The organism is Streptomyces sp. NPDC005551 (assembly GCF_042871785.1).
Classification (GTDB): domain Bacteria; phylum Actinomycetota; class Actinomycetes; order Streptomycetales; family Streptomycetaceae; genus Streptomyces.
Window position 1 is genome coordinate 688,520 of the sequence record NZ_JBIAJE010000002.1, and the last position, 53,197, is coordinate 741,716.

A 53,197-nucleotide genomic window follows, 5' to 3' on the forward strand; every position below is an offset into this window, starting at 1 on the left:
GGACCTGCCCGGTTCCGACACACAACGGACACAGCTCGTTCACCCCATGAAGCGCATGTCCATGTCACGCTCCCGATTGCCCGCTCAATCAACCCGCGTAGATCGGACGTCCCCACATGCCCGCCACGCACATTCGCCGCTGGAAGACGCTGGCGCTGTCCACCTCCGCCGTGCTCGTGGCGCTCACCGTGCCGACGGTGACCGCCTCCCCCGCGAGCGCCACGACGACGGCGTACGACACCACGTACTACAAGAACGCGGTCGGCAAGACCGGTTCGAGCCTCAAGTCCTCGCTGCACACCATCATCAGCAGCCAGAGCAAGATCTCGTACTCCGCGGTCTGGAACGCGCTCAAGGTCACCGACCAGGACCCGGGCAACAGCAACAACGTGATCCTGCTGTACAGCGGAGTCTCGCGCGCCAAGTCCCTCAACGGCGGCGACCTCGGTGACTGGAACCGCGAGCACACATGGGCCAAGTCCCACGGCGACTTCGGCGAGGTGACCGGTCCCGGCACGGACCTGCACCACCTGCGCCCCGCGGACGTCCAGGTCAACAGCATCCGCGGCAACAAGGACTTCGACAACGGCGGCAGCACGGTCAGCGGCGGGGGCGGCAGCCTCACCGACTCCGACTCCTTCGAGCCGCGCGACGCGGACAAGGGCGACGTGGCCCGCATGATCCTCTACATGGCCGTGCGCTACGACGGCGGCGACGGCTTCGCCGACCTCGAACCCAACGAGAGCGTCAGCAACGGCAGCAGCCCCTACATCGGCAGGCTCGCCGTGCTCAAGCAGTGGAACGACGAGGACCCGCCGAGCGCCTTCGAGGAGAAGCGCAACCAGGTCATCTACGACACCTACCAGCACAACCGCAACCCGTTCATCGACCACCCGGAATGGGTCGAGGCGATCTGGTAGCCGACGTAGCCGCCTGAACTCCCTCAGTGACAAGGGGAGTTCAGGCGGCTCAGGTGTCCCCCGGCCACCGGCAGGTGACGGAGGAATGGCCTCAGGGCGTACAACCAGTGACGCCCCGCCCGAGTCGCACTCCCTGGACGCGTCGGACCACCGCGTCCCAGGAACGACGAAAGGCACCCGATGTCACGAGCACGACGCAGGACCCGCTCCGCACGCCTGACCGCGCCCCTGGCCGCCGTCACGCTGCTGGCCGGCGGGATCGGCACCTGGGCCCTGACCGGTGCCTCCGCCCAGGCCGCCACCGGATCGGCGGGCGCCCGGAACGACTTCAACGGGGACGGCTACGCCGACCTCGTCGTCGGTGCCCCGGCCGCGACGGTGTCGAGCCAGGCCAGGGCGGGCTACGTGGCCGTCATGTACGGCTCCGCCGACGGCGCGTCCGCCGCGCACAAGAAGATCGTCAGCCGCTCCACCAGCGGGGTCCCCGGCGCCGCCACCGCCAACCAGCGGTTCGGTGCGGCCTTCACCAAGGGCGACCTGGACAAGGACGGCTTCGGCGACCTCGTGATATCCGGCGGCACGGCGGGCTCGGTCGTCCTGTGGGGCTCCGCCGCCGGCCTCACCGGCGGCACCGCCCTCGCCGGGTACGGAGCCGCGCCCCAGGCCGGTGACTTCGACGGCGACGGCACCACCGACCTCGCCCTGTTCGCCGCGCAGTCCGTCGGGGGCGACGACCCCCAGGGCGCGCCCGCCGCCCTGTGGAAGGGGCCGCTCTCCCGTGCCGGGAAGCCCGCCGCCGTGGTGAACATCCTGGACAAGGCCGGATGGTGGGGCTACGAGGAGGACGACGCCGCGTGCGCCACCGGCGCCGGCTGCGAGGACGGCCCCTCGTCGATCACCGGCCCCGTGTCCTCCGGCCAGGTGGGCGACATCAACGGCGACGGCAGGGACGACCTCGTGCAGTGGCGCTACGAGGGTGACGGCGTGTGGGGCAACCGCCTGCTGTACGGCGGCACTTCGGGCTTCGTCAAGGGCCGGTCCCCCGGGGAGGACACCAGCCGCGAAGGCGTGGGCACCGGCGTCGGGGACATCGACCACGACGGCTACGACGACGTCGTGGTCGGCGTCGGCGGCTGGAACCACAAGGTGCAGGTCGCGTTCGGCTCGGCCTCCGGCCTGTCCGAGACGCGGGTGCAGACCTTCGACCAGGACCTGCCCGGCTTTCCCGGCGCCGAGGAGGAGGAAGACGGACTCGGCACCTCCGTCTCCGTCGCCGACGTCACGGGTGACGGTTACGCGGACATCGCGCTCGGCATCGCGGGCGAGGACGTGGCCGGTGTCGTCGACGCCGGCTCGGTCGCGCTGGTCCACGGCGGCCCGACCGGCGTCACGGGCGCCGGCACGCAGGTCTTCCACCAGGACACCGCAGGTGTGCCCGGAGTCGCCGAGACGGACGACCGGTTCGGCGTGAGCACCGCGCTGCTGGACGTCGACGGCAACGGCCGTGCCGACCTCGCCGCGTCCTCCACGGCCGAGAACGCCTCCGCCGGCGCCGTCTGGATCCTGCGCGGCACCACGACCGGCCTGACCACCACGTCCGCCCTCGCGTTCGGCCCGAGGACGATCTCGGCCCCGTACACGAAGGCCCTGTTCGGCTCGTCCCTGCGCTGACCGGCCCCGCCGGACAGGGAAGCGCCGGGGAGTGCGGACGCCACGCTCCCCGGCGCTTCCCCGTTCCCGCCCCGCCGGCCCGGGTCAGCCCAGATGCGTCGGCGCGAACATCCGCAGCACCGCCGGGAGCACCACCACCGAGGGACCGGGTGCCGCGAGCGCCGTCGCGAGGTCCGCCTCCAGCGTCGCGGGGCTCGTCCGCACGCCCGGGACGCCGAAGGACTCGGCGAGCGCGACGAAGTCGGGGCGGGCCAGCTCCGTGGCCCCGGCCGTGGGCTCTCCGAACGCGTCCGTCATGTAAGCGCGCAGGATGCCGTAGCCGCCGTCGTCGACGATCAGCCAGGTGACGTCCAGGCCGTACTGTTTCGCCGTGGCCAGCTCGGCGATCGAGTACAGGGCGCCGCCGTCACCGGAGACCGCGAGGACCGGCCGGGTCGGGTCGGCCGCCGCCGCACCCAGCGCCGCCGGGAATCCGTAGCCGAGGCCGCCCGAACCCTGCGCCGAGTGCATGGTGTTGGGCCGGCGGGCGTCGAAGGCCGACCAGGCCCAGTAGGCCAGGATCGTCATGTCCCAGAAGGACGGGGAGTCGTCCGGCAGGGCCCGGCGCACGGACGCCAGCACGTCCTGCTCCAGGGTGAGTTTTTGGGCGGCGATGCGCTCGCCGACCTTCTCCAGCACGCCGCGCACCCGGTCGGGGGCCGTCGGGTCGGTGCGCGCGTCCACCGTCTCCAGCAGCGCCGACAGCGCCAGGCGGGCGTCGGCGTGGATGCCCAGGGCGGGGTGGTTGGCCTCCAGCTTGCCGAGGTCCGCCTCGATCTGGACGACCCGGCCGCGGGGCTTGAACGTGTGGTAGTTCGAGGACAGTTCACCGAGGCCCGAGCCGACGACCAGCAGGACGTCCGCGTCCTCCAGGAAGTCGGTGGTGTGCCGGTCCTCCAGCCAGGACCGGAGCGAGAGGGGGTGCGTCCAGGGGAAGGCGCCCTTGCCGCCGAAGGTGGTGACGACCGGCGCGTTCAGCCTCTCCGCCAGCGCTCTCAGCTTCCCGGACGCGTCCGCCCGTACGACGCCGCCGCCCGCGATGATCGCCGGGCGCTTCGCACGGGACAGCAGGTCGGCGGCCAGCGCCGTCAGCTCGGGGCGCGGGACGACGTCCTCGGGCGTCGCGTCCATCGCGGTCACCACGGGCAGGCGGGCCTCGGCCAGCAGCACGTCCTGCGGGATCTCCACCCACACCGGGCCGTGCGGTGCCGTCAGCGCCGACTCCCATGCCGCGGCGATCGCCGACGGGATCTGCGACTGCGTACGGACCGTGTGCACGGACTTCACCACGCCCCGGAACGAGGCCTGCTGGTCGGTGAGTTCGTGCAGATAGCCGCGGCGGCCGCCGCCCAGTCCCGCGGCCGGGACCTGGCTGCCGATCGCGAGGACGGGGGCGGAGGCGGCGGCCGCCTCCTGGAGCGCGGCCAGCGAGGTCAGCGCGCCGGGGCCCGTCGACAGCAGCAGCGGTGCCGCCTCGCCCGTGATCCGGCCGTACGCGTCCGCCGCGAATGCCGCGTTGTTCTCGACGCGCAGCCCCACGTAGCGCAGGGACGAGCGGCGCAGGGCGTCGAAGATGCCCAGCGCGTGCTGGCCGGGCAGTCCGAAGACGGTCGTCGCGCCGAGGCCGGCGAGGGTCTCCACGACCAGGTCCCCGCCGATGCGGCCCGGCGGAGGGTTCAGCGCCGCCTCGGTCTGCGCCGCGGTCGGCCGCAGGTCCTGGTCGTGGTCGTGGGTCACTTCGCCGCCTTCTCCTGGGCGATCTGGCGGGCCATGGTCGTCGTCAGCTCGTACGCCGTGTGGGACGCGGCGACCGCCGTGATCTCGGCGTGGTCGTAGGCGGGTGCGACCTCGACGACGTCCGCGGAGACCAGGTGGCAGGACGACAGGCCGCGCAGGATCTCCAGCAGCTCGCGCGAGGTCATGCCGCCGGCCTCGGGGGTGCCGGTGCCGGGGGCGTGCGCCGGGTCGAGGCAGTCGATGTCGATGGAGATGTACAGCGGGCGGTCCCCGATGCGCTGGCGCAACTGGTCGGCGACCTCGTCGGCACCGCGGCGGTAGATGTCCGCCGAGGTGACGATGCCGAAGCCCATCTTCTCGTCGTCGGTCAGGTCCTGCTTGCCGTACAGCGGGCCGCGGGTGCCGACGTGGGAGAGCGCCTCGGTGTCGAGGATGCCCTCCTCGACGGCCCGGCGGAACGGGGTGCCGTGCGTGTACTCGGCGCCGAAGTAGGTGTCCCAGGTGTCCAGGTGGGCGTCGAAGTGGAGCAGGGCGACCGGGCCGTGCTTCTTGGCGACCGAGCGCAGCAGCGGCAGCGCGATGGTGTGGTCGCCGCCGAGGGTCATCAGGCGGGCGCCGGTGCCGAGCAGCTCGTCCGCCGCCGCCTCGACGCTCTCCACGGCCTCGTTGATGTTGAACGGGTTCGCGGCGATGTCGCCGGCGTCGGCGACCTGCGCGAGGGCGAAGGGCGAGGCGTCCTGCGCCGGGTTGTAGGGGCGCAGGAGCCGCGACGCCTCGCGGATCGCGTTGCCGCCGAAGCGGGCGCCCGGCCGGTAGGAGACACCCGAGTCGAACGGGACGCCGACCACGGCGACGTCGGCCGAGCCGACCTCGTCGAGGCGCGGCAGCCGGGCGAAGGTCGCGGGTCCGGCGTACCGCGGGATGCGGGAGGAGTCGACGGGCCCGCGGGGCGTCTCGGTGCTGCTCATGGTGAGGTGCTCTCTTTCCTACGCTTCGTCGCGTATGTACAACGGATACGACTCTACTGGGGATCCCGCCCCGGTTCGGACAAGGGTTCGGAGCCACGCGCACCCGCCGGCGGCGTGCCGTACGGCGGGGACGCGGCCGGTGGTGCGGCGCCCGCTCGCGGTGACGTCCCGCCCGCGCCCGCGGCTGCCGACGGCTGCCCGACGGCTCCGACCCTAGGTGGCCCGAGAGCGACTGCGAAGTGTACTTTTCATCCACCGAACCCGCTCCGGATGGAGGAAACGTCCACCATGCCGGACCCGTCCGCCCCGCCCGTCCCGCCGACCCCGCCGGTGCCGCTCGGCGCGCTCCTCGCCCGGGACGACCTGGGACTGCGCCAGATCGCGGGCCCGGCCGCCCCCGGCACCGCGATCCACTGGGCCCACACCTCGGAGATGGCCGACCCGTACCCGTATCTGCTGGGCGGTGAGCTGCTGCTGACCGCGGGGGTGCACGTCCCGGACGATGCGGAGCCCGGTGCCTACTTCGACGGCTACGTGTCGCGGATCGTCGCCGCGGGCGGGGCGGCGCTCGGCTTCGGTCTCGCGCCGGTGCACGACAGGGTCCCGCGGGCGCTCGTCGCCGCCTGCGACACGTACGCCCTGCCGCTGCTGGAGGTCCCGCCGCAGACCACGTTCTCGGGCGTGGCCCGCGCGGTGTGGCAGCTGATGGCCCGGGCCCGCCTCGCGGAACTGCGCCGCGTCACGGAGGCCCAGCAGAGCCTCGCCGCGGCCGCCGCCCGGCCCGACCCGGTCCCGGCGGTGCTGCGCCGGCTGGCCCGGTGGGTGGGCGGCCTGGCCACCCTGTACGGCCCCGACGGCCGCCTGCTCACGTCGGCGGGCCGCCTCCCGGAACCCGGGCCCGGGCACCCGGACCCGCCCCGGACCCCCGCGCCGGACGGACCCCGCACGGCACCCGGCTCCGGCCGGACCCCACCGACGGCCGCGACGTCCGCGACGGCCCGGACGCCCGCCGGGACACCGCGGACGCCCGCCGGCCCGGAAGCGCTCCCCTCGCCGGACCGCGGAGCCGTGCGGGCGCTCGGGGAGCTGGTGCGGGTGGTCGGGGGCGGCGGGGGCGGGAGTTCGCCCGGGCCCGCGTCCGCCACCGACACCGTCAAAGGTGTCCATCTCGCCGCCTACGCGCTCGGCGCGGGCCGGGGCTTCGTCCTCGGGGTCGCCGGCCCCCGGCGTGCCCCGGGCGACCACACCATCGCCTCCGTGGCCGCGGTCCTGCTGTCCCTGCTCACCGGGGAGCACCTCAGCGGGACCGGGGCGGCCCGCTCGGCGGCGCTGGTGCGGCTGCTGCTGGGGGCGTCCCCCGAGGACGTGGCGCCGCTGCTGGGCGGCGGGCGCCGGCTCGTCGTGCACGCCGTCCCCGCCGGGGACACCCCGGCACCGGACGCCGTCGCGGCGTCCGCGCTCGGCGCCGCGCTCGGTTCCGCGCTCGTCGACGTGCGCGACGGCGTCGTCCGCGTCCTCGTCCCCGCCGACCGCGAACCGGCCGTCCAGGCGGGCTGGATCTGCGGGGTGAGCGCCCCCGCGGACCCGCCCGCCTGGACGGCGGCCGACGCCCAGGCCGCCCGCGCCCTGGCCCGCGCCAGGGCCACCCGCACGGCCCTGGTGCGCCACGGGGAGCGCCCCGCGCTCGCGGACCTGATCCCCGCGGCCGACGCCCGGGCGCACGCACAGGCCCTGCTCGCCCCCATCGCCGCGACCCCCGCCCTCACCGAGACCCTGCGCACCTGGCTCTCCCTGCACGGGAGCTGGGACCGCACGGCGGTCGCGCTGTCCGTGCACCGCAACACCGTGCGCCAGCGCGTCACGCGGTGCGCGGCCCTGCTGGCGGCGGACCTCGACGACCCCGACGTACGGATGGAGCTGTGGTTCGCGCTGCGGGAGGGGTGACGGAGGAGGTCACCGGGTCGCGCGGCGAGTGACGCACGTCCCAGGGTCCGGGACACCGGCGCCCCGGACGGGACCCCCCGGCACAATGGGAGGCATGCCGATACCCGGGACCCCCAGCCGCGCCGAGCTCGTCGACCACCTCGTACGGACCCGTATCGCGGGCGATGTCGCCACGCCCCGCGAGAACAACCTCTCCCACTACCGCAAGCTCGCGAACGGCGACCGCAACTACTGGCTCGGCCTCGAACTCGGCGACCGCTGGAAGGACGAGCAGGACGTGCTCGCGGTGATGGCGGAACGGTGCGGTGTGAACGACGACCCGGAGTACCGCTACGGCCAGGACACCATCGACCCCGAGCTGACCGTCGACGCGCTGGACCGGATGGCGGCCCGGCTGCGCAAGGCCGCCGCGGGCAGGCAGCGGGTCCTCTTCGCCACCGGCCATCCCGGCGGACTGCTCGACGTGCACCGCGCGACCGCCGACGCCCTGCGCACCGCGGGCTGCGAGATCGTCGTCATCCCGGCGGGACTCCAGACGGACGAGGGGTACGTCTTCCAGTTCGCGGACGTGGCGGTCCTGGAGCACGGGGCCACGCTCTGGCACACCCACTCGGGTGAGCCCATGCGCGCCATCCTGAACGGTCTCGAGCGCGACGGCCGCCCGCTGCCCGACCTGGTCGTCGCCGACCACGGCTGGGCGGGCTGCGCGGGCCAGTCCGGCATCGACTCCATGGGCTACGCCGACTGCAACGACCCCGCCCTCTTCCTCGCCGAGGCCGAGGGCACGCTCCAGGTGACGATCCCCCTCGACGACCACGTGACCAGCCCGCGCCACTACGACCCGATGACGGCGTACCTGCTGGACGCGGCGGGCCTGGCGTAGCACCCGGCCGGGGCCGCGGCCACGGGCGGCGCCCCGGGGCCCGGTCTCACCGGGGAACGCGGACCACGCCCTCCTGGATCACCGAGATGGCCAGCCGGCCGTCCTGGGTGTAGATCCTGGCCTGCCCGAGCCCGCGGCCGCCGGACGCCGACGGGGACTCCTGGTCGTACAGGAGCCATTCGTCGGCGCGGAACGGCCGGTGGAACCACATCGCGTGGTCCAGGGACGCCCCGACGACGTCCCCGATCGCCCAGCCGCCGCGCCCGTGCGGGAGCAGCACCGAGTCCAGGAGCGTCATGTCGGAGACGTACGTGGCGAGGCAGACGTGCAGGAGGGGTTCGTCGATGGCGCCGCCGAGCTTGCCGTTGGTGCGGAACCACACCTGGGAGCGGGGCTCGCGGGCCTCGCCGACGCTGCCGAAGGGCGGCGCGTCGACGTAGCGCAGGTCGACGGCCTCACGTGCCTCGGCGAGACGCCGCGCCACATCGGGATCGGTGAAGACTTCGGCGTAGCGCGGCAGCATCTCGGCCGTGGTCAAGAGCGTCTCGGGGTCCGGGGCCGGCGGCATGGCGGCCTGGTGCTCCAGGCCCTCTTCGTACGTCTGGAAGGACGCGGAGAGATGGAAGATCGGCTGCCCGTGCTGGACGGCGACCACGCGGCGGGTGGTGAAGGAGCGCCCGTCGCGGATGCGGTCCACGGTGTAGACGATGGGCGCGCCCGGGTCCCCGGCGCGCAGGAAGTACGCGTGCAGGGAGTGGGCGGGCCGGTCCGCGGGGACGGTGCGGCCGGCGGCGACCAGGGCCTGCGCCGCCACCTGTCCGCCGAAGACGCGCGGGACGACGGCGGACCGTGACTGGCCGCGGAAGATGTCCCGCTCGATCCGCTCGAGGTCGAGCAGATCGAGCAGGGAATCAAGTGCCTGACTCATGAGGTCAGTTGTACCGTGAATGTTTTTCGCGTGCCTTACAGACCCATGTCCTTGGCGATGATCGTCTTCATGATCTCGCTGGTGCCGCCGTAGATGCGGTTGACGCGGTTGTCGGCGTACAGGCGGGCGATCGGGTACTCGTTCATGAAGCCGTAGCCGCCGTGCAGCTGGAGGCAGCGGTCGATGACGCGGTGCGCGACCTCGGTGCAGAACAGCTTCGCGGACGCGGCCTCGGCCGGGGTCAGCTCGCCCGCGTCGAGGGCCTCCAGGGCACGGTCGGCGACGGCCTGCGCGGCGTCCACCTCGGCCTGGCAGGCGGCCAGCTCGAACTTGGTGTTCTGGAAGGAGGCGACGGGCTTGCCGAAGACCGTGCGCTCCTGGACGTACTGCTTGGCGAACCGGACGGCCGCGGCGGCCTGCGCGTAGGCGCCGAAGGCGATGCCCCAGCGCTCGGACGCGAGGTTGTGGCCGAGGTAGGAGAAGCCCTTGTTCTCCTCGCCGAGGAGGTCCTCGACGGGGACCTTCACGTCGACGAAGGCCAGTTCGGCGGTGTCGGAGGTCTTCAGGCCCAGCTTGTCGAGCTTGCGGCCGATGGAGTAGCCCTCGGACTTGGTGTCCACGGCGAAGAGGGAGATGCCGTGGCGGCGGTCCTCGGCGCTCGGCGCGTCGGTGCGGGCGCAGACGATCACCCGGTCGGCGTGCACGCCGCCGGTGATGAACGTCTTGGAGCCGTTGAGGACGTAGTGCGTGCCGTCCTCGGAGAGCTTGGCGGTGGTCTTCATGCCCGCGAGGTCGGAGCCGGTGCCCGGCTCGGTCATCGCGAGCGCCCACATCTCCTCGCCGGAGACGAACTTCGGCAGGAAGCGCTTCTTCTGCTCGTCGGTGGCGAGCGTCTTGATGTAGGGCAGGCCGAGCAGCACGTGCACGCCGGAACCGCCGAACTGCACACCGGCGCGGGAGGTCTCCTCGTACATGACGGCTTCGAACTTGTACGAGTCGATGCCGGCGCCGCCGTACTCCTCGTCGACGCGGATGCCGAAGATGCCCAGCTCGGCGAGCTTGTAATAGAAGTCGCGCGGTGCCTGGCCCGCGGCGAACCACTCGTCGTACACGGGTACGACCTCGGCCTCGATGAAGGCCCGGAGGGTCTCCCGGAACGCCTCGTGATCCTCGTTGAACACCGTACGGCGCACCGCCGCCACCTCCGTCTGGGATATCTAAGCGCTTGCTCAGATATCACGTTACCCGGCGGTCACGACGGTCGTCCAGACCGGCCGCCCCATGACGCTCGTCACGCCCCGGAGGCCGCTCCGGCCGCGCCGAAGGCGCCCCGCGCCATCCGGTGCAGCAGCTCGGCGGTGACCCCGCGGCCCGGCAGGGCGCCGGGGCGGCCCAGGTGGGGCGTGGAGTTCAGCAGCCCGAAGACCGAGTGCACGGCCGAGCGCGCCGCGGGCTCGGCCAGGTCCGGGTAGACCTCGCGGACGACCTCCACCCACAGCTCGACGTACTGCCGCTGGAGCTGGCGCACGAGCTTGCGGTCGCTGTCCCGGAGGCGGTCCAGCTCACGGTCGTGCAGGGTGATCAATGGGCGGTCGTCGAGCGCGAAGTCGATGTGCCCCTCGATCAGCGAGTCGAGGACCGCCTCCGGGCCGCCCCGGGCCTCGGCGACCCGGCGCCGGCCGCCGGTGAGCAGCTGGCCGCTGATCCCCACCAGCAGCTCGGCGAGCATCGCGTCCTTGCCCGCGAAGTGCCGGTACAGACCGGGGCCGCTGATGCCGACCGCGGCCCCTATCTCGTCCACTCCGACGCCGTGGAAGCCGCGCTCGGCGAACAGCCGGGCGGCCTCCCTGAGGATCTGCTCGCGACGGGTGGGGGCGTCGGTTCTGGTGGCCATGAGAACGATTCTAGACAGGGAGGTTAGCGCTCGTTAACCTGGAGGAAATGCGTTAACGCTCATTAACAAGGTGAGGGGACCGCAGGATGCACGAGGCACCGGAGCTGACGAGCGCGGCCGATCCCGCGTCGGAGGCCTGGCGGGCCAACGAGGCGGCGCACCACGCGCTGGGCGAGGAGCTGCGGCGAAGGCTCGCCGCGGCCCGGCTCGGCGGTGGTGAGCGGGCCAGGGACCGGCACACCGCGCGCGGCAAGCTGCTGCCCCGCGACCGGGTGGACGCCCTCCTGGACCCGGGCTCGCCCTTCCTGGAGCTGGCGCCGCTCGCGGCCGAGGGGATGTACGGCGGCGCGGCACCGGCCGCGGGGGTGATCGCCGGGATCGGCCGGGTGAGCGGCCGCGAGTGCGTGGTCGTCGCCAACGACGCCACGGTCAAGGGCGGCACGTACTACCCGATGACGGTGAAGAAGCACCTGCGCGCCCAGGAGGTGGCCCTGGAGAACCGCCTCCCGTGCATCTACCTGGTCGACTCGGGCGGCGCGTTCCTGCCCATGCAGGACGAGGTCTTCCCCGACCGCGAGCACTTCGGGCGGATCTTCTACAACCAGGCGCGGATGTCGGGTGCCGGCATCCCGCAGATCGCCGCGGTCCTCGGCTCCTGCACGGCGGGCGGCGCGTACGTCCCCGCGATGAGCGACGAGGCCGTGATCGTGCGCGGTCAGGGCACGATCTTCCTCGGCGGTCCGCCGCTGGTGAAGGCGGCCACCGGCGAGGTGGTCACCGCGGAGGAGCTGGGCGGCGGCGAGGTCCACTCCCGCGTCTCCGGTGTGACCGACCACCTCGCGGAGGACGACGCGCACGCGCTGCGGATCGTCAGGACCATCGCCGCGACGCTCCCCGCGCGCGGGGCCCTGCCCTGGACGGTCGAGCCGGCCGTGGAGCCCAAGGTGGACCCCGCCGGGCTGTACGGCGCGGTGCCGGTGGACTCCCGCACTCCGTACGACGTGCGCGAGGTCATCGCGCGCGTGGTCGACGGCTCGCGCTTCGCCGAGTTCAAGGCGGAGTTCGGGCAGACCCTGGTGACCGGCTTCGCCCGGATCCACGGGCACCCGGTCGGCATCGTCGCCAACAACGGCATCCTCTTCTCCGAGTCCGCGCAGAAGGGCGCCCACTTCATCGAGCTGTGCGACCAGCGCGGCATCACGCTGCTGTTCCTGCAGAACATCTCCGGGTTCATGGTCGGCCGCCAGTACGAGGCGGGGGGCATCGCCAAGCACGGCGCCAAGATGGTCACGGCGGTCGCCTGCACGCGCGTGCCGAAGCTGACCGTGGTCATCGGCGGCTCGTACGGCGCGGGCAACTACTCGATGTGCGGCCGGGCGTACTCCCCGCGCTTCCTGTGGATGTGGCCGAACGCCAAGATCTCCGTGATGGGCGGTGAGCAGGCCGCCTCCGTCCTCGCCACCGTCAAGCGCGACCAGGCGGAGGCCCGCGGCGAGTCCTGGCCCGCGGAGGAGGAAGAGGCCTTCAAGGACCCGATCCGCGCCCAGTACGAGCAGCAGGGGAACGCCTACTACGCGACGGCCAGGCTCTGGGACGACGGCGTGATCGACCCGCTGGAGACCCGCCAGGTACTGGGCCTCGCCCTGACCGCGTGTGCCAACGCCCCGCTGGGTGATCCCGGCTTCGGCGTCTTCCGGATGTGAGGGGACCCCTGACGATGTTCGACACGGTACTTGTGGCCAACCGCGGCGAGATCGCCGTCCGGGTCATCCGTACGCTGCGGGCCCTGGGCGTGCGCTCGGTGGCCGTCTTCTCCGACGCCGACGCGGACGCCCGGCACGTCCGGGAGGCCGACACGGCGGTCCGGATCGGTCCGGCACCGGCCGCCGAGAGCTATCTGTCCGCCGCCCGGCTGCTGGCGGCGGCCGCGCGGACGGGGGCGCAGGCCGTCCACCCCGGCTACGGCTTCCTCGCCGAGAACGCCGCCTTCGCCCAGGCCTGCGCGGACGCCGGGCTGGTCTTCATCGGCCCGCCCGCCTCCGCGATCGACCTCATGGGCGACAAGATCCGCGCCAAGGAGACCGTGCGGGCGGCGGGGGTCCCGGTCGTCCCCGGTTCCTCGGGCAGCGGCCTCACCGACGCCCAACTCGCCGACTCCGCACGTGAGATCGGCATGCCCGTCCTGCTGAAGCCGTCCGCGGGCGGCGGCGGCAAGGGCATGCGGCTGGTGCGCGAGGAGGCCCTGCTCGCCGACGAGATCGCCGCCGCCCGCCGCGAGGCCCGCGCCTCCTTCGGCGACGACACCCTCCTCGTCGAGCGCTGGATCGACCGCCCCCGGCACATCGAGATCCAGGTCCTCGCGGACGGCCACGGCAACGTCGTGCACCTCGGCGAGCGCGAGTGCTCCCTCCAGCGCCGCCACCAGAAGATCATCGAGGAGGCGCCGAGCGTCCTCCTGGACGAGGACACCCGCGCCTCGATGGGCGAGGCTGCCGTCCAGGCGGCCCGGTCCTGCGGCTACCGCGGCGCCGGCACGGTCGAGTTCATCGTCCCCGGCGGCGACCCGTCCTCGTACTACTTCATGGAGATGAACACCCGCCTCCAAGTGGAGCACCCGGTGACCGAGCTGGTCACCGGCCTCGACCTGGTCGAGTGGCAGCTGCGCGTCGCGGCGGGCGAGCCGCTGCCGTACGGGCAGCAGGACATCTCCCTCACCGGGCACGCGGTCGAGGCACGGATCTGCGCCGAGGACCCGGCCCGCGGCTTCCTGCCCTCGGGCGGCACGGTGCTGTCCCTGCGCGAACCCCGGGGCGACGGCGTGCGCACCGACTCGGGCCTCTCCGAGGGCACGGAGGTCGGCAGCCTGTACGACCCGATGCTGTCCAAGGTCATCGCGTACGGCCCCGACCGGGCCACGGCGCTGCGCAGGCTGCGGGCCGCCCTCGCCGGGACGGTCACGCTCGGCGTGCAGACCAACGCCGGGTTCCTGCGGCGGCTGCTGGCCCACCCGGCCGTCGTGTCGGGCGAACTGGACACGGGCCTGGTCGAGCGGGAGGCCGAGTCCCTGATCCCGGACGGCGTGCCGGAGGAGGTGTACGAGGCCGCGGCGGCGATCCGTCTCGACGCCCTCGCGCCCGAGCGCACCGGCTGGACCGACCCGTTCTCGGTGCCCACCGGATGGCGGCTGGGCGGCGAGCCCGCCCCGCTCGCCTTCCCCCTGCGGGTGCCGGGCCTCGAACCCGTCACCCACCGCCCGCGCGGCAGCCGTTCGGTCACCGCCGACCGGGTCTGCGTGACCCTGGACGGCGTCCGCCACACCTTCCACCGCGCCGGCGACTGGATCGGCCGCGACGGCGACGCCTGGCAGGTGCGCGACCACGACCCCGTGGCCGCTTCCCTCACCGGTGCCGGCCACGCGGGCGCCGACTCGCTCACCGCCCCCATGCCGGGCACGGTGACGGTCGTGAAGGTCGCCGTCGGAGACGAGGTGAGCGCCGGACAGGCCCTGCTGGTGGTCGAGGCGATGAAGATGGAGCACGTCGTCTCCGCACCGCACGCGGGCACCGTCAGCGAACTGGACGTCACGCCGGGTTCGACCGTCGCCATGGACCAGGTCCTGGCGGTCGTCACCCCGGCGGCCACGGCCCCGGCGCAGGCCTCCCCGGCGGGCGCCGCCGCCCCGGCACCGGAGGAGACGTCATGACCACGCCCCCACCCGGCCTGCCCATGGCCGTACCGGCGCGGGGTCTGCCCGCGCGGGTGCGGATCCACGAGGTCGGCGCGCGCGACGGACTGCAGAACGAGAAGGCGACCGTCCCCACCGAGGTCAAGGCGGAGTTCGTCCGGCGGCTCGCGGACGCGGGCCTCGGCACCATCGAGGCGACCAGCTTCGTGCACCCGAAGTGGGTACCCCAGCTCGCGGACGCCGAGCAGCTGTTCCCGCTCGTCCGCGACCTGCCCGTCGCCCTGCCCGTGCTGGTGCCGAACGCGCGGGGACTCGACCGCGCCCTGGCCCTCGGCGCCCGTCACGTCGCCGTCTTCGCCAGTGCCACCGAGTCCTTCGCCCGCGCCAACCTCAACCGCACGGTCGACGAGGCGCTCGCCATGTTCGCCCCGGTGGTCGAGCGGGCGCGCGCCGAGCGGCTCCACGTGCGCGGCTATCTGTCCATGTGCTTCGGCGACCCCTGGGAGGGGCCCGTGCCCGTCCCGCAGGTCGTGCGCGTCTGCCGTGCCCTGCTCGACCTCGGCTGCGACGAGCTGAGCCTCGGGGACACCATCGGCGTGGCGACGCCGGGGCACGTGCTGGCGCTGCTCGCCGCGCTCGGGGAGGCGGGCGTCCCGGTGAGCGCGCTCGGCGTGCACTTCCACGACACCTACGGCCAGGCGCTCGCCAACACCCTGGCCGCCCTCCAGTACGGCGTCACGACGGTCGACGCCTCCGCGGGCGGCCTCGGCGGCTGCCCGTACGCCAAGTCCGCCACCGGCAATCTCGCCACCGAGGACCTGGTGTGGATGCTCCAGGGCCTCGGCGTCGAGACCGGTGTCGACCTCGGCCGCCTCACCGCCACGAGCGGGTGGATGGCCGGACAACTGGGCCGACCCAGCCCCTCCCGCACCGTCAGAGCCCTCTCCCACAAGGAGCAGTGACCCCATGGACCACCGCCTCTCCCCCGAACTCGAAGAACTCCGGCGCACGGTCGAGGAGTTCGCGCACGATGTCGTCGCGCCGAAGATCGGCGACTTCTACGAACGGCACGAGTTCCCGTACGAGATCGTGCGGGAGATGGGCCGCATGGGGTTGTTCGGCCTGCCGTTCCCGGAGGAGTACGGCGGCATGGGCGGCGACTACCTGGCTCTCGGCATCGCCCTGGAGGAACTGGCCCGTGTGGACTCCTCGGTGGCCATCACGCTGGAGGCCGGCGTCTCGCTCGGCGCGATGCCCCTGCACCTCTTCGGCACGCCCGAGCAGAAGGCCGAGTGGCTCCCGCGGCTGTGCTCCGGGGAGATCCTGGGCGCGTTCGGACTGACCGAGCCCGACGGCGGCTCCGACGCGGGCGCGACACGGACGACGGCCCGGCTCGACGAGGACACCGACGAATGGGTGATCAACGGCACCAAGTGCTTCATCACCAACTCGGGCACGGACATCACGGGGTTGGTGACGGTCACGGCCGTCACCGGGCGCAAGGCGGACGGCCGCCCGCGCATCTCCTCGATCATCGTGCCGTCCGGCACCCCCGGCTTCACGGTGGCCGCCCCGTACTCGAAGGTCGGCTGGAACGCCTCCGACACCCGCGAGCTGTCCTTCGCCGACGTCCGGGTCCCCCGCGCGAACCTGCTCGGCGAAGAGGGCCGCGGCTACGCGCAGTTCCTGCGGATCCTCGACGAGGGCCGGATCGCGATCTCGGCCCTCGGGACGGGGCTCGCCCAGGGCTGCGTGGACGAGTCGGTGAAGTACGCCAAGGAGCGGCAGGCGTTCGGGCGGAACATCGGGGCGTACCAGGCGATCCAGTTCAAGATCGCCGACATGGAGATGAAGGCGCACACGGCCCGCCTCGCCTGGCGCGACGCGGCGTCCCGGCTGGTCAGCGGCGACCCCTTCAAGAAGGAGGCCGCGCTCGCCAAGCTCTACTCGTCCACGGTCGCCGTCGACAACGCGCGCGAGGCCACGCAGATCCACGGCGGGTACGGCTTCATGAACGAGTATCCGGTGGCCCGGATGTGGCGCGACTCCAAGATCCTGGAGATCGGTGAGGGCACGAGCGAGGTGCAGCGGATGCTGATCGCCCGGGAGCTGGGCCTCGTGGGCTGACCCCGCCCCGACGGGCCGAGGACGGCGGAGCACCCCGCGCGGGCGGGCCGAGGACGGCGGAGCACCCCGCGCGGGCGGGCCGAGGACGGCGGATCGCACCCCGCGTGGGCGGTCCGCCGTTCTCGTTCGCCGGTGCTCGCGGTCGCGGAACGCCCCGACCCTGGACAAGTTGTGAGGTTAGGCTAACCTACCTTCGAACTTGTCCGGCGGGCGCTCCGCCCCGTGCCGAAAGCAGCCACACTCATGTCCAAGCCCCGTGCCAACCTCCTCTCCCGCCGCGGCATCCTGGCCGCGGGCGGCGCCCTCGGCCTGGGCGCCGCGCTCGCCGCGTGCGGCGACGACGACGCGAAAAGCGGTGGTTCGGGCAGCTCGTCGACGGCGCCGAAGTCCGGCCCCTGGTCCTTCAAGGACGACCGCGGCCAGACCGCCAAGGCCGACAAGACCCCGGCGAACATCGTCGCGTTCACCGGCGTCGCCGCCGCGCTGTACGACTACGGCGTCGAGGTCAAGGGCGTCTTCGGCCCGACGAAGACCAAGCAGGGCAAGGATGTCCAGGCAGGCGACATGGACATCAGCAAGCTGACGATCCTCGGCAACGAGTACGGCCAGTTCAACATCGAGAAGTACGCGGCCCTCGCGCCCGACGTCCTCATCTCCACGATGTTCGACGACGCGGGCACCCTCTGGTACGTCCCCGCGGAGTCCAAGGCCACGATCCTCAAGGTCGGCGCCCCGAGCGTCGGCATCTCCGTCTACGACCGCCAGCTGACCGGGCCCCTGGAGCGGATGCTGGAGCTCGCCGAATCGCTCGGCGCCGACGTGAAGTCCGCCAAGGTCACCAAGGCGAAGAAGCGCTTCGAGGACGCGGCCGCCAAGCTGCGCTCGGCCGCCAAGGCCAACCCGGACATCAAGGTCCTGATCGGCTCCGCGAGCCAGGACATCTTCTACGTCTCCGGCTCCAACCTCTCCGTGGACCTGGAGTACTTCAAGGCGCTCGGCGTGAACCTCGTCGAGCCCCCGGCCAGGACGCTGAAGGCCAGCGGCGGCTGGTTCGAGAACCTGAGCTGGGAGAACGTCGACAAGTACGACGCGGACATCATCATGATGGACAACCGCTCCGCGACCATCCAGCCGGCCGACATCACCGAGGCGACCTGGAAGAAGCTCCCGGCCGTCAAGGCGGGCCAGGTCATCCCCCGCGTCACCGAGCCGATCTTCTCGTACGACAAGTGCGCCCCGATCCTCGAAGACCTCGCGGCGGCCATCGAGAAGGCCAAGAAGGTCAGCTGATCCCCACCGGGAGGCCGGACACCGTCCGGCCTCCCGGACGGCGACCGCCCCCTGACGACGACTCAGGAGCACCCATGACAACGGCCGTGGCCGCCCCGTTCCGCTTCTTCTCCCTCCAGGTCGCACGGACGAGGCGGCTCGGCCCGTCCCTGCTCCGGGTCACCTTCACGGGCCCCGACCTGCACGCCTTCCTCTCCGACGGCCGCGACCAGAGCCTGTCGCTCTTCCTGCCGCATCCGGGCCAGTCCGAGCCCGCCGTCCCGGTCGAGCTCGGCGACAACTGGTGGCAGGGCTGGCGCGAACTCCCGGACGACGTGCGGGCGGTGATGCGGTCGTACACGCTGCGGGGGCTGCGCCGCGACGCCCTGGGCCGTACCACCGAGATCGACATCGACTTCGCGCTGCACGGCGTGGCACCGGGGGCCGCCACTCCCGCGGGTCCCGCCTCGCGGTGGGCGGCGGGCGCCGCGGCCGGTGACCGCGTCCTGCTGCTCGGCCCGGCGACCGAGGACAACCGGGCGATCCGCTTCCGGCCGCCGGAGGACACGGACCTGGTGGTCATGTGGGGCGACGAGACGGCCGTACCCGCCGTCTCGGCCATCCTGGAAACGCTGCCCGCGGGCATGCGCGCCCGGGTCTGGCTGGACGTCCCCCACGCCGGGGACATCCAGGACGTGGCGACCGCGGCGGACGCCGAGATCACCTGGCTGGTGCGCCACGAGAGGTCCCCCGCCGCCCTCGACGCGATCCGGAACGCCGAACTCCCCGCCGCGCGGGCTCCGTACGCGTGGATCGCGGGCGAGTCCGGCCGTGTGCGCGAGCTGCGCCGCCATCTGGTGCACGAGCGCGGGATCGATCGCAGGCGGGTCACCTTCGTGGGCTACTGGCGGCGCGGACTGACCGAGGAACAGCTGCGCGAGCAGGAGTGACATCGGGGGCGGAGCGAGGCCTGCGTCACTGAAAGTGCAGGTGGGGCGGGGTCGCACGATCGACTTAGGTTAGGCTAACCTAAGTTGAACGCGCGGTCACGCCCCTCTTCTTGTCCGCTCCGCTCCCGTCCCGCTCGGACTCTCCCGCACGGAGGACCCCCACATGCGCTCGCACCTGCTCAATGACACGACCGCGGACCGGTATCGCCGCTCCGTGATTGAAGGAGTCGAGCGGGTGGCTGCCAAACTCGCCACCACCGACCGTCCGTTCACCGGCACCACGGTCGACGCCCTCGCTCCCCGGATCGAGAAGATCGACCTGGACCGCCCGCTGCACGACACCACCGCGGTGCTCGACGAGCTGGAGGAGGTCTACCTCCGGGACGCCGTCTACTTCCACCACCCCCGCTACCTCGCGCACCTCAACTGCCCGGTCGTCATACCCGCGTTGCTCGGCGAGGCAGTCCTGTCCGCCGTCAACTCCTCGCTGGACACCTGGGACCAGTCGGCCGGCGGCACCCTGATAGAACGCAGGCTAGTCGACTGGACCGCCGAGCGCATCGGCCTCGGACCGACCGCGGACGGCGTATTCACCAGCGGCGGCACGCAGTCCAACCTCCAGGCGCTGCTGCTGGCCCGCGAGGAGGCCAAGGCCGACGACCTCGGCTCCCTGCGCATCTTCGCCTCCGAGGTCAGCCACTTCAGCGTCCGGAAGTCGGCGAAACTCCTGGGCCTCGGCGCCGACAGCGTCGTGTCCGTCCCGGTCGACCACGACAAGCGGATGCAGACCGTCGCCCTCGCCCACGAGCTGGACCGCTGCAAGCGCGAGGGCCTCGTTCCCATGGCCGTCGTCGCCACCGCGGGCAGCACCGACTTCGGCTCCATCGACCCGCTGCCCGAGATCGCCGAGCTGTGCGCCCAGTCCGGCGCCTGGATGCACGTGGACGCGGCCTACGGCTGCGGGCTGCTCACCTCCCTGAAGAACCGGGACCGGCTCGCCGGCATCGAGCGCGCCGACTCCGTCACCGTCGACTACCACAAGTCCTTCTTCCAGCCGGTGAGTTCGTCCGCGGTGCTGGTCCGCGACGCGACCACGCTGCGGCACGCCACCTACCACGCGGAGTACCTCAACCCCCGCCGCATGGTGCTGGAGCGCATCCCCAACCAGGTCGACAAGTCCCTGCAGACCACCCGCCGCTTCGACGCCCTCAAGCTGTGGATGACGCTGCGCGTGATGGGCGCCGACGGGATCGGGCAGCTCTTCGACGAGGTCTGCGACCTGGCCGCCGAAGGCTGGGAACTCCTCGCCGCCGACCCGCGCTTCGACGTGGTCGTGCGGCCCTCCCTCTCCACCCTCGTCTTCCGCTACATCCCGGCGGCCGTCACCGACCCGGCCGAGATCGACCGCGCCAACCTGTACGCCCGCAAGGCGCTGTTCGCCTCCGGCGACGCCGTGGTCGCGGGCACCAAGGTCGGCGGCCGCCACTACCTGAAGTTCACGTTGCTCAACCCCGAGACCACGGCCGACGACATCGCCGCCGTGCTCGGTCTGATCGCCGGCCACGCCGAGCAGTACCTGGGAGAGTCCCTTGACCGCGCTTGCTGAATCCGCCCGTGTGCACGACTTCGTGGGGATCGGCCTCGGCCCCTTCAATCTCGGCCTCGCCTGCCTCACCGAACCGATCACCGAACTGGACGGGGTGTTCCTGGAGTCCAAGCCGGACTTCGAGTGGCACTCCGGGATGTTCCTGGAGGGCGCGCACCTCCAGACCCCGTTCATGTCGGACCTGGTCACCCTCGCCGACCCGACGTCCCCGTACTCCTTCCTCAACTACTTGAAGGAAGCGGGACGGCTGTACTCGTTCTACATCCGCGAGAACTTCTACCCGCTGCGGGTCGAGTACGACGACTACTGCCGCTGGGCCGCCTCGAAGCTGAGCAGCATCCGCTTCAACACCACGGTCGCGGAGGTCACCTGGGACGAGGACGCCGAGGTGTACGCCGTCCGCACGGAGGGCGACGAGACGTTCCGCGCCCGCCGCCTGGTCCTCGGCACCGGGACTCCCCCGTACATCCCCGAGGCCTGCGCCGGCCTCGGCGGCGACTTCATCCACAACTCCCGCTACGTGCGGCACAAGCAGGAGCTGCAGCGGAAGGAGTCGATCACCCTGGTCGGCAGCGGGCAGTCCGCCGCCGAGATCTACTACGACCTGCTGAGCGAGATCGACGTCCACGGCTACCGGCTGAACTGGGTGACGCGCTCACCGCGCTTCTTCCCGCTCGAATACACCAAGCTGACCCTGGAGATGACCTCCCCGGAGTACATCGACTACTTCCACGCGCTGCCCGAGCCGACCCGCTACCGCCTCCAGTCGGAGCAGAAGGGCCTGTTCAAGGGCATCGACGGCGAGCTGATCGACGCGATATTCGACCTGCTCTACCAGAAGCGGGTCGGCGGCCCGGTCCCCACCCGGCTGCTCACCAACTCCTTCTTGCAGAAGGCGAGTTTCGAGAACGGCACGTACACCCTGGGGCTGCGCCAGGAGGAGCAGCAGAAGGACTACGAGCTGACCAGCGAGGGCCTGATCCTGGCCACCGGCTACAAGTACGCCGAGCCGGAGTTCCTCAAGCCGGTCCGCGACCGGCTGCGCTACGACTCCCGGAACAACTTCGACGTGGCCCGCAACTACGCCATCGACGTCACCGGCGGCGGGGTCTTCCTGCAGAACGCCGGTGTGCACACCCACAGCATCACGAGCCCCGACCTCGGCATGGGCGCGTACCGCAACGCGTACATCATCAGGGAGCTGCTCGGCACCGAGTACTACCCGGTCGAGAAGACCATCGCGTTCCAGGAGTTCGCCGTATGAGCACCCCCTTCACCTTCCGTCCGCTCGACCCCCTGAAGGACGCGGAACTGCTGCACCGCTGGGTCACGCATCCCAAGGCGGCCTTTTGGATGATGCAGGACGCCGCACTCCAGGACGTGGAGCGCGAGTACATGGCGATCGCCGCGCACGAGCACCACGACGCGTTCCTCGGACTGCGTGACGGCGAGCCGGCGTTCCTGATGGAGCGCTACGACCCGCGGTACGTGGAGCTCGTCGGCCTGTACGAACCGGAGCCGGGTGACGTCGGCATGCACTTCCTGGTGCCGCCGACGGACACGCCCGTGCACGGGTTCACGCGCTCGGTGATCACCGCGGTGATGGACGAGCTGTTCGCCGACCCGCGCACCCGGCGGGTCGTGGTCGAGCCGGACGTGTCCAACACGGCCGTGCACGCGCTGAACGCGGCCGTCGGCTTCGTCCCCGAGCGTGAGATCGACAAGCCGGAGAAGAGGGCCCTGCTGAGCTTCTGCACCCGCGAGCAGTACCTGACGGCCCGTGAGGCGGCGGCCCTCGCCGCCGTCCGAGGAGAGACGACATGACCCTGTCCGACGCCGTGGCCCACCTCTCGCCCGAGCGCTGGGCCGAGGCCAACCGCCTGCTGGTCCGCAAGGCGCTCGCCGAGTTCGCCCACGAGCGGCTGATCACGCCGGAACCGGCGGGCGGGGACCGCTACACCGTCCACAGCGACGACGGCCTCACCCGCTACGAGTTCACCGCCAAGCGCCGCTCGCTCGACCACTGGGAGGTGGACGCCGCCTCCCTCACCCGCCACCGCGACAGCACCGAACTCCCGCTCGCCGCGCTCGACTTCTTCATCGAGCTGAAGTCGTCGCTGGGTCTGAGCGACGAGGTCCTGCCGGTCTACCTGGAGGAGATCTCCTCCACCCTCTCCGGCACCTGCTTCAAGCTCACCAAGCCGCAGCTGCGCTCCGCCGAACTGGCGCGAAGCGGCTTCCAGGCCATCGAGACCGGGATGACCGAGGGCCACCCCTGCTTCGTCGCCAACAACGGGCGCCTCGGCTTCGGGGTGCACGAGTACCTCTCGTACGCGCCGGAGACCGCGAACCCCGTGCGGCTGGTGTGGCTGGCCGCGCACCGCTCGCGGGCCGCCTTCACCGCGGGCGCCGGCATCGAGTACGAGTCCTTCGTGCGGGCCGAGCTGGGCGAGGCGACGGTCGGGCGCTTCCACGAGGTACTCACCGCCGAGGGCCTCGACCCGGCCGACTACCTCTTCATCCCCGTCCACCCCTGGCAGTGGTGGAACAAACTGTCCGTGACCTTCGCGGCCGAAATCGCCCGGCGCCACCTCGTCTGCCTCGGCGAGGGCGACGACGAGTACCTGGCCCAGCAGTCGATCCGGACGTTCTTCAACCGGAGCGCCCCGGAGAAGCACTACGTGAAGACCGCGCTGTCGGTCCTCAACATGGGCTTCATGCGCGGGCTCTCCGCGGCCTACATGGAGGCGACCCCGGCCATCAACGACTGGCTGGCCCAGCTCGTGGAGAACGACCCGGTGCTGAAGTCCACGGGCCTGTCGATCATCCGGGAGCGGGCCGCGGTCGGCTACCGGCACCTGGAGTACGAGGCCGCCACCGACCGCTACTCCCCGTACCGCAAGATGCTCGCCGCGCTGTGGCGCGAGAGCCCGGTGACCTCGCTCAGGGAGGGCGAGTCACTGGCGACGATGGCCTCGCTCCTCCATGTCGACCACGAGGGCGCGTCCTTCGCCGCCGCGCTGATCGAACGGTCCGGGCTCACGCCCGTGGAGTGGCTGCGCGGCTATCTGCGGGCCTACCTCACGCCGCTGCTGCACAGCTTCTACGCGTACGACCTCGTCTACATGCCGCACGGCGAGAACGTCATCCTGGTCCTCGCCGACGGCGCCGTACGGCGTGCGATCTACAAGGACATCGCCGAGGAGATCGTGGTCATGGACCCGGACGCCGTACTGCCGCCGGCGGTGGAGCGGATCCGGGTGGAGGTCCCCGAGGACAAGAAGCTGCTGTCGATCTTCACGGACGTCTTCGACTGCTTCTTCCGCTTTCTCGCGGCGAACCTCGCCGCCGAGGGCGTTCTCGACGAGGACGCCTTCTGGGGGACGGTCGCCGAGTGCGTCCGGGAGTACCAGGAGGCGACGCCCGAACTCGCCGACAGGTTCCGGCAGTACGACATGTTCGCACCTGAGTTCGCGCTGTCCTGCCTCAACCGCCTCCAGCTGCGCGACAACAAGCAGATGGTGGACCTCGCCGACCCGTCGGGCGCGCTCCAGCTCGTCGGCACCCTGAGGAACCCGATCGCGGGGCGGTGAAAGCCGGGCGGGGCCCGGGAGACGGTCCTCTCGGGCCCCGCCCCCCGTCCGGCGGAGTTACGGGGCGGGCCAGGGCACCTGGGGTGATCGGTGGTAGTCGATCCCCAGCGCGTCCCAGCGCGGTCCCTGCGCGGCGAGCCGCACCCGGTAGGTGTCCCAGTCGTGCGCCGAGGCGGGCGACCAGCCGAGCTCGGCGACACCCGGCAGGCGCGGGAACGCCATGTACTCGATGTGGTCGGAGTTCAGGATCGTCTCGGTCCACAGCGGCGCCTCGACACCCCGGACGGCCGACGCCGGCACGCCGGGCAGGTAGCTGCCCGGATCCCAGTCGTAGGCCCGCCGCACTTCGACGAGTCCCGCCCAGTCCAGGCCGAGCGGCGTGTCCGCGGTGTACTTCATGTCGAGGTAGATCCGGTCCGCCGGGGACAGGATCAGCCCCGTCCCGTTCCGCGCGGCCTGCGCGACCCGCGCCTTCTCGGCGGCGCTCGTACCGTCCAGCCCCCAGTACTGGGCCAGCGCGCCCTTCGCCGGGGTGGCGCCGGTCAGCTGGTGCCAGCCGATCACCGTCTTGCCGTACGCGGCGACGACCGGCTGGACCCGGTCCATGAAGGCCACGTAGTCGGCGTGGCTGGTGGAGTGCGCCTCGTCGCCGCCGATGTGGAGGTAGCGGCCCGGGGTGATCGCGGCCAGCTCACGGATCACGTCGTCCACGAAGTCGTACGTCACCGCCTTGTCGACGCACAGCGAGCTGAAGCCGACCTCGGTGCCGGTGTACAGCGGTGGCGCCACGCCGTCGCAGTTCAGCTCGGCGTACGAGGCGAGCGCCGCGTTGGTGTGACCCGGCAGGTCGATCTCCGGGACGACTTCGAGGTGGCGCGAGGCCGCGTACCGGACGATCTCCCGGTACTGGGCCTTCGTGTAGTACCCGCCCGGTCCGCCGCCCACCTGGGTCGAGCCGCCGTGCGCGGCCAGCCGCGGCCAGGAGTCGACGGCGATGCGCCAGCCCTGGTCGTCGGAGAGGTGCAGATGCAGTTTGTTGATCTTGTAGAGCGCCAGCTCGTCGACGTAGCGCTTGACCTGGCCGACGGTGAAGAAGTGCCGGGAGACGTCGAGCATCGCCCCGCGGTAGCCGTAGCGCGGGGTGTCCTTGATGGTGCCGCCCGCGACGAGCCAGGGTCCGGGCTGCACGGACCTCTTCTCGACCGCGGCCGGCAGGAGCTGGCGCAGGGTCTGCACGCCGTGGAAGAGGCCGGCGGCCCTGCGGGCGGTGATCGTGACGCCGGACCTGCCGCTGTCGAGGCGGTAGCCCTCGTCCCCCAGTGTCCGGCCGGAGCCGAGCCTGAGCCGGATGCCGTCCCCGCCGCGCGAGGTGACCGGCAGCCGGTAGCCGGTGGAGGGCCGCAGCACGTCCGCGAGGTACTCGCCGATCCGGCGGGCCTCGCGCGAGTCGTCGACCCGGATACGGGTGTCGCCGGTGACGCGGTACGGCGATCCCTTCGCCTCGACCGAGGCGGGAGCCGGGACCACCCGGCCGAGCGGAGTGAGGGGGGTGCCGGTCGCGGCAGGAGCCGCGCCGGCGACGGAGATTCCGGCGGCCGCCACGAGCAGCAGCGTACCGAGCAGGCGGGGCGTTCTGAGGTGCTGTCTCACACGCGCTCCCTTCCATGAGGCTCCACGAGCCTCGACGGGGTTCCCCGATGCGGACCCCGATGGGTATAGACCACTCTCCCGCACGACCGGTGGAACAGTCCCCGTCACGGCGGAGATCGTCCCTCGTGGACAGCTGGACAGCTCGCGGACAGCGGCCCATGAGTGTTTCAACAGGGGCCTGCCCGATATCGGGCAGGATTCTTGCGAATCATCTGCGCTTACTCCAGGATCAACGGGTGCACGACGAACTTGTTGATCACCTGACGCGCTCGACGCCCCTCAACCGGGGCGAAGCACTCCGGGTGGTCCAGGACGTGCTCGCCTACTTCGACGAGACGGCCGAGGAGTACGTCCGGCGCCGCCACCGCGAGCTCCAGGCCCAGGGCCTGGTCAACGCGGCGATCTTCGAACGGATCGAGGCGGACCTGAAGTACCGCGCGGTCGCGCCGCCCGGCCTCACGCTCAGGCAGCTGCGCCGCATCGTCTACGGCTGACCGCGGGGACGGCGCGGCCGGACGGCCCGGCGGACACCACGAACGACAGAGCAGAACGACAGAGGGGAACCGAGAGACGCATGTGCGGAATCGTCGGGTACATCGGCAGGCGTGATGTGGCACCACTGCTCCTGGAGGGCCTGCAGCGCCTGGAGTACCGGGGCTACGACTCGGCGGGCATCGTCGTCACGACCCCCAAGGCGGCCGGCCTGAAGATGGTCAAGGCCAAGGGCCGGGTCCGCGACCTGGAGGCCAAGGTCCCGGCGCGCTTCAAGGGCACCACCGGCATCGCCCACACCCGCTGGGCCACCCACGGCGCCCCCTCGGACGTGAACGCCCACCCGCACCTGTCCCACGACGGCAAGGTCGCCGTCGTCCACAACGGCATCATCGACAACGCCGGGGACCTGCGGAAGAAGCTGGAGGCCGACGGCGTCGAGTTCCTCTCCGAGACCGACACCGAGGTCCTCACCCACCTCATCGCCCGCTCCCGGGCCGAGAAGCTCGAGGACAAGGTCCGCGACGCGCTCCGCGTGATCGAGGGCACCTACGGCATCGCGGTCCTGCACGCCGACTTCCCCGAGCGCATCGTGGTGGCCCGCAACGGCTCCCCCGTCGTCCTCGGCATCGGCGAGAAGGAGATGTTCGTCGCCTCGGACGTCGCCGCGCTCGTCACCCACACCCGCCAGATCGTCACCCTCGACGACGGCGAGATGGCCACCCTCAAGGCCGACGACTTCCGCACCTACACCACCGAGGGCACCCGCACGACCGCCGAGCCGACCACCGTGGAGTGGGAGGCCGAGTCGTACGACATGGGCGGCCACGACACGTACATGCACAAGGAGATCCACGAGCAGGCCGACGCCGTGGACCGCGTGCTGCGCGGCCGCATCGACGACCGCTTCTCCACCGTGCACCTCGGCGGCCTGAACCTGGACGCCCGCGAGGCGCGCGCCGTGCGCCGCGTGAAGATCCTCGGCTGCGGCACCTCGTACCACGCGGGCATGATCGGCGCCCAGATGATCGAGGAGCTGGCCCGCATCCCCGCGGACGCCGAGCCCGCCTCCGAGTTCCGCTACCGCAACGCGGTCGTCGACCCCGACACGCTGTACGTCGCGGTATCGCAGTCGGGTGAGACGTACGACGTGCTGGCGGCGGTCCAGGAACTGAAGCGCAAGGGCGCCCGGGTGCTCGGCGTGGTCAACGTGGTCGGCTCGGCCATCGCCCGCGAGGCCGACGGCGGCATGTACGTGCACGCGGGACCCGAGGTCTGCGTGGTGTCCACCAAGTGCTTCACCAACACCACGGTCGCGTTCGCGCTGCTCGCACTGCACCTGGGCCGTACCCGCGACCTGTCGGTGCGCGACGGCAAGCGGATCATCGAGGGCCTGCGCAGGCTGCCCGGCCAGATCTCCGAGATCCTCGCGCAGGAGGACGAGATCAAGAAGCTGGCCGAGACGTACGCCGAGGCCCGCTCGATGCTCTTCATCGGCCGGGTGCGCGGCTACCCGGTGGCCCGCGAGGCCTCGCTGAAGCTGAAGGAGGTCTCGTACATCCACGCCGAGGCCTACCCCGCCTCCGAGCTGAAGCACGGCCCGCTGGCGCTGATCGAGCCCGCCCTGCCGACCGTCGCGATCGTCCCGGACGACGACCTGCTGGAGAAGAACCGCGCCGCGCTCGAGGAGATCAAGGCCCGCAGCGGCAAGATCCTCGCGGTGGCCCACCAGGAGCAGGAGAAGGCCGACCAGACGATCGTCGTCCCGAAGAACGAGGACGAGCTCGACCCGATCCTGATGGGCATCCCGCTCCAGCTCCTCGCCTACCACACGGCACTGGCCCTGGGCCGGGACATCGACAAGCCGCGCAACCTGGCCAAGTCCGTCACGGTGGAGTAACCCGCCTGCCGCCGAAGGGACTTGCACCCCCGGAGCATGAACGACCCCCTGCGTATGCCACGTTCGCGCAGGGGGTCGCTCTGTCAGGGCCGGGGCCGCCCAACGCCCCGGCCCGCGCCCGCTCCGGCCGGTGGCCGTCACCCCCCGGCCGGCGGCGCGTCCCAAGGTCCGGCGACCGGTATATGCCCTTCACAAGGGCACAAACACCTCTGCGCGGGGGCGGATTCACCTGTTGGGCAGGGGAGTTGAGTGTTCCGGGTGGCATCGGCCCGACAACGGGGGCGAGTTGCGCGTCCAGGCGCGCGGAACGGGCCGTGCGCCGGAGAATGGCGACGACGGGCCGCGCGCGCTAGGGAATGACGATGACGGGCCGCTTGGCGCGCTTCGCGAGCCGGCCGGCCACCGAGCCGAAGATCCGTCCGACGATGCCGTGCGTGGAGCCGACGACGATCGCGTCCGCCTCGTACTCCTGCCCGACCTCCTCCAGCTCGTGGCAGATGTCGCCCCCGCGCTCGACGAGGATCCAGGGGACCTCCGCCAGGTACTCGGCGCAGGCCAGCTCCAGCCCCAGCACCTCCGTGCGGTGATCCGGCACGTCGACGAAGACCGGGGGCTCGCAGCCCGCCCACACGGTGGTCGGCAGCCTGTTGGCGACGTGCACGATGATCAGCCCCGAGCCGGAGCGGTGCGCCATGCCGATCGCGTAGGCCAGCGCCCGCTCGCTGGACGTGGAGCCGTCGAATCCGACGACGACGCCGTGCTTGAACGCGGGATCGCAGGAATGGCGTGGCTCTTGCGCCGCCAGGGGCTCGGCCGCCGTGGGATCGGCGACGGAGCGCTTGCGGTCCGCGGGATCGAAGAATTCGTCGTGACCGGCCATAAGTGTCTCGGCGTGTGGATCCTCGTGGGTGGGACGACAGAGAGCGGCGGAGCCGTGTCCGGGAATCACCTTCCCGACCTCATACCCCCAAGGGTACGGCGGCACGCCTCCTCTGCCCATGTTCCGCGCCTGCCGCGCGGGGTTCCAGGGAGCATGCACGAGGGGGCGCCCGTAACGCAATGGTTGCTGCCCGGTACAGGCGGTTTGCACAGGGTTCACCGCGTGTCCTCCGGGACCGCTCGCGCGTACGGTGGTGCGGCCCGGGCGGTCTCCGCCCCCACGGCAGTGTCCGGCCGGTCGGCCGGGCGTTGAACAGGGTGAGCCACGACCACGGGAAGCACTGGAACGCAAGGGAGCACAGCGTGCCCGGACCAGAGACCGCGTCCCAGTCCGCCGGGCCGCGCCCGCCCGCGCCTCCCCCGCAGGACACGGCGGGCGACGTGGTGCGCTGGGCGGCCTTCAGCTGCGTCCTGGTCCCCGTGGTGCTCGTCCTGTACGGCACCTCGCTCGCCGGGGCGGCCGGCACGGCACTGGGGCTCGGGGCGGTGACCGCCGTCTGCCGGATGCTGCTGCGGGAGTCCGAGCGGGGCGCCGCCCGGCCCCGCTCCGCGGAACGGTTCCCGCACCGGGGGCGGCACGGCGGGGAGGCCGCGCCGGGTGTCGGCCCCGCGAGGTCCGGCCGGGGCCGCGGCGGCTCGCACGCGATGGCGGGCGGCCACATCGCGCCGGGCGGTTTCCCAGGTTTCCCCGGCACGGGCGGGGCACACGGGAAGAACGGTTCGGGAGCGCACCGGGGCGCCCGTCGCGCGGGGGGAAATACGCCGGTCGACTGACCGGTTTGTGCGCACGCCCCCGCCTGTTTTCAGCCAACTTCACTTACCCGCGCATGGCGTGGTCGAACGACCCCTCAACCCCCGTTCCACCTGCACGGAAGGGCTTACCGGGGACACGCGCACCCTATGGGGACCGGCCACCGGCACAAGGCGCACTTCCCTGCGCGGCTCACGAGTGCAACGCTTCGTGATCGAATGCTTCACGCCAAGTTGCCATGTCGACAATGTGCCGGATGGTGAACTGGTCACGCCGGCACCACGGGACGCAGTAGATTCGATCATGACTGTCTTACGGCGGGGGACTCGTGCAGGACCAAGGGGAAACGTGCAGGAGCGACACAACCGAGGAGCCGCGACCACCGAGGGGGGCTTAGCAGTATGAGCCACGACTCCACTGCCGCGCCGGAAGCTGCGGCCCGGAAGCTTTCCGGGCGACGCCGCAAGGAGATCGTCGCGGTGCTGCTGTTCAGCGGCGGCCCCATCTTCGAGAGTTCCATACCGCTGTCGGTGTTCGGCATCGACCGCCAGGACGCGGGAGTTCCGCGCTACCGACTCCTGGTGAGCGCGGGTGAGGAAGGCCCACTGCGGACCACAGGGGGCCTCGAACTCACCGCGCCACACGGGCTGGAGGCGATCTCACGGGCAGGCACCGTCGTCGTGCCCGCCTGGCGGTCGATCACCTCACCGCCACCGGAGGAGGCGCTCGACGCACTCCGCCGGGCGCACGAGGAGGGCGCCCGCATAGTCGGGCTGTGCACCGGCGCCTTCGTGCTGGCCGCGGCCGGACTGCTGGACGGCCGGCCGGCCACCACCCACTGGATGTACGCGCCGACGCTGGCCAAGCGCTACCCGTCGGTGCACGTCGACCCACGCGAGCTGTTCGTGGACGACGGGGACGTCCTGACCTCGGCGGGCACCGCGGCCGGAATCGATCTCTGTCTTCACATCGTGCGGACGGACCACGGCAACGAGGCGGCCGGCGCGCTCGCCCGCCGGCTGGTGGTCCCACCGCGCCGGAGCGGCGGCCAGGAGCGCTACCTCGACCGGTCTTTACCGGAGGAGATCGGCGCCGACCCCCTCGCGGAGGTCGTCGCCTGGGCGCTGGAGCACCTTCACGAGCAGTTCGACGTGGAGACCCTCGCCGCGCGCGCCTACATGAGCCGGCGGACCTTCGACCGCCGCTTCCGCTCGCTCACCGGCAGTGCCCCCCTGCAGTGGCTGATCACTCAGCGGGTGCTCCAGGCGCAGCGGCTGCTGGAGACGTCGGACTACTCGGTGGACGAGGTCGCGGGCCGCTGCGGCTTCCGCTCGCCGGTGGCGCTGCGCGGGCACTTCCGCCGGCAGCTCGGCTCGTCCCCCGCCGCGTACCGCGCCGCCTACCGGGCGCGCCGTCCGCAGGGTGACAGGCCCTCGGACCTGGACGGTTCCGCGGGATCCCCGGGACCGGCGCCCGCACCGCACCAGGAGAGCCCGGTCCCGCTGCAGACCCGGCGTACGGCGGCCGCGAGCTCGGTCGGCCCGTCCACCTCGCTGTCCACGGAGCCGGCCAGGCACGGCCAGGACTTCTACGCGGCGGGCCGCCCGAGCCTGCCGGGACAGCGCAGCGCGCCGTAGCACCGCACGGGTGGGGGCCCTCGGGCTCCCACCCGGCACACGGCCACCCCGGCCGCCGGGGCGCACGGGCGGTCCGGCGGACCGGAGCGGGCCGTAGGGTAAGACACATGAACGATCGCATGGTGTGGATCGACTGCGAGATGACCGGACTCTCGCTGTCCGACGACGCGCTCATCGAGGTGGCCGCGCTGGTCACCGACTCGGAGCTGAACGTACTCGGCGAGGGGGTGGACATCGTGATCCGCCCGCCCGACGCCGCGCTCGAGACCATGCCGGACGTGGTGCGCACGATGCACACCGCCTCCGGCCTCCTCGACGAACTGGCCGCCGGCACGACGCTGGCCGACGCCGAGGAACAGGTCCTGTCCTACGTACGGGAGCACGTCAAGGAGCCGGGCAGGGCCCCGCTGTGCGGAAACTCGGTCGGTACCGACCGCGGCTTCCTGCTGCGGGACATGCCGACTCTGGAGGACTACCTCCACTACCGGATCGTGGACGTCTCCTCCATCAAGGAGCTGGCCCGCCGCTGGTACCCGAGGGCGTACTTCAACAGCCCCGACAAGAACGGCAACCACCGGGCCCTGGCCGACATCCGGGAATCGATCGCGGAGCTGCGCTACTACCGCGAGGCGGTCTTCGTCCCGCAGCCCGGCCCCGACTCGGACACCGCCCGCAAGATCGCCGCCAAGCACGTCCTGCCCGCCGAATAGCCTCCCGCCCGCCCCGCGGGAAAGGCGGGCGCGAGCACCCCTTCGGACCCTGTACACTTTTTCTCGGCCGGTCGGTGAAGCGACTTTCGCAGAACCGCCGGTCATGGTGGGTGTAGCTCAGCTGGTAGAGCACCTGGTTGTGGTCCAGGATGCCGCGGGTTCAAGTCCCGTCACTCACCCTGAGAAATCAGCCGGTGACCTGTTCGCACAGGTCACCGGCTGACTGCGTTTCAGCGGGTCCCGGGTGCGGGGGCGCCTCAGGCGGTCCCGGCCGGGCAGGCCGACCGCCAGGCGGCGGCGAAGGCGGCGACGTCCTCGTAGCGGTCGCCGGGATCCGTGCGGGTCGCGCGCTCGATCACCGCCAGCTGCGGTGCCGTACCCCGCCAGGCGCGCTCCTCGTCACCGGCGTCCAGGAGGAGCCGGGCGGTGCGGCCCAGGGTGAAGACGGTCGTGCGGGCGTCGATCACGGAGCCCCGCTCGAACTCCTCGGGCGCCATGTACCGCCGGGAGCCGGGCAGCCGCTCCTCCTCCAGCACGAAGGGGCCGGGACGGTACTCGTCGAGGTCGACCAGGTGGGCCGTACCGCCCGCGAAGTCGTACAGCAGGGCCCCGTCGTAGAAGTCGACGGCGACATGACCGGCGCTCTCCACGGCGAGGTGGGCGCCCAGGACGCGGTCGAAGGCGCGCAGCACGTCGGCGGTCGGCAGGGCGCGGAAGCGGGCCATGGGGGTGTGCGGACTCGTACGGTCGCGCTGCCCGGTCGCGGTGGGGTGGTAGAGCACCTCGCCCTTCCGCCAGGGCATCACCACCGCCCAGGTGTCCCGCACCGCGATCCGGTGGACCTGCGGGACGATGGCGGTGTGCCGTACGGCCCGGTGGAACGCCCAGCCGCGTTCGAGGGACTGGCGGGCTCGGTCGGTGACCGCTTCCTTCACGAACCAGCACGCGCCGTCGAGCAGGCGCACGCCGTACGACACGCATCCGGAGTCCTGCTCCCGGAACGCGGTGAACACCTCACCCACCCGGCCCAGATACGGCTCCACGGAGGAGACTTCGTCGACTGCAAGCAAGGGATGGAGGACCATGGACGCCAGCTTGCCCTACCGGAGGTCAGGACGACGCGCGCGCCACCAGTTCCGTGGGCAGGACCACCTGACGGCTCTCCAGGTCGCGCGAGGCGACGGGCCTGCGGTCCGCGATCTCGCCCAGCAGGAGGTCGATCATGGCGCGCCCCATCTCCTCGATCGGCTGGCGCACGCTGGTCAGCGGGGGGTCCATGTGGCGGGCGATGGCCGAGTCGTCGTAACCGACCAGCGCCACGTCGTCGGGTATCCGGCGGCCCGCCTCGCGCAGGACCTGGCGGGCGCCGGCCGCCATGACGTCGGAGCCGGCGAAGACCGCGTCCAGGGTGGGGCAGCGGGCGAGCAGCTCGGTCATCGCCCGTCGGCCGCCCTCCTCGGTGAAGTCGCCGGCCACGATCAGGTCCTCGTCGACCTCGCGGCCCGCGGCGCGCAGCCCCTCGCGGTACCCCTCGATACGGCGCTGGGCACCGAAGACGTCCAGGCGTCCGGCCAGATGGGCTATGGTCCGGCGGCCCCGGGCGACCAGGTGTTCGACGGCGACCCGTCCGCCGCCGAGGTTGTCCGAGTCCACCGACGGCAGCGTCTCGCGCGCGGATCTGCGGCCGCTGATCACGGCCGGGATCTCCAGCTGGGACAGCAGGTCGGGGAGCGGGTCGTCGGCGTGCACGGAGACCAGCAGGACGCCGTCCACGCGGTGCGCCGCCAGGTACTGGGCCAGACGCTGCCGTTCCCGGTCGCTGCCCGCGAAGATCAGCAGCAGCTGCATCTCGGTCTCGGAGAGCTCCGCGCCGACGCCGCGGAGCATGTCGGAGAAGTACGGCTCCGCGAAGAAGCGGGTCTCCGGCTCGGGGACCACGAGGGCGATGGCGTCGGTGCGGTTGGCGGCGAGCGCGCGGGCGGCCGTGTTCGGGACGTAGCCGAGCTCCGCCACGGCGGCCTGGACGGCGGCGCGGGTGGCGTCGCTGACCCGCGGCGAACCGTTGATCACGCGGGACACCGTGCCGCGGCCCACCCCGGCCCGCGCGGCGACCTCCTCGAGGGTCGGCCGTCCGCCACTGCGGCCCCGCGCTCCGTAGCCTGCCATGGTCCGCCTCCCTTCACACCGCGTCGCATCGCGTTGGCCTGGAATCTAACAGTCTTGATCCCCGTGCGATGCCCTGAGACGGTCCGGTAGGGCTCCGTCCTCCGGATTAGTTAACAGCCCGATAACCGAAGACAGGTCTCCGCGTCCTCACTCTTGACACCCCCGCGTGAACCGACGACTCTTCAACACATCACTTGTGGGAGCGCTCCCACGGTACCTGACAAAACACATCCCGCACGTTCCCCGCCCGAGCCGCAGCGAGTAACTAACGGGCCCAACAATGCAGTTGGCCGGGGGGTCGGCACGTCAGGGCAACAGGAGGATGCAATGCGAGCACGTACCCTTACCGCCCGCAGAGCGGTGGTCGTCACGGCCGTCGCAGCGCTGGGCGCCGGGCTGCTGACCGGCTGTGCCGACGATGGCAATGACGACTCCGGCTCGTCGGGCGGCGGCAAGGGCAAGACGACGATCTCCCTTGGCCTGTTCGGCACGTTCGGCTTCAAGGAGGCCGGGCTGTACGACGAGTACGAGAAGCTGAACCCGGACATCAAGATCCAGGAGAACGTCACCGAACGGAACGAGAACTACTACCCGGCTCTCGTCAACCACCTCACCACGGGCAGCGGACTCGCCGACATCCAGGGCGTCGAGGTCGGCAACATCGCCGAGGTCGTCGACACCCAGGCGGCCAAGCTCGTGGACCTCTCGAAGGTCTCGGGGGTCAACCAGAGCGACTTCGTCGACTGGAAGTGGAAGCAGGCCACCGCCAAGGACGGCCAGACGGTCGGGCTCGGTACCGACATCGGCCCCATGGCCATCTGCTACCGCAAGGACATGTTCGAGAAGGCCGGCCTGCCCACCGACCGCGAGGAACTCGCGAAGAAGTGGGCCGGCGACTGGAACAAGTTCGTCGAGGTCGGCCAGGAGTACAAGAAGAAGGCGCCGAAGGGCACCACCTTCCTCGACTCCCCCGGTGGCCTGCTTAACGCGGTCCTCGGCAGCGAGACCGAGAAGTTCTACGACGCCTCGGGCAAGGTCATCTACAAGGACAACCCGGCCGTGAAGTCCGCCTTCGACCTCACCGCGGGCGCGGCGAAGGATGGCCTGACCGGCAACTTCACGCAGTTCCAGCCGACGTGGGACCAGGCGTTCGCGAACAGCAAGTTCGCGGCCGTCTCCTGCCCGCCGTGGATGCTCGGCTACATCGCGTCCAAGGCGAACCAGGACACCAAGGGCAAGTGGGACGTCGCCAAGGCTCCCAAGGGCGGCAACTGGGGCGGCTCGTTCCTGGCCGTGCCGAAGGCCGGCAAGAACGTGAAGGAGGCGTCCAAGCTCGCCGCCTGGCTGACCGCGCCCAAGCAGCAGGCCACCCTGTTCGCCAAGCGGGGCAGCTTCCCGAGTGCCCAGACCGCGTACGAGCTCCCCGAGGTGACCGGCGCCAAGAACGACTTCTTCGGTGACGCCCCGATCGGCACCATCTTCGCGGCGGCCGCCAAGGACAGCCCGGTCCAGGTGATCGGCCCGAAGGACCAGATCATCCAGCAGGGTCTGTCCGACAACGGCGTGTTCCTCGTGACGAAGGGCAAGTCCCCGGCGGACGCCTGGAAGACGGCCACGAAGACCATCGACAACAACCTGGAGAAGTGACCGGTATGGCCACCCGGCACGACACCGCCGCGCCCCCCACCAAGGAGGGGGGCGCGGCCCCGGCCGGCCGCGTTCCGGCCGGTGCGCCCACGGAGGAGGAGGTCCGCCGCCGGGCCCGGCTCTCCCGCCGATGGCAGCGGGACCTGCGCTGGAGCCCGTACGTCTTCGCCTCCCCGTTCTTCCTGCTCTTCCTCGCCTTCGGCCTGTTCCCGCTGATCTACACGGGCTGGGCGTCGCTGCACACGGTGGAGCTGACGGCACCCACGGACATGGAGTGGGCGGGGCTGCGCAACTACACGCGCATCTTCGACGACGAGTTCTTCTGGAACGCGGCGAAGAACACCCTGACCATCGGCATCATCTCCACCGTCCCGCAGCTGCTGATGGCGATGGGCCTGGCCCACATCCTCAACTACAAGCTGCGGGCCTCGACCTTCTACCGGGTCGCGATGCTCGCGCCGTACGCGACGTCGATCGCCGCGGCCTCCCTGGTGTTCGTCCTGCTCTTCGGCCGCGACTACGGCATGATCAACTGGTCGCTGCACTTCGTCGGCATCGACAGCATCGACTGGCAGAACGACAAGTGGCCCTCCCAGATCGCCGTCTCGACGATCATCGTCTGGCGCTGGACCGGCTACAACGCGCTGATCTACCTGGCGGCCATGCAGGCCATCCCGCAGGACCTGTACGAGTCCGCGGCCCTGGACGGCGCTTCGCGCTGGAAGCAGTTCCTGCACGTCACGCTGCCGCAGCTGCGCCCGACCATCCTGTTCACCGTGGTCGTGTCCACGATCGGGGCGAGCCAGGTCTTCGGCGAACCGCTGCTGTTCGACCAGAACAAGGGCGCCTCCGGCGGCGCCGAGCACCAGTTCCAGACGCTCGGGCTCTATCTGTACGAACAGGGCTGGGTCAACCAGCACCTCGGGCGGGCCTCGGCCATCGCCTGGACCATGTTCTTGATCCTCATCGTGATCGGGATCGTCAACTACGTCATCTCGCGCCGGCTGCGCGCCAGTAGTTAAGGAGAACCGGCCGTGACGACGACCCTGACGACACCACCCGCCGACACCGTGCCCGCGGAGCGGAAACGCTCCCGGCGCCCCAAGTCCGCACGGGCGGGCGGCCAGCTGCACGGCGGCCCGATCGCGTATCTGATCCTCGCCCTGTTCACCATCGGCTCGCTGTTCCCGCTGGTGTGGACGGCGATCGCCGCCTCGCGCGACACCAACCGGCTGGCGCAGACACCGCCGCCGCTCTGGTTCGGCTCCAACCTCTTCAAGAACCTGGACCTCGCCTGGGGCGACGCCAATCTCGGCGAGGCCATGTTCAACACGACGCTCGTGGCGGGCATCTCGGCGGCCACCGTCGTCTTCCTGTCCACGATCGCCGGGTTCGCCTTCGCCAAGCTGCACTTCCGGGGCCGCAGCGCCATGATGCTGATCGTCATCGGCACGATGATGGTCCCGCCGCAGCTCAGCGTGATCCCGCTGTACATGATGGTCGCCAAGCTCGACTGGACGGACCAGCTCCAGGCGGTGATCTTCCCGTCCCTGGTGAGCGCCTTCGGTGTCTTCTTCATGCGGCAGTACCTGATCCAGGCGCTGCCGAACGAGCTGATCGAGGCGGCCCGGGTGGACGGTGCGAGCAGCTGGCGGGTGGTCTGGCACATCGTGTTCCCGGCGGCCCGGCCCGCGATGGCCGTCCTCGGCATGCTGATCTTCGTGCAGACGTGGAACGACTTCCTGTGGCCGTTCCTGGTGCTGACGCAGACCGGCAACCCGACCGTGCAGGTCGCGGTGGCCGGCCTCGGCCGGGGCTACACCCCCGACCAGTCCCTGATCATGGCGGGAGCGCTGCTCGGCACCCTGCCGCTGCTGCTGGTCTTCGCCCTGTTCGGCAAGCAGATCGTCGGCGGCATCATGCAGGGCGCCGTCAAGGGCTGATCCCTCGCCGGGGGCCGGGTCATCGCCGCCCCGGCCCCCCGCCCTTCCCGTTTCTCTTCTCCGTCGGTCTCCCCGACCTCCTATGGGAGCGCTTCCATGCCTGAACCCGTGACGTCCGTGTCCTTCCCGCCCGCCTTCCTCTGGGGCGCGGCGACCTCCGCGTACCAGATCGAGGGGGCGGTGCGGGAGGACGGCCGGACCCCCTCGATCTGGGACACCTTCAGTCATACGCCCGGAAAGACGGCGGGAGGTGAGACGGGGGACGTTGCGGTGGACCACTACCACCGCTACCGCGACGACGTGGCGATGATGGCGGACCTCGGGCTGAGCGCGTACCGCTTCTCCGTCTCCTGGTCCCGGGTCCAGCCCACCGGCCGCGGTCCTGCCGTGCAGCGCGGCCTCGACTTCTACCGGCGGCTGGTCGACGAGCTGCTGGCGCACGACATCAAGCCCGCCGTCACCCTCTACCACTGGGACCTTCCCCAGGACCTGGAGGACGCGGGCGGCTGGCCCGAGCGGGACACGGCGCTGCGGTTCGCCGAGTACGCGCAGATCGTCGGCGAGGCGCTGGGCGACCGCGTCGAGCAGTGGATCACCCTCAACGAGCCCTGGTGCAGCGCGTTCCTCGGGTACGGCTCGGGCGTGCACGCCCCCGGGCGGACGGACGCGGCGGCGTCCCTGCGGGCGGCCCACCACCTCAACCTGGCGCACGGGCTCGGCGCTTCGGCGCTGCGCGCGTCGATGCCCGCCCGCAACACGGTCGCGGTGAGCCTCAACTCCTCGGTCGTCAGGCCGCTTTCGCAGAGCCCGGCGGACCTGGCCGCGGTCCGGCGCATCGACGACCTGGCCAACGGCGTGTTCCACGGGCCGATGCTGCACGGCGCGTACCCGCATACCCTGTTCGAGGCGACCGCGTCGGTCACCGACTGGTCGTACGTCCTCGACGGCGACCTCCAGCTGATCCACCAGCCGCTGGACGCGCTCGGCCTCAACTACTACACGCCGGCGCTGGTCTCGGCCGCCGAGGCGGAGCCGGCCGGGCCGCGCGCGGACGGCCACGGGGCGAGTCCCTTCTCGCCGTGGCCGGCCGCGGACGACATCGCCTTCCACCAGACGCCGGGCGAGCGTACGGAGATGGGCTGGACCATCGATCCGACGGGCCTGCACGAGCTGATCATGCGCTATACCCGGGAGGCGCCGGGACTGCCGCTGTACATCACCGAGAACGGTGCCGCGTACGACGACAAGCCCGACCCCGACGGCCGCGTGCACGACCCCGAGCGGATCGCCTACCTGCACGGGCACCTCGCCGCGGTACGCGACGCGATCACCGACGGCGCCGACGTGCGCGGCTACTTCCTCTGGTCCCTGATGGACAACTTCGAGTGGTCCTACGGCTACGGCAAGCGCTTCGGCGCGGTCTACGTGGACTACGCGACCCTGGCCCGTACGCCGAAGTCGAGCGCCCACTGGTACGGGCAGGCCGCCCGGACGGGGACCCTGCCGTCGCCGGTGGCCGCCGAGTAGACCGGTCCGCGGGGGAACGGGGGGAACGGGGAGGGAACGGAGCGCGCCCCGGCCGGTGGGGGGATGTCCGGCCGGGGCGCGTTTCCCCCGTGGAGGAAGGGCCTACTGGTGGGGGTTACTTGTAGGCGCCGAAGGCCTTGGAGAAGGCGTCCCGGTCCTGGACGACCGAGCTGCACGTGGGGTCGGCGACGTTCTTCGCCCCGCCCGCACACTGCTTGTCGCGGGTCGCGGACCACATGGAGAGCCAGCCGAGGCCCTTCGACTTGGCGAAGTTCACGAGCTGCGTGGCGTCGTCGACCTTGAAGATCTCACTGGTGACGTCGTTGACGCCGATCATCGGGGTGACGGCGACCGCCTTCCAGGCCGCGCTGTCGGAGAGCCCGAGCACGCTCTTGACCTGGGCCTGGGTCGCGGTGGCGGCCTGTTCGGCGTAAGTGCCCATGTCGCCGCTGTACGCGGGCCCGTAGTCCATCGCCATGATGTTGACGGTGTCGACGGCCACGCCGTTCGCCTTGGCGTTGGCGAGCAGGCTCACGCCGTCCTGGGTCAGGCCCTCGGGCATCACCGGGAGGGTGAAGGAGACGTCCAGGCCGGGGTGGGCCTTCTGGAGCTTGGCGATGGCCTGCGCGCGGCGGGTGTTGGCCGCGGTGTTCGGCAGCGCCCCGCCCTCGACGTCGAAGTCGACCTTGGTGAGCTTGTAGGCGTCCACGGTCTTGCCGTACGCCGTCGCGAGCGCGTCCGCGGACGGGCAGGTCGTCGCGAGCTCCGAGCCGGCGGCGCCGCCGAAGGAGACGCGGACGTCACCGCCCTTGGCCCGCAGGGCACCGATCTGTCCGGCGACCGCGTCGCTGCCGAGGTCGGTGACGCCGCCCCACTTGGGGGTGCAGCCGCCGCCGTCGGTGACGAAGGCGAGGTTGTAGTCCTTCACCCCGGTGGCCGAGGCGCTCGCGACCAGGTCGAAGGCGGGGTAGAGGGACGTGTCCACGTAGGGCGCGAAGCCCGCGTTCGTGGTGGTGCCGCTGCCGGAGCTCTGGGTCGGGGCGGGGCTGGTGGGCGCCGAGGTGCCCGGGCTCGGGTCCTTGGTGGGCGTGGCGCTCGGCCGGGGGGTCGCCGTCTCGCTGGGGCGGCCACTGGGCTCGGGGGTCGCGCCGCCGTCCGCGGAGCAGGTGGCGTCGTCGATGCGGCAGCCGGTGGGGTCCGCGGTGCCGTTCACCACGAACCCGACGGTCACCGACTTGCCGGCGGCCAGGCCGTCCTTGTCCCAGGACGGCGGGGTCACGGTGACGTGCTGTCCGCTCACCTCGGACCGGCCGTTCCACAGGGAACTCAGCTTGGCACCGGCGGGCAGGTCGAACTCCAGCGTCCAGTCCTTCCTGGCCTGGCCGCTGTCGTTCGTGACGACGTACTGCGCGGTGTAGCCGGTCGTCCAGTCGCTGGTCCTGGTGTACGCGGCGCCGACGCCGGCAGCCTGCGCGGTCCCGGTGAACAGGAAGGCGCCGCCACCGGCCACGGCCGCGGCGACGACGCCGCCTATCGCCTTGTTCCTGCCACTGACCTTGCGCCGGTGCGTGCTGCTCATCGTGGTGCCTGCTTTCGCGGTGTCACGGGGGGTGGGTGCGAGCAGCACGCTAGCGATCGGGAATCGGGCAAACCGCTTGATCCGGACGGCGGTCGGGGATCTTAGGGTGCGCTTAAGGAAGGCATCGGGGACCGTTAAAGGTCGAGACCAATATGCCCGTTCGGGGGCCGCCGGCGCCGCAGGACGTGCCACCCCGGGATGCGGTGGCCGGGTGGGGCGTCAGCTCACGCCGGCTCCGCGCCTCCGGCGCCGTACGGAGCCGCGGTGGCCGCGCCTGACCGGGGCGCGTCCGTCCAGCTGGATCCAGATCCGCACCTCGGTGCCGCCCAGCACGGACGAGCCGATGCGCACGTCCCCGCCCGTCGCCTCCGCGAGGCGGCGCACGATGTCGAGGCCGAGCCCGGTCGACCCGTCGCTGCCGGAGCCCCGGCCGCGCGCCATGGCCGCCTCCGGGTCGACGATCCCCGGGCCCGCGTCCGACACCAGCACGATCACCGCGTCCTCGCCGTTGTGCACGTCGACCGCGAAGGCCGTGCCCTCGGGGGTGTGCCGGAAGACGTTCCCGAGGAGCGCGTCGAGCGCGGCCACCAGATCGGCCCGGGCCACCGGTATCCGCACCGGCCGGTCGACGCCCGCGACCCGGACCTTGCGGCCCTCGTCCTCGGCGAGCGCCGACCAGAAGTCCATCCGCTCGCGGACGACCTCGGACACGTCGCACCCGGCGCCCGCGCCGACGGCCGCGGTCTGCGGCTTGGCCTCCCGGGCCGTCCGGATGATCGTGTCGACCTCGCGCTCCAGCTGCGCGACCGCGGCCCGGGTCTGGTCGGCGGCCGGCCCGTCGCCGAGGGAGGCCGTGTTCAGCCGCAGCACGGTCAGGGGCGTACGCAGCCGGTGGGAGAGGTCGGCGGCCAGCTCCCGCTCGTTCGCCAGGAGCTGCACGACCTGGTCGGCCATGGAGTTGAACGCGACGGCGGCCAGCCGCAGTTCGGTCGGTCCTTCCTCCGGTACCCGGGCGCCGAGCTTCCCCTCCCCCAGCTCGTGCGCGCCCTCGACCAGGCGCTGCGCGGGCTGCACCATCCGTACACCGAGGCGGTCGGCGACCGCGACCGAGCCGATGACGAGGGCGACACCGACGGCGGCCAGCACCGCCCAGGCCGTCCCGATGCCGTTGCTGACGTCGGACTCGGGGACGTACACCTCGACGACCGCTATCTCGCCGGAGCTCAGCGCGGTGGGCTGGAGCAGGGTGGAGCCGCCGGGCACCTCGGTGGTGGTGGCCCGGCCGAGCTCGCGGGTGGTGGTGATGTCCTTGCCCGCGGCGCGCTGCCTGCCGATGTCGACGGCGGCCGCGCCGCCGGAGGCGGGGATGTGCACGGCCATGCCCGCGTCGGAACCGGCGGAGGCGACGACGCGCTCCAGCTTGTCCCGGTCGGTGGTGATGGAGAGCGCGGGCGCGACGGCAGCCGCCTCCCGCTCCGCGTTCGAGAACGCCCGGTCCCTGGCCATCTCCTTGATGACGAGTCCGAGCGGGACCGCGAAGGCGACCACGACCATCGTGGTGACCGCCACGCACACCTTGACCAGCGCCCACCTCATCGCGCCCGCCTCATCTCCCGGCTCATGGCGCGGGCTCCGCGTACGGCGGCTCCAGCTTCACGCCGACCCCGCGCAGCGTGTGCAGGTAACGGGGCTTCGCCGCCGTCTCGCCCAACTTCCGCCGCAGCCACGACAGGTGCACGTCTATCGTCTGGTCGTCGCCGTAGGCCTGCTGCCACACCTCGGCGAGCAGCTCCTTGCGCGCCACGACCACCCCGGGGCGGCCGGCCAGGAAGGCGAGCAGGTCGAACTCGCGGCGCGTGAGGTCCAGTCGTACGCCGTCCAGCTCGGCCTGTCTGCGCAGCGGGTCGACCGACAGGCCGCCGACCCGGAGGACGGAGGACGGGGGTGCCTCGCCCACGGCGGCCCGCGAGCGCCGCAGGACGGCCGCCATGCGCGCCGACAGGTGCTCGACGGAGAAGGGCTTCGTCAGGTAGTCGTCCGCGCCGTCGTTCAGCAGGCGGACGATCTCCGTCTCGTCGTCCCGCGCGGTGGCGATGATCACCGGGACGTCCGTGATGCCGCGGAGCATCTTCAGGGCCTCGGACCCGTCCAGATCGGGCAGTCCGAGATCCAGGATGACCACGTCGAAGGAGAAATGGGCGACCTCGCGCAGGGCCTCCAGCGCCGTGCCGACACTGCGCACGGTGTGCGCGGCATCGGTCAGATGCCGGATGAGGGCCGAGCGCACGAACTGGTCGTCCTCGACCACGAGCACACTTGCCATGGGCGGCACCGTACGCCATCCGGGGGACGCCGGACCGGTGCCTGTGGACAACTCCGGGTGTACCGCGTGCAAGAGACACCTGTGGGGCGCGTGGTGCAGTATGGCCGCGATGCGCAGAGGTCTCGTACACGTACTCGCGTGGTCGCTCGCCACGGGCGCGGCGGTCACGCTGTCGTGGTGGGGTGTCCACACGGTGATGGCGGGGACCGCCTACGACCCGCCGCGCGCCCTGCCCATCACGGCGGCCGGCGCCACCACGCGGGAGCCGAGGCCGCTGGCCTCCTCGACCAGCCGTCCCGCACCGTCGAGGAGCGCCCCGAAGAAGCCGCCGAGGAGCCCCCGGCCGGCCACGACGCCGGCCCCGTCGCCCTCCCGGTCGGCGTCCGCGGGGCCGGGCCCGAGCGCCTCGTCCGCCGCCTCCTTCGGGCGGGTCAAGAGCTATGACACGGACGGCGGGCGGGCCGTCTTCGACCTCGGCTCGGCGTCCGCGACCCTCGTCTCCGCGACGCCGGCGCCGGGCTGGTCCATGCAGGTGTGGAAGACGCAGACGTGGATCCGGGTGGAGTTCGCCTCGGGCGCCGACCGGGTGTCGGTGTTCTGCACGTGGCACGACGGTCCGCCGCGGGTCGAGATCGGCACCTACTGAGGCGGTCGGCCCCTCGCCGCGCGCCCCCGCGGCGCACGACGCACCGGGACACGCCCCGCCGGGCACCGGCTCAACGGAAGACGGACGGCGGCGGTGCGGGCGACGCCACCGCGGCCGCGTCCGTGACCGGTACCGCTCCGCCGGTGAAGTCGGCGAGCGCGCGGCCGTGTTCGACGCGTCCGGGGTGCGGGTCCGAGGCCGCGCGCCGGGTCAGTTCGGCCACCGGGAGCGGGCGCCCGGAGGCGACCAGGACGGCGTTCCCGAAACGCTTGCCGCGCAGCACCGTGGGGTCCGCGACCAGGGCCAGCTCGGGGAAGACGCTCGCGGCGGTGGCGATCTGGCCGCGCAGATGGGCGAGCGGCGGGCCGTCGGCCAGGTTGGCGGCGTAGAGGCCGTCGGCCCTGACGACCCTGCGGACGTCGCCGAGGAACTCGACCGAGGTGAGGTGCGCGGGGGTGCGGGCCCCGCTGAACACGTCCGCGATCACCAGGTCCGCCCAGTCGTCCGGCACCTTGGCGAGGCCTTCCCGGGCGTCCGTGGAACGCACCCGGATCCGGGCGTTCGGGTCCAACGGCAGCTCACGGCGGACCAGTCGGACCAGGGCGGCGTCGCGTTCGACTGCCTGCTGGGTGGAGCGGGGGCGGGTGGCGGCGACGTAGCGGGCGAGGGTCAGGGCCCCGCCGCCGAGGTGCACGACGTGCACGGGCCTGCCGGGCGGGGCGACGAGGTCGATGACGTGGCCCAGGCGGCGCTGGTACTCGAAGCCCAGGTACGCCGGGTCGTCGAGGTTGACGTGCGACTGCGGGGCGCCGTCGATGAGGAGCGTCCAGGCACGCGCCCGGTCCCGGTCGGGCATCAGCTCGGCGAGCCCGCCGTCGACCGGCTCGACGACACCCCCGGAGCCCTCCTGCCCACGCCGCCCGCCGCGGCCACTCTTCGATCTGCCCATCAGGCCATTATCGACGCGCCGGGGAAGGCCGGCCCACCGGCGCCGGGGCGGTTGGCGCGGGGGCGGGTACGGGTCCCCGGTCAGCGGCAGTTGTCGGCGGCCTCGATGAGGCGGGCCGCCTCGCCGAGCGCCGCGCGCAGCACCGCCGGGTCCGTCGCGAGGTCCGCGTCCCCGGGCGGGAGCAGCCAGTCGGAGCCCTCGACCGGTGGCTGCGGGGCGAGGCTCACTCCGCGTCCGCTGGTCTGCGTGCAGGTGCTGCCCGGCAGGTCCCAGGCGTCGGCGGTGCCGGGCGGCACCAGGAAGCCGAGGGTGTCGCAGTTGTCGTCGTGCAGGACGGGCCCGACACAGTCGCCGGAGCCACGGCGCAGGATGTCGACCGCCTCCAGTCCCTGCCGCGCCGGGACGGTCACGAGATCGCAGTCGGCGTCCTGCCGTGGTGGCACACCGCACTCCGGGTGCGGTCCGTACCGCGCCGTGGCCGGCGCCGTACGGAACTCGGTGCTCTGCCTGGTCTCCATCCCGGCGTCCGACACGGAACCCTCCTCCTGACGAGCGGTCGGGAGTACGGGCGGCTCCCGGTCCGCCGGGTTCAACGCGTCAGCGCGTCAACGGCTACGGCGGAAGTCCGCCGCAAAGGATGGCAGTTCATGGCAGATCGGGGATGAGATATCCGTTTTGTAGCTAAACCCGGAGTGTCGGCGCCTGCACAACAGGTACGTTCTTGCCCGCTGGAACCAGGGCGACGATCGGGTAGCAAACGGACAACTCGCCTGCGTTTCGGCATGGTTCGACGGTTCGCGAGAGAGGGCCCGGCCATGACGTCGTCGACGGTGACCTCGGCCGGGCACCCCCGGCCGCCACGGCCGAATCTCGCCTTCCGGCGGCTGCGCGGGCACCGCTCACCGGGCGAGTTCGCCGCCGTGGTGCGGCGGGCGGCGCGGGAGATCGGGGAGCGGGTCAGCTGCGACGCGCGGTACATCGGCCGCGTCGAGGCGGGCGAGATCCGCTGCCCCAACTACGCGTACGAGCGGGTCTTCCTGCACATGTTCCCCGGCCGCACGCTCGCCGACCTGGGCTTCTCACCCCGTGCGTCGGTACGCGGCCGGGGGGCGCGCCCGCCGGACGAGGCGCCCCCCGGGGCCCTCGCGTGCCGCTCCGGCGGCCCGCATGAGTCACGGGAGGCGGGCGACCCGTATGACACGCAAGACACGTGCGACACGCACGAGTACCACGATCGGAATAACGAGGAGAGCGACGTGCAGCGTCGCGCGTTCATGACCGGCGGCACCGCCACCGTGGCTGCCCTCTCCCTGGGCCCCCTGGGGCTCACCGGCGCAGCCGCCACGGCCGCGGAGGGTCCGGTCCGCCGGGCCGGGACGCCCGAGGCGGGTGCCGTCGAGGAAGCCGTCCGCAGAATCCGGGTGCTCGACGACCGGCACGGCGCGGACGGCCTGTACCGGCGTGCCGCGGCCCCGCTGCGCGCCGCGTACGCGCTGCTCGACGCGGGCACGATGCGGCAGACGACCGCCGACCGGCTGTACGCCGGCGCGGGTGAACTGGCCATCTCCGTGGGGTGGCTGGCCCATGACTCGGGCCGTTTCGACGACGCCCGCTCACACTACGCGGAGGCGCTGGCGACGGCCCGGCTGGCCGGGGACGCCGGCCTGGAGGCGCACGCCTTCTGCAACACGTCCTTCCTCGCCCGGGACGCGGGCCGCCCCCGTGAGGCGGTACGGGCGGCCCAGGCGGCCCAGCGCGTGGCGCGGTCCCTCGGCTCGCCCCGGCTGCTGTCCCTGCTGGCGCTGCGGGAGGCGGGCGGCTTGGCGGGCCTCGCCGACCGCACCGGCTGCGAGCGCGCGCTGGGCCGCGCCCAGGACCTCTTCGGGCGGGGCCCGGCGCCGGCCGATCCGGAGTGGATGAGTTTCTACGGAGAGGCCGAACTGGCGGCGCTGGAGGCGCAGTGCTGGTCGACGCTCGGCGACTGGCCCCGCGCGGCCCGGCACGCCCGGCGCGCCGCGCACCTCCAGAACCCGCACTTCACCCGCAACATCGCCCTCTACACGGCCGAGCTCGCCGACGACCTGGCGCGCGGCGGGCGGCCCGACGAGGCCGCCGCGGCGGGCCTGCGCGTCCTCGGCCTGCTCGACGAGGTCCAGTCCTCCCGCGTCCAGTCGATGCTGGCGGGCACCGTGCGGGTGCTGCTGCCGCACCGGAGGGCGCCGGGGGTGTCCGCGTTCCTGGACAGACACGCGAGCCTGCCGCGCACGGCGTGAACGCGGGTGCTGGGCGGGTCAGCCCGGCAGGTGCCCGCAGTCGTTCCACGTCTCGATCGCGGGCTCGCCGTAGGCCCAGCCGAGGACCGACAGGGAGGTCGGGTTGAGGCGGATGCGGGCGGCGAAGCCGATCGGCAGGCCCAGCCAGCGGGCGCCGATGGAGCGGAGGATGTGACCGTGGGCGAAGACCAGGACGTCACGGTCGGCGGCGCGGGCCCAGGCGACCGTCTCGTCCGCGCGCGCGGTGACCTGCTCCGGGGTCTCGCCGCCCGGGACACCGTCGCGCCAGATGAGCCAGCCCGGCCGGATCGCCTGGATCTCGGCCGGCGTCAGGCCCTCGTACGTGCCGTAGTCCCATTCCATGAGCGGATCCCAGGTGCTCGCCCGCTCGCCGAACCCGGCCAGTTCGCACGTCTCACGCGCGCGCGTCAGCGGACTCGTACGCACCTCGAGACCGGACAGGGAGTCGAACGGTGCGCGGTGGAGCCGCTCACCCAGTAGTTTGGCTCCGCGCCGGCCCTCCTCCAGGAGCGGGATGTCCGTCCTGCCGGTGTGTCTGCCGGACAGGGACCATTCCGTCTGTCCGTGCCGGGCCAGCAGGATGCGCGGTGCCATGAGGAGCCCTTCCGGGGGAAATGGGAGGCGGATGTCTCCATCATCGCGCACGCTTGCCCGAGGCAACCCGGCGGGCGATTCCGGCGTCTTCGAGGACCGGGGGCGCCCACGGGGCGCGCGCCCATACACCGTAAAGTGGACGAGCGGGCCATCGGCCCAGGTCGGCAGAAGGTCGGCAGTCAGAAGGGGGAGGGCGATCGGATGCCGCAGACCGAGGCAGCCGGCACCGGTGCGATCGCACGCACCCGATTGCGCTGGTGGACCGAGCTCCCGCTGCTGGTGCTGGTGTACGCGTGCTACTCGGCGGGCCGGCTGCTCGCCCGGGGTGACGTGGCGGGCGCCGTCGACCACGGCCTGGCCATCCTCCGCGTCGAGAAGTTCCTGCGCCTCAACGCCGAGCATCCGCTGAACCGTCTTTTCACCCACCACGCCTGGCTCGGCGTACCCGCCGACTTCTGGTACGCCTCCCTGCACTACCTGGTCACCCCGGTGATCCTGGTGTGGCTGTTCCGCTCCCGCACGGTTCGCTACCGGGCGGCCCGCACCTGGCTGATGACCTCCACGTTCATCGGCCTGATCGGCTTCACCCTGCTCCCCACCTGCCCGCCCCGGCTGCTGACGGCGAGCCACGGCTTCGTCGACACGATGGCGCAGTACAGCGACTACGGCTGGTGGGGCGGCGAGGCGAGCGCGCCGCGAGGCATGGGCGGCATGACGAACCAGTACGCGGCCATGCCGAGCCTGCACGTCGGCTGGTCGCTGTGGTGCGGCGTGATGCTCTGGCGCCACGGCCGGACTCCGCTCGCCAGGATCGCGGGCGTCATGTACCCGCTGCTGACCACGGTCGTCGTGATGGGCACCGCGAACCACTACTTCCTCGACGCGGTCGCCGGGGCCGCCGTGATGGGCGTCGGACTGGCGCTGACGCCGCTGGTGCTGCGGTTCGCGGACTCCGCGAAGGCACGCATGGGCGCCCGTCCCGCACCGGTCGCACTCGCCTCGCGGGACGCGGGTTCCCCCGTTGTCAGTGCGGAGTGCAAGACTTCCGCGGGTGAGCGAATTCCCCGACAGCGCCAGTCCTCCACCGGGCCGGGAGCCGAGCCGGACACCTCTCCCGCCGAAGCGGGAGAAGGCGCTGCGGCACCGGCTCGCTGAGCTGCGCGGCCCGGACGTCCCGCCGAAGGCACTCGACGCCCGGGCCCTCGCCGCGCTCGCCGCGAACCCGGGCTGCGAGCGCCGCGCCCTCCTCGACGGCGCCGGGGTCGACAAGGCGAAGCTGGCCGACGCGCTGGGCTCCCCGTCGGCCTTCGGCCAGTCGCAGTTCGCCTTCACCCGGGGCAACGCGTTCGAGGCCCGGGTGAAGGCCGACGGCGGTGCGGAGCTGCTGCGGCTCGTGCACGAGACGCTGGACCCGCGGGCCGAGCCGCCCGCCGCGGGTCTCGTCCCCGACCTCACCGCCGCGGGCCCCGAGGGACGCGCCGCCCGTACGGCACTCGCGCTGCGCGAGGCCACCGAGGCCGCCGCGTGGACCCTGCTCGACCACCCGATGCTCGCCCTGGACGTGGCGGGCTTCCCCGCCTTCCTGGAGCCGGACGCGGTGGTCGTGCACCCCGACGGCAGCTGGACGGTCGTCGAGATCAAGTCGTTCCCGATGCTGGACGGTTCGGCCGACCCCGCGAAGGTGGGCGCCGCCGCCCGCCAGTCCGCGGTGTACGTGCTGGCCCTCGAGCGCGTCGCGTCGCTGATCGAGCCCGCACCCGAGGTGCGGCACCAGGTGCTGCTGGTGTGCCCCAGGGACTTCTCCAACCTGCCCGCGGCGTCCGCCGTCGACATCCGCAAGCAGCGCTCGGTGACCCGCCGCCAGCTCGACCGGCTCACCCGCGTCGAGGACATCGCCGACGCACTCCCCGCGGGCACCTGCTTCGCCCCCGACCTGCCCGCCCCCGACCTCACCACCGCCGTCGAGTCGGTGCCCGCGGCCTACGCCCCCGAGTGCCTCGCCGCCTGCGAACTGGCCTTCCACTGCCGGGAGCGGTCCCGCGGCGAGCGCGCGGTGACGGCCCTCGGGCGCTCCCTGCGTGCCGAGCTCGGCCAGCTGGCCACCGTCGACGACGTGCTCGCCGCGGCCCGCGGCGAGGCCGGGGACCCGGACGACCCCGCGGTGGCCGCCCTGCGCAGAGCGGCCCGGCTGCGGGCCGAGGCGCTGCGCGGACGCACGGTGCCCCCGCAGGGCCGGGAAGCGCTCCCGGAGGCCGCCCCGTGTCGCTGATCACCACGCTGGCCCGCCTCGAAGCCGTCAGCAGCGGACGCGCCCAGCCCGCCGCCACCGTCCGGCACCGGCACCTGTCCGAGCGCCCCCTCGTCTTCGTGCCGCTGACCACCGCGGGCGAGGCCGGGGCCCCGCTCGGGGCACTCGTCGGCACCGACCGTGACGCGCCGCGGCTGCTCGTCGTGCCCCAGCCCCGGGACCGTGACCTGCGGTTCGCGTTCCTCGCCGAGCTGGCCGGGGTCGTCCTGCCCTACATCGACTCCTACGCGGACGCCGTCGAGGCCGCCGAGCGCACCGAGACCGACCCCGAGACCGGCAAGCGGGTCAAGGTCGAGGTCGACCTGTGCGCGGACGCGCCCCAGTTGATCGTGCCGAGCCGCTCGGGCGTCGAGTTCGTCCGGCTGCTGGGGCGCTCCATGCGGTTCCGGCGCACCGCCGAGGAGGAGCCCGAGGCGCCCCATCCGGCGCCGCCCCGGGTGCCGTTGCTCGGGAGGTGGCTGACGCACTACGGGGAGCGGGCCAGGGTGCCCGGCTCCTCCCTGCTGCTCGCGCTCTCCGACGTGCTGTCCCGGCACTGGGCCACCGGCCAGAGCAGCCTGGAGGACCAGCACCTGGGCGCGCTGCTCGCCTGGATCGACCCGGCGCCGGGCGAGTCGGGCGCGGAGGCGGCCCTGCGGGCGGAGCTGCTGCGCGACGCGGCGGGGCAGCTCGTGTGCCCGCCGGCCGGGCCCGCCACCGACCCCCCCTTCGACAACAAGCTGCTGGCACCCGCCATCGAGCGGTACGACCGTGCGCGTACGGCGCTGTCCGCCGCCGAGGACGGTCTGGAGGCCGACGAGCGGCTCGGTGAACTCACCGTCGCCGAGCGGGAGATCCGCGCCCTCGTCGAGAGCCGCACCCGGCCCACCTGGGACGCGGTGTGGCGCGGACTCGACCTGCTGCGGGCGCTGCCCGAGGGCGCGCACGTCACCGACCGGTGGACCCGCGACCGCTGGTCGTTCACCGGCCACCGCGACCGGGTCGTCGCCGGCGAGCCACCGCAGCCGCGCCGCGACGACGCGGTCACCGCCGCGAACAAACTCGCCACACGCGAGCGGGAACAGGCCCGGCTGGAGGCGCAGGAGGCCCTGGACGACCCGCTCGTGATGGCCGGACGGCGGCTCGCCGGGGAGGCGTTCGCGGGCGAGGTGACGGATGTCGTCATGGCGTACAGCGAGGGCAAGCGGCCGAGCCCCCGACCGCTGGTGACCGTCCACACCGACGACCGGCCGCATCTCGGCGAGCGCGTGAAGGTCTACCGGTCGCTGGGCGGCAAGCCGCAGGCCGCCGAGTTCGTCGCGTACGAGGAGCACGGGGAGGCCGGTACCGGCGGTCTCGTCGTGCTGCGGATCGTCGACAAGATGGGACGCGGCAAGGAGCCCGAGGCCGGCTCCGTGCCGGAGAAGGGGGACCTCGTCTGCTTCACCCTGTTCGAGCACGAGCAGCGGGGCGGCGCGAAACTGCCCGACCCGGAGGAGACGCCGTGGACCCACGGCGGACCGCCGGGTGAGGCCGTGACGGCGCCCGCCCCCGACCCGGTGACCGAGGAGGACGTCCTGTGACCGCTCTTTCCGCCGTCCCGGCCGACCCCGGCGCCGCGGCCGGCCGTGCCACCGACGCGATCCTGCGCGACACCCTGCACGGCACGCACCGGGGGGTCGTCGTGGACTCGCCGCCCGGCGCCGGCAAGTCCACGCTCGTCGTGCGGGCCGCGCTCGAACTGGCCGCGGCGGGACGGCCGCTGATGGTCATCGCCCAGACGAACGCGCAGGTCGACGACCTGGTCCTGCGGCTCGCCGAGAAGGACCCCGAGCTGTCCGTCGGCCGGCTGCACAGCAGTGACGCCGACCCGTACGACAAGGCGCTCGACGATCTGGCGAACGTCCGGAAGTCCGCGAAGGCGGCCGACCTCGCGGGCCTGTCCGTGGTCGTCTCGACGGCGGCCAAGTGGGCCCATGTGAAGGGCGTGGAGCCCTGGCGGCACGCGATCGTCGACGAGGCGTACCAGATGCGCTCGGACGCGCTGCTCGCCGTGGCGGGCCTGTTCGAGCGGGCGCTGTTCGTGGGCGACCCGGGGCAGCTGGACCCGTTCTCGATCGTGGGTTCGGAGCAGTGGGCCGGGCTGTCGTACGACCCGTCGGCGTCGGCGGTCACGACCCTGCTCGCCCACAATCCCGAGCTGCCGCAGCACCGCCTGCCGGTGTCGTGGCGGCTGCCCGCCTCCGCGGCGCCGCTCGTCTCGGACGCGTTCTACCCGTACACGCCGTTCCGCAGCGGCACCGACCACGGCGATCGCCGGCTCCGCTTCGCCGTCCCCTCGGACGGTTCGGGCCCGGACCGGGTGATCGACGAGGCGGCGGAGGCGGGCTGGGGCCTGCTGGAGCTGCCCGCCCGGCACACTCCTCGTACGGACCCGGAGGCGATCCGCGCGGTCGCCGGTGTCGTCCGCAGGCTGCTGGACCGGGGTGGGGCGGCCGTCTCGGAGCGGTCGCCCGAACCGGTGCCGCTGACCGCCGACCGGATCGCCGTCGGCACGGCGCACCGCGACCAGGCCGCCGCCGTCCGGGCCGCCCTGACCGAGCTGGGCGTCGCGGACGTCACCGTCGACACGGCGAACCGGCTCCAGGGCCGCGAGTTCGACGTGACGGTGGTCCTGCACCCGCTGTCCGGGCGGCCCGACGCGACGGCGTTCCATCTGGAGACGGGCCGGCTGTGCGTCCTCGCCTCCCGGCACCGGCACGCCTGCATCGTGGTGTGCCGGGCGGGCGTGTCGGACCTGCTGGACGACCACCCGTCGACCGAGCCGGTCCAGCTCGGGGTCACGGTCAAGTTCCCCGACGGCTGGGAGGCCAACCACGCGGTCCTGGCCCGCCTCTCGGAACACCGGGTGGCCTGGCGACCCTGACCGCCCCTCCGGCGCCCTCACGG

At 72.3% G+C, this 53,197-nt stretch carries 44 protein-coding genes and 1 tRNA gene; 30 read left to right on the top strand and 15 right to left on the bottom strand.

From position 1 onward, the window contains the following. Positions 1 to 116 precede the first annotated feature (116 nt). Positions 117 to 920: an endonuclease gene (locus ACFYP4_RS07180; RefSeq protein ID WP_358849810.1), complete on the top strand. Its 804-nt coding sequence runs from the start codon at positions 117 to 119 to the stop codon at positions 918 to 920. Between the two features lie 180 nt (positions 921 to 1,100). After that, a complete protein-coding gene (locus ACFYP4_RS07185) occupies positions 1,101 to 2,591 on the top strand; it encodes a hypothetical protein (RefSeq protein WP_388783518.1) in 1,491 nt (496 codons plus the stop codon). An 84-nt stretch (positions 2,592 to 2,675) separates the two neighbouring features. Here ACFYP4_RS07185 and ACFYP4_RS07190 read toward each other — a convergent pair whose 3' ends face one another. Next, positions 2,676 to 4,367, bottom strand: a complete 1,692-nt coding sequence (locus ACFYP4_RS07190) for a thiamine pyrophosphate-binding protein (RefSeq protein ID WP_388783520.1) — start codon at positions 4,365 to 4,367, stop codon at positions 2,676 to 2,678. Beyond that, positions 4,364 to 5,335, bottom strand: coding sequence for an agmatinase (gene speB / locus ACFYP4_RS07195; protein ID WP_388783523.1), 972 nt, complete (start codon positions 5,333 to 5,335; stop codon positions 4,364 to 4,366). Before speB ends, ACFYP4_RS07190 begins: the two co-directional genes overlap by 4 nt. Before the next feature lie 288 nt (positions 5,336 to 5,623). Here speB and ACFYP4_RS07200 point away from each other — a divergent pair, with 288 nt between their 5' ends. After that, positions 5,624 to 7,279: a PucR family transcriptional regulator ligand-binding domain-containing protein gene (locus ACFYP4_RS07200; RefSeq protein WP_388783525.1), complete on the top strand. Its 1,656-nt coding sequence runs from the start codon at positions 5,624 to 5,626 to the stop codon at positions 7,277 to 7,279. Between the two features lie 94 nt (positions 7,280 to 7,373). Next, the gene (locus tag ACFYP4_RS07205; RefSeq protein WP_358849805.1) at positions 7,374 to 8,162 is read left to right on the top strand and encodes a phosphatase; all 789 of its coding nucleotides are present in this window, start codon (positions 7,374 to 7,376) and stop codon (positions 8,160 to 8,162) included. A 46-nt stretch (positions 8,163 to 8,208) separates the two neighbouring features. Here ACFYP4_RS07205 and ACFYP4_RS07210 read toward each other — a convergent pair whose 3' ends face one another. From ACFYP4_RS07210 to ACFYP4_RS07220, 3 genes are all read right to left on the bottom strand, one after another. Then, positions 8,209 to 9,090 carry an acyl-CoA thioesterase gene (locus ACFYP4_RS07210; RefSeq protein ID WP_388783528.1) on the bottom strand — a complete coding sequence of 294 codons (882 nt, stop codon included), beginning with the start codon at positions 9,088 to 9,090 and terminating at the stop codon, positions 8,209 to 8,211. Between the two features lie 35 nt (positions 9,091 to 9,125). Next, entirely contained in the window at positions 9,126 to 10,283 is a 1,158-nt protein-coding gene (locus ACFYP4_RS07215; protein ID WP_358849803.1) for an acyl-CoA dehydrogenase family protein, read from the bottom strand. A 98-nt stretch (positions 10,284 to 10,381) separates the two neighbouring features. Continuing rightward, entirely contained in the window at positions 10,382 to 10,984 is a 603-nt protein-coding gene (locus tag ACFYP4_RS07220; RefSeq protein ID WP_358849802.1) for a TetR/AcrR family transcriptional regulator, read from the bottom strand. A gap of 86 nt (positions 10,985 to 11,070) precedes the next feature. Between ACFYP4_RS07220 and ACFYP4_RS07225 the strand changes: the two genes are divergently transcribed. The 10 genes from ACFYP4_RS07225 (at position 11,071) to ACFYP4_RS07270 (ending at position 24,214) form a co-directional block, all read left to right on the top strand. Then, positions 11,071 to 12,687, top strand: coding sequence for a carboxyl transferase domain-containing protein (locus tag ACFYP4_RS07225; RefSeq protein WP_388783533.1), 1,617 nt, complete (start codon positions 11,071 to 11,073; stop codon positions 12,685 to 12,687). A gap of 14 nt (positions 12,688 to 12,701) precedes the next feature. After that, the gene (locus ACFYP4_RS07230) at positions 12,702 to 14,687 is read left to right on the top strand and encodes an acetyl-CoA carboxylase biotin carboxylase subunit (RefSeq protein ID WP_388783536.1); all 1,986 of its coding nucleotides are present in this window, start codon (positions 12,702 to 12,704) and stop codon (positions 14,685 to 14,687) included. Next, the gene (locus ACFYP4_RS07235) at positions 14,684 to 15,631 is read left to right on the top strand and encodes a hydroxymethylglutaryl-CoA lyase (protein WP_358849799.1); all 948 of its coding nucleotides are present in this window, start codon (positions 14,684 to 14,686) and stop codon (positions 15,629 to 15,631) included. Before ACFYP4_RS07230 ends, ACFYP4_RS07235 begins: the two co-directional genes overlap by 4 nt. A 4-nt stretch (positions 15,632 to 15,635) precedes the next feature. Next, positions 15,636 to 16,796, top strand: coding sequence for an acyl-CoA dehydrogenase family protein (locus tag ACFYP4_RS07240; RefSeq protein WP_358849798.1), 1,161 nt, complete (start codon positions 15,636 to 15,638; stop codon positions 16,794 to 16,796). 243 nt (positions 16,797 to 17,039) lie between these two features. Then, on the top strand, positions 17,040 to 18,086 hold the full coding sequence (locus tag ACFYP4_RS07245) for an ABC transporter substrate-binding protein (RefSeq protein WP_358849797.1): 1,047 nt from the start codon (positions 17,040 to 17,042) through the stop codon (positions 18,084 to 18,086). A 74-nt stretch (positions 18,087 to 18,160) separates the two neighbouring features. Next, on the top strand, positions 18,161 to 19,015 hold the full coding sequence (locus ACFYP4_RS07250) for a siderophore-interacting protein (RefSeq protein WP_388783540.1): 855 nt from the start codon (positions 18,161 to 18,163) through the stop codon (positions 19,013 to 19,015). A gap of 163 nt (positions 19,016 to 19,178) precedes the next feature. Beyond that, positions 19,179 to 20,621, top strand: a complete 1,443-nt coding sequence (desA, locus tag ACFYP4_RS07255) for a lysine decarboxylase DesA (protein WP_358849795.1) — start codon at positions 19,179 to 19,181, stop codon at positions 20,619 to 20,621. Further along, entirely contained in the window at positions 20,605 to 21,885 is a 1,281-nt protein-coding gene (locus ACFYP4_RS07260) for a lysine N(6)-hydroxylase/L-ornithine N(5)-oxygenase family protein (protein ID WP_388783543.1), read from the top strand. The genes desA and ACFYP4_RS07260 overlap by 17 nt, the downstream gene beginning before the upstream one ends. Then, positions 21,882 to 22,445 carry a GNAT family N-acetyltransferase gene (locus ACFYP4_RS07265; protein ID WP_358849793.1) on the top strand — a complete coding sequence of 188 codons (564 nt, stop codon included), beginning with the start codon at positions 21,882 to 21,884 and terminating at the stop codon, positions 22,443 to 22,445. The genes ACFYP4_RS07260 and ACFYP4_RS07265 overlap by 4 nt, the downstream gene beginning before the upstream one ends. After that, positions 22,442 to 24,214 carry an IucA/IucC family siderophore biosynthesis protein gene (locus tag ACFYP4_RS07270; protein WP_358849792.1) on the top strand — a complete coding sequence of 591 codons (1,773 nt, stop codon included), beginning with the start codon at positions 22,442 to 22,444 and terminating at the stop codon, positions 24,212 to 24,214. Before ACFYP4_RS07265 ends, ACFYP4_RS07270 begins: the two co-directional genes overlap by 4 nt. Before the next feature lie 57 nt (positions 24,215 to 24,271). On the opposite strand, the gene ACFYP4_RS07275 is transcribed toward ACFYP4_RS07270, so the two are convergent. After that, on the bottom strand, positions 24,272 to 25,864 hold the full coding sequence (locus tag ACFYP4_RS07275; RefSeq protein ID WP_358849791.1) for a beta-N-acetylhexosaminidase: 1,593 nt from the start codon (positions 25,862 to 25,864) through the stop codon (positions 24,272 to 24,274). 236 nt (positions 25,865 to 26,100) lie between these two features. Between ACFYP4_RS07275 and ACFYP4_RS07280 the strand changes: the two genes are divergently transcribed. Then, a complete protein-coding gene (locus tag ACFYP4_RS07280) occupies positions 26,101 to 26,358 on the top strand; it encodes a hypothetical protein (RefSeq protein ID WP_358849790.1) in 258 nt (85 codons plus the stop codon). Between the two features lie 80 nt (positions 26,359 to 26,438). Further along, on the top strand, positions 26,439 to 28,256 hold the full coding sequence (gene glmS / locus ACFYP4_RS07285) for a glutamine--fructose-6-phosphate transaminase (isomerizing) (protein WP_358849789.1): 1,818 nt from the start codon (positions 26,439 to 26,441) through the stop codon (positions 28,254 to 28,256). Between the two features lie 349 nt (positions 28,257 to 28,605). Here glmS and ACFYP4_RS07290 read toward each other — a convergent pair whose 3' ends face one another. Beyond that, the gene (locus ACFYP4_RS07290; RefSeq protein ID WP_358849788.1) at positions 28,606 to 29,136 is read right to left on the bottom strand and encodes a universal stress protein; all 531 of its coding nucleotides are present in this window, start codon (positions 29,134 to 29,136) and stop codon (positions 28,606 to 28,608) included. A 362-nt stretch (positions 29,137 to 29,498) separates the two neighbouring features. Between ACFYP4_RS07290 and ACFYP4_RS07295 the strand changes: the two genes are divergently transcribed. The 4 genes from ACFYP4_RS07295 to ACFYP4_RS07310 all read left to right on the top strand — a co-directional run bounded on the left by ACFYP4_RS07295 (position 29,499) and on the right by ACFYP4_RS07310 (position 32,472). Beyond that, a complete protein-coding gene (locus ACFYP4_RS07295) occupies positions 29,499 to 29,969 on the top strand; it encodes a hypothetical protein (RefSeq protein WP_388783549.1) in 471 nt (156 codons plus the stop codon). Between the two features lie 378 nt (positions 29,970 to 30,347). Then, complete coding sequence (locus ACFYP4_RS07300) at positions 30,348 to 31,583, top strand: helix-turn-helix domain-containing protein (protein ID WP_358849786.1); 1,236 nt, start codon at positions 30,348 to 30,350, stop codon at positions 31,581 to 31,583. A gap of 107 nt (positions 31,584 to 31,690) precedes the next feature. Beyond that, positions 31,691 to 32,293, top strand: coding sequence for an oligoribonuclease (gene orn / locus ACFYP4_RS07305; RefSeq protein ID WP_358849785.1), 603 nt, complete (start codon positions 31,691 to 31,693; stop codon positions 32,291 to 32,293). A 106-nt stretch (positions 32,294 to 32,399) separates the two neighbouring features. Further along, positions 32,400 to 32,472, top strand: a tRNA-His gene (locus ACFYP4_RS07310). Positions 32,473 to 32,550: 78 nt separating this feature from the next. Here ACFYP4_RS07310 and ACFYP4_RS07315 read toward each other — a convergent pair. Both ACFYP4_RS07315 and ACFYP4_RS07320 read right to left on the bottom strand, forming a co-directional pair. Then, positions 32,551 to 33,378 carry a serine/threonine protein kinase gene (locus tag ACFYP4_RS07315; RefSeq protein WP_358849784.1) on the bottom strand — a complete coding sequence of 276 codons (828 nt, stop codon included), beginning with the start codon at positions 33,376 to 33,378 and terminating at the stop codon, positions 32,551 to 32,553. Positions 33,379 to 33,403: 25 nt separating this feature from the next. Beyond that, positions 33,404 to 34,459 (bottom strand): LacI family DNA-binding transcriptional regulator, encoded by a 1,056-nt coding sequence (locus tag ACFYP4_RS07320; protein ID WP_358849783.1) that lies wholly within the window; start codon positions 34,457 to 34,459, stop codon positions 33,404 to 33,406. Positions 34,460 to 34,786: 327 nt separating this feature from the next. Here ACFYP4_RS07320 and ACFYP4_RS07325 point away from each other — a divergent pair, with 327 nt between their 5' ends. From ACFYP4_RS07325 to ACFYP4_RS07340, 4 genes are all read left to right on the top strand, one after another. Beyond that, the gene (locus ACFYP4_RS07325; protein ID WP_358849782.1) at positions 34,787 to 36,106 is read left to right on the top strand and encodes an extracellular solute-binding protein; all 1,320 of its coding nucleotides are present in this window, start codon (positions 34,787 to 34,789) and stop codon (positions 36,104 to 36,106) included. Between the two features lie 5 nt (positions 36,107 to 36,111). Continuing rightward, entirely contained in the window at positions 36,112 to 37,128 is a 1,017-nt protein-coding gene (locus ACFYP4_RS07330) for a sugar ABC transporter permease (protein WP_358849944.1), read from the top strand. Between the two features lie 12 nt (positions 37,129 to 37,140). Then, on the top strand, positions 37,141 to 38,049 hold the full coding sequence (locus ACFYP4_RS07335) for a carbohydrate ABC transporter permease (protein WP_358849781.1): 909 nt from the start codon (positions 37,141 to 37,143) through the stop codon (positions 38,047 to 38,049). Positions 38,050 to 38,145: 96 nt separating this feature from the next. Further along, positions 38,146 to 39,576 (top strand): GH1 family beta-glucosidase, encoded by a 1,431-nt coding sequence (locus ACFYP4_RS07340; protein ID WP_358849780.1) that lies wholly within the window; start codon positions 38,146 to 38,148, stop codon positions 39,574 to 39,576. Between the two features lie 115 nt (positions 39,577 to 39,691). Here ACFYP4_RS07340 and ACFYP4_RS07345 read toward each other — a convergent pair whose 3' ends face one another. The 3 genes from ACFYP4_RS07345 to ACFYP4_RS07355 form a co-directional block, all read right to left on the bottom strand. Further along, on the bottom strand, positions 39,692 to 41,155 hold the full coding sequence (locus tag ACFYP4_RS07345; protein WP_358849779.1) for a cellulose binding domain-containing protein: 1,464 nt from the start codon (positions 41,153 to 41,155) through the stop codon (positions 39,692 to 39,694). Positions 41,156 to 41,374: 219 nt separating this feature from the next. Then, entirely contained in the window at positions 41,375 to 42,751 is a 1,377-nt protein-coding gene (locus tag ACFYP4_RS07350; protein WP_358849778.1) for a HAMP domain-containing sensor histidine kinase, read from the bottom strand. A gap of 22 nt (positions 42,752 to 42,773) precedes the next feature. Next, complete coding sequence (locus tag ACFYP4_RS07355; protein ID WP_358849777.1) at positions 42,774 to 43,478, bottom strand: response regulator transcription factor; 705 nt, start codon at positions 43,476 to 43,478, stop codon at positions 42,774 to 42,776. Between the two features lie 109 nt (positions 43,479 to 43,587). On the opposite strand from ACFYP4_RS07355, the gene ACFYP4_RS07360 reads away from it, so the two are divergent. Beyond that, positions 43,588 to 44,124, top strand: a complete 537-nt coding sequence (locus ACFYP4_RS07360; RefSeq protein ID WP_358849776.1) for a hypothetical protein — start codon at positions 43,588 to 43,590, stop codon at positions 44,122 to 44,124. 70 nt (positions 44,125 to 44,194) lie between these two features. Here the strand turns inward: ACFYP4_RS07360 and ACFYP4_RS07365 are convergent, their stop codons facing one another. Both ACFYP4_RS07365 and ACFYP4_RS07370 read right to left on the bottom strand, forming a co-directional pair. Then, the gene (locus tag ACFYP4_RS07365) at positions 44,195 to 45,073 is read right to left on the bottom strand and encodes a spermidine synthase (RefSeq protein WP_388783558.1); all 879 of its coding nucleotides are present in this window, start codon (positions 45,071 to 45,073) and stop codon (positions 44,195 to 44,197) included. A gap of 80 nt (positions 45,074 to 45,153) precedes the next feature. Then, a complete protein-coding gene (locus tag ACFYP4_RS07370; protein ID WP_358849943.1) occupies positions 45,154 to 45,591 on the bottom strand; it encodes a hypothetical protein in 438 nt (145 codons plus the stop codon). A gap of 297 nt (positions 45,592 to 45,888) precedes the next feature. On the opposite strand from ACFYP4_RS07370, the gene ACFYP4_RS07375 reads away from it, so the two are divergent. Further along, complete coding sequence (locus ACFYP4_RS07375; protein WP_358849774.1) at positions 45,889 to 47,346, top strand: hypothetical protein; 1,458 nt, start codon at positions 45,889 to 45,891, stop codon at positions 47,344 to 47,346. A gap of 18 nt (positions 47,347 to 47,364) precedes the next feature. Here the strand turns inward: ACFYP4_RS07375 and ACFYP4_RS07380 are convergent, their stop codons facing one another. After that, entirely contained in the window at positions 47,365 to 47,961 is a 597-nt protein-coding gene (locus ACFYP4_RS07380; RefSeq protein WP_358849773.1) for a histidine phosphatase family protein, read from the bottom strand. Positions 47,962 to 48,162: 201 nt separating this feature from the next. On the opposite strand from ACFYP4_RS07380, the gene ACFYP4_RS07385 reads away from it, so the two are divergent. The 4 genes from ACFYP4_RS07385 to ACFYP4_RS07400 are packed head-to-tail and all read left to right on the top strand — an operon-like array spanning position 48,163 to position 53,174. After that, positions 48,163 to 49,116, top strand: coding sequence for a phosphatase PAP2 family protein (locus ACFYP4_RS07385; RefSeq protein WP_358849772.1), 954 nt, complete (start codon positions 48,163 to 48,165; stop codon positions 49,114 to 49,116). Continuing rightward, positions 49,097 to 50,230, top strand: coding sequence for a hypothetical protein (locus ACFYP4_RS07390; protein ID WP_388783857.1), 1,134 nt, complete (start codon positions 49,097 to 49,099; stop codon positions 50,228 to 50,230). Before ACFYP4_RS07385 ends, ACFYP4_RS07390 begins: the two co-directional genes overlap by 20 nt. Then, positions 50,221 to 51,831, top strand: coding sequence for a hypothetical protein (locus ACFYP4_RS07395; protein ID WP_388783562.1), 1,611 nt, complete (start codon positions 50,221 to 50,223; stop codon positions 51,829 to 51,831). The genes ACFYP4_RS07390 and ACFYP4_RS07395 overlap by 10 nt, the downstream gene beginning before the upstream one ends. Beyond that, positions 51,828 to 53,174 (top strand): AAA domain-containing protein, encoded by a 1,347-nt coding sequence (locus ACFYP4_RS07400; RefSeq protein WP_388783565.1) that lies wholly within the window; start codon positions 51,828 to 51,830, stop codon positions 53,172 to 53,174. Before ACFYP4_RS07395 ends, ACFYP4_RS07400 begins: the two co-directional genes overlap by 4 nt. Positions 53,175 to 53,197: the final 23 nt, after the last annotated feature.

Bases quoted from the DNA above. Each gene is read 5' to 3' on its own strand.
- ACFYP4_RS07180 (WP_358849810.1), top strand. From the start codon at position 117: ATGCCCGCCACGCACATTCGCCGCTGGAAGACGCTGGCGCTGTCCACC.
- ACFYP4_RS07185 (WP_388783518.1), top strand. From the start codon at position 1,101: ATGTCACGAGCACGACGCAGGACCCGCTCCGCACGCCTGACCGCGCCC.
- speB (WP_388783523.1), bottom strand. From the start codon at position 5,335: ATGAGCAGCACCGAGACGCCCCGCGGGCCCGTCGACTCCTCCCGCATC.
- ACFYP4_RS07200 (WP_388783525.1), top strand. From the start codon at position 5,624: ATGCCGGACCCGTCCGCCCCGCCCGTCCCGCCGACCCCGCCGGTGCCG.
- ACFYP4_RS07205 (WP_358849805.1), top strand. From the start codon at position 7,374: ATGCCGATACCCGGGACCCCCAGCCGCGCCGAGCTCGTCGACCACCTC.
- ACFYP4_RS07210 (WP_388783528.1), bottom strand. From the start codon at position 9,090: ATGAGTCAGGCACTTGATTCCCTGCTCGATCTGCTCGACCTCGAGCGG.
- ACFYP4_RS07220 (WP_358849802.1), bottom strand. From the start codon at position 10,984: ATGGCCACCAGAACCGACGCCCCCACCCGTCGCGAGCAGATCCTCAGG.
- ACFYP4_RS07225 (WP_388783533.1), top strand. From the start codon at position 11,071: ATGCACGAGGCACCGGAGCTGACGAGCGCGGCCGATCCCGCGTCGGAG.
- ACFYP4_RS07230 (WP_388783536.1), top strand. From the start codon at position 12,702: ATGTTCGACACGGTACTTGTGGCCAACCGCGGCGAGATCGCCGTCCGG.
- ACFYP4_RS07235 (WP_358849799.1), top strand. From the start codon at position 14,684: ATGACCACGCCCCCACCCGGCCTGCCCATGGCCGTACCGGCGCGGGGT.
- ACFYP4_RS07240 (WP_358849798.1), top strand. From the start codon at position 15,636: ATGGACCACCGCCTCTCCCCCGAACTCGAAGAACTCCGGCGCACGGTC.
- ACFYP4_RS07245 (WP_358849797.1), top strand. From the start codon at position 17,040: ATGTCCAAGCCCCGTGCCAACCTCCTCTCCCGCCGCGGCATCCTGGCC.
- ACFYP4_RS07250 (WP_388783540.1), top strand. From the start codon at position 18,161: ATGACAACGGCCGTGGCCGCCCCGTTCCGCTTCTTCTCCCTCCAGGTC.
- desA (WP_358849795.1), top strand. From the start codon at position 19,179: ATGCGCTCGCACCTGCTCAATGACACGACCGCGGACCGGTATCGCCGC.
- ACFYP4_RS07265 (WP_358849793.1), top strand. From the start codon at position 21,882: ATGAGCACCCCCTTCACCTTCCGTCCGCTCGACCCCCTGAAGGACGCG.
- ACFYP4_RS07270 (WP_358849792.1), top strand. From the start codon at position 22,442: ATGACCCTGTCCGACGCCGTGGCCCACCTCTCGCCCGAGCGCTGGGCC.
- glmS (WP_358849789.1), top strand. From the start codon at position 26,439: ATGTGCGGAATCGTCGGGTACATCGGCAGGCGTGATGTGGCACCACTG.
- ACFYP4_RS07290 (WP_358849788.1), bottom strand. From the start codon at position 29,136: ATGGCCGGTCACGACGAATTCTTCGATCCCGCGGACCGCAAGCGCTCC.
- ACFYP4_RS07300 (WP_358849786.1), top strand. From the start codon at position 30,348: ATGAGCCACGACTCCACTGCCGCGCCGGAAGCTGCGGCCCGGAAGCTT.
- orn (WP_358849785.1), top strand. From the start codon at position 31,691: ATGAACGATCGCATGGTGTGGATCGACTGCGAGATGACCGGACTCTCG.
- ACFYP4_RS07315 (WP_358849784.1), bottom strand. From the start codon at position 33,378: ATGGTCCTCCATCCCTTGCTTGCAGTCGACGAAGTCTCCTCCGTGGAG.
- ACFYP4_RS07320 (WP_358849783.1), bottom strand. From the start codon at position 34,459: ATGGCAGGCTACGGAGCGCGGGGCCGCAGTGGCGGACGGCCGACCCTC.
- ACFYP4_RS07325 (WP_358849782.1), top strand. From the start codon at position 34,787: ATGCGAGCACGTACCCTTACCGCCCGCAGAGCGGTGGTCGTCACGGCC.
- ACFYP4_RS07330 (WP_358849944.1), top strand. From the start codon at position 36,112: ATGGCCACCCGGCACGACACCGCCGCGCCCCCCACCAAGGAGGGGGGC.
- ACFYP4_RS07340 (WP_358849780.1), top strand. From the start codon at position 38,146: ATGCCTGAACCCGTGACGTCCGTGTCCTTCCCGCCCGCCTTCCTCTGG.
- ACFYP4_RS07345 (WP_358849779.1), bottom strand. From the start codon at position 41,155: ATGAGCAGCACGCACCGGCGCAAGGTCAGTGGCAGGAACAAGGCGATA.
- ACFYP4_RS07350 (WP_358849778.1), bottom strand. From the start codon at position 42,751: ATGAGGTGGGCGCTGGTCAAGGTGTGCGTGGCGGTCACCACGATGGTC.
- ACFYP4_RS07355 (WP_358849777.1), bottom strand. From the start codon at position 43,478: ATGGCAAGTGTGCTCGTGGTCGAGGACGACCAGTTCGTGCGCTCGGCC.
- ACFYP4_RS07360 (WP_358849776.1), top strand. From the start codon at position 43,588: ATGCGCAGAGGTCTCGTACACGTACTCGCGTGGTCGCTCGCCACGGGC.
- ACFYP4_RS07365 (WP_388783558.1), bottom strand. From the start codon at position 45,073: ATGGGCAGATCGAAGAGTGGCCGCGGCGGGCGGCGTGGGCAGGAGGGC.
- ACFYP4_RS07370 (WP_358849943.1), bottom strand. From the start codon at position 45,591: ATGGAGACCAGGCAGAGCACCGAGTTCCGTACGGCGCCGGCCACGGCG.
- ACFYP4_RS07375 (WP_358849774.1), top strand. From the start codon at position 45,889: ATGACGTCGTCGACGGTGACCTCGGCCGGGCACCCCCGGCCGCCACGG.
- ACFYP4_RS07380 (WP_358849773.1), bottom strand. From the start codon at position 47,961: ATGGCACCGCGCATCCTGCTGGCCCGGCACGGACAGACGGAATGGTCC.
- ACFYP4_RS07385 (WP_358849772.1), top strand. From the start codon at position 48,163: ATGCCGCAGACCGAGGCAGCCGGCACCGGTGCGATCGCACGCACCCGA.